Origin of the sequence: Halobaculum sp. CBA1158, from assembly GCF_021431925.1 — an archaeon.
GTDB lineage: Archaea > Halobacteriota > Halobacteria > Halobacteriales > Haloferacaceae > Halobaculum.
Genome location: NZ_CP090371.1, coordinates 553,009 through 606,789 on the forward strand (window position 1 = coordinate 553,009; position 53,781 = coordinate 606,789).

Here is a 53,781-nt window from a genome sequence, read left to right on the forward strand (position 1 = left end):
AACACAGGCTGCACGAGTATGATACCGGACCGTGATTGGCCTCTCACCCGCCAGCCCATCTCGGTGACGTCCCCAAAGTACGGAATGTTCACCCAGATGGACGAGGTGATTTTCTCACCTATGCGAGGTCATCGCCCTCTCACGGCTTTATCGGTACCTGCACGTACACGTCAGTCAGTAAAGGGTCTTTTGGTACATTATCAGAATGGCGATTGAGATACCGCTTGAAACTCGTACGAACAGACCTGTTACTTCAACCCTCCTTCCACACCCTCTCGTCAAGCCGTTCTCTCACCGCACGCTCTCCCCCCTGCGCCGACAACCCGACGCCACGGTAGTGGTCCCATGCCGCCCATGGGTTGAGTGCCGACGCCTCCTCGTGGGCGGCCACTAACGTCTGGCCCTCGCCGGCGGCAAAGAGCATCACGTGGATTTGCCGCTTCGCCAGCGGCGACTCTCGCCACGCCCAACTCCCGATTTCGACGCGCCCGTCGGGCAGCCGCTTCAATGCCGCCAGGGGCATCCTCCGGAAGCCGGCGTCCCAGAGCAGGCGCTCGGTCTCCTCGGGAGAGGCGTCGATCACGCCGACGATCTCCCGCGGGCGCAGCTCGTAAGCCGCGAAGTGGTCGCCCGGGAGACGCTCGCGAGCGACGCGGTCGAGCAGCGGGAGCACGAGCCGGCGGAGCGTCTCCCACCAGTCCGCTGCGGGTCCGAGCCACCGACGCGTCCGCGGACTCTGGAGCGCGCGGACGAACAGCAGCAGTCCAACGAGGCTGACGAGCGATGCAACTATCGGGACCACGCTGGCCGTCGTCTCGGGTAGCATCTGTAAAGTGGTGCTCGCCAGCGCCGGTCGGCGCGGGTCATCGCGACCGTCACTCGACGCCGCCGTCGTCAGCTCACACCACGTCCGCGAGGTTGTCGATATCCTCGCGGACGTCGGCGACGATCTCCTCAACGGTACGCCGGTTGGCAAGCCGATACCGGCGCTCGTCGCCCGCGCCGTCGTCGACGCCACGCACCTCCTGGGGTCCGGGCGGCAGGCGCGGATGCGACAACGCCTCGACGAGCGGGACGTCCGGCCGCGACTCCAGCAGCGTGATCTCGGCTTCCACCTGCGCCTCCTGCACGTCCTTCAGAACGCTGAGCGCCAGCTGGTCGCACTCGCGGCCGGAGGTCGCGCCGGGGATCGCCTGCTCGGTGGTGCGCGCCTCGCTGGCGTCGACGCCGGCGGTCGTCGCTTCGCCTCTAAACCTCCAGTCGTAGTCGGCGGCGTAGGTCGTCCCCGTCGCCAACTGGGAGTTGGGGAGGATCTCGATGCCGCCGATGTCCCACTCGATGCGGTAGTCCTCGCCGCGCTCGTACGTCTCGCCCGTATCGGGATCGTAGATGCGTTCGCTCCCGGGCACTACCCACGAGTCACCCAAGCCGGTGAGTGTCCCGACTTCGTCGACGGACCACTCGACATCGGTAGCGCGTGTCGACCGACCGAACACGACGACGCGGTCGTAGGCCGTCTCCAGCGTGGTCCGGCGCTCCAACCGAGTGACGGGCTGGGTGGACTCACGCGTCCGCTGGCCGATCTGCGTCCACTCGATGATGTAGCCCTCGGGGTCGTCGGCAGGCGCGTTGGGATCCCGGCGCACCTCCCACACCATGCGGCCGTCCTGGGCCAGGTCCGCGAGGACCGCGGAGAGACGGTCGCGATAGCTCGCGTCGAAGGTGACGGGCGTGTCCTCGAGGCTGGCGCGCACCTCCAGATCGTCGACGGACTGGCCCGAATCTCCTTGCGCCGGCGACGTCGTCGGGTCGCTCGCGTACCGCGAGAGCGTCACCCGCGCTCGGATCTGGTTCGAGGCAGATGCGAACTCGCCGGAGACGGTCTCGGCGTTCGAGGCCTCGATCCACGTCTGCCCCTCGTCGTTACTCACGGCGACCGCTTGGCTGCCCGCGGTCGAGGACATCACGACCTCGAGCTCGCCGGCGACGACCTGCTCGATCGAGGCGATATCGTCGAGCACGACCTCGGTCTCGGCGGGATACTGCTCGGGCCCCTGGACGACGCCGTCGACGGGCGTGTCGTCGAAGGTGTAGCTCTCGCGATCGTCGCGGACGTGGGCGACGTCGGCGTAGATCGTCCCCGAGCCCGCGGCCGTGCACTCCAGCGTCACCGAATAGATGCCGGGCGTGATCGTCGACGACGAATTGAGCTCAAACCCGACCCCCCAGCCGAGATCGAAGCGGTCGGCGTCAGTTCCGAGCGTGTCTGCGCCGACCGTGTCGACGACGTCGCCGTCCAGGCGAACCTCGTAGGCCGGGTTGCCGTCGACGACGGCGTCCAGGAAGCGGACCTCAAACTCGCCCGGTGGGATCTCGTGGTCGACGCTGATGTCGACGCTGAATCCGTCGCCCGCCTCCGAGAGCGCGACACACCGGTTGGACGACCACTCCCCGTCGTTGCCGTCGGCGTCGGCGAAGCGCTGTACACCGGTGTAGTCGACGTCCTCGATCTCGCGGAACCACCCTGTCTGGAGTTGCGCCGCGCCGTCGATCTGCCCTATCGAGAGCGGGTCGGTCGCCGTCGGCGGGGCGAGGAGTTCGTCGGCGATTGAGGCTCCCGAGACCGACAGCATGAGCACGTCGGCGCGGGTGTCCGTCGCCGGGTCGTCGACGTTGCGTCCGTACGGCGTATATTGGTCGATGATGTCGCGGGCGGCGAGATGCGTCTCCTGCTGGTCGATCTGGATGTCGTCGGTGTACTCGTCGAGCGCCTGCGCGCCGGTCGCCTCCAGCGTCGTCGTCGACGTCTCGCCGCCCACGGTATCGGTGACGCCCTCGAGCGTGTCGATCGGGAGTTGGTGGCCGTCGAGCCACACGCGCATCGGCTCGCCCTCCAGGGCCTCCCAGCCGTCCCGCTGCGGGACCGTGATCGAGACGGTGGGGCGCTGCTTGACCTGCGGCGTCCAGTCGTCATCGAGGACCGTCGGCGTCAGGGTGCGCCCGTCGGGGTGGTCGACCTCGACGTACGGGCCCGTCGCCGGCACCGGTGATGTTTGGACGCGCGCCGTGTCTGTCGTGGCCTGGTCGACGTTCGAGAGCGCTTCGGTGTCGTCCGTGTACGGCCTGATTCGGTAGTCGTAGGTCGTACCCGGGCGGACGCCGTCGTCGGTGTAGGACTCGGCGTTGGGGCCGGCGTCGTCGATCGGCCGCCAGTCCGTGACCGAGCCGTCCGCGAGCACCTCGCGACGCTGCACGTCCTGGCCGATCTCGTTGTCGGCGTTGTCGGTCCACTCGAGGAGGACGCTCGTCCGCCCTTGCGCGGTCGCCTGGAGTTGGGTCGCGCCAGGAAACTTGGTGATGATCGCGACGGGGTCGGTCCACGCGCCGTCGACGTGCTCGGTTTCGGTCCTGGCGCGCACCTCGTACTCTTCGCCGTCCTCGCGACCGACGAACGTCGTCGTGAGCTCGTCGTACGGGAGAACCTGCTCGTCCCACCCCTCGGCGGTGTCATCCCACGCTTCCTCGCCCGTCTCTCGCGTCTGGATCCGCACGTCGCCGTAGTCGGAGACGATCGACTCGCGGTCAACGGCGATCTCGTCTTCCACGCCGTTGCCCAGCTGTGGCTGGTCCTCGTTCGGGAGGTCGGTCGTCCGCGCGATCCGGTTGCTCGTCGCAGTCGCGTCGGGGAACTCCGTCTTGAGCCGGACGCGATAGCGCTCGCCATCCAGCAGCGCCGCCGTCGACCCTGTAAGGTCGTTGCCGTCGCCGGCCTGGGCGGGGATCTCCTCGCCCGTCTCCGTCCAGGAGTCACCGGCGAGGTCGACCCGCAGCACCTCGATGGCGTGCCGGAGCTCCGAGTTACCCGTGTCGGTACCCGTGATGTCGATCACGTCGCCGGCGGCCTCGTCGACGACGGCGGTGTCGAGTACCGGCTCGGGCGCGATCGTCGTCGCCGTCGCCGTCCCGCTGGTGGCCTCGGCGTGGTCGGTGCGGCGCGTGATGCGGTAGGTGTACTCCGTGCCGTCGTCCAAGCCGTCGTCGGTGTACGCCGTCGCGCTCAGGTCGGAGACAGTCGCGATCTCGGACCACGTCGCCCCGCCGTCGGTGGAGCGCTCGACGAGGACGTCCCCGTCGCTCGAGTTGTCGTTGAGCGAGTAGGAGACCGTGATCTCACGCTGCGTCGAGTCATCGAGCGACTCAAGCGTCGGCGCGGGCAGCGGCGTCGTGCCTTCAGCTTCGTTGCTAAGTTCGGAATCGACCCCCCCGCTGTACCGCGCCTGCACCCGGTAAAAGTAACTCTCCCCGTCGGTCGCGTCGATGTCCGCGTCCGTATACGTCGTCCCCGCTGTCGTGGCTATCTCGGTGTAGTCGCCAACCGTTGAGCCACTCGTATCTGCGCGGTAGACGGCGTACTCGTCTGCATCGCGAGCGCCGTCCCATGCGAGATCGATCTCCGATGACGACTCGTCGGTGACGACAAGTGACGACGGATCGGTCGCGACCGTCTCAGTTACCGTCCACTCAGACTCGGTCTGGTTCGCGCGTGCCCGGACTTTGAACTCGTGTGTGTTCGTCGACGCTGCCGCCGTGTATGTGACCGAGGTTGCCGTCGGTGTCGCGACCGTGGTGAACCCACCGCCGTCCTCGCTGACCTGGAGTTGGTAGTCGTCGGCCTCGGTCACGCCATCCCACGACACCTCGATCTCCTCGTCATCGACGACCGTCTGAGACGCCGTCGCCGGCGCGGGCGGAGACGGCAGCCGGAGATGATCGAGGTCGTACGTGTTCGTCGTCGATCCGTCCGTTGACTGCGCTTCTGCACCAACCCCGCCAGACGTGAACGTCGTGTCTGTCCCCGAGAACTGAGCCACTTCGGTGCCGCTGCCGTCGGTGATCGTGACGACGTGTTCGCCACTTGCAGTCGCCGGGGTATCCCACGCGATCTCGGCCGTGTAGTACGTATCTGCGGACAGCGAGACATCCGACGTTGACGCAAACTCGCCGCCGCCGCCGATTGCCGTGAGCGACGCGTTAGACGACGAGATCAGCAGTCGGTACGAGTCCGGGCGGGTGTTCGTCCCAGCCGTCTCAGATTGACAGGCGTACAGGATCCACAACGATTCGGACCCGTCTGCAGCTCCGAGACGGAAGTCGGCACGGAACCGATCGCCAGAATCCGGGTACGCCGCAAGCCCTGACGTAGACGCGATCGTCTCTCCGTCAGAGTCGTCAGTAACTCCGCGTGCAGCAGTATTCCCGTCCGTCGCCGACGATGTTTGTGTCTCCCATCCCGGAGACCCCTTCGAGCCGCTGAAGCTGTCCAGCCCCGACTCGAAGCTCGTTATCAACTGGACCATCTACCGCCGCACCTCCCCAGACCGCTTGACCAACCCAGCCTCCGAGCCGGGCGTCTCGACGCTCCCGCTTGCCGTCGGCTCCAGCAGGTCGACCAGCCCGCTCGGCGTCGGCTCGCCGGTCGCCCGCGACCACTGGATCAGATCCCAGCCGCGATGCCACCGGCCGTCGACGGTCGCCAACTCGCCCGTCGAAGCGTTCTCGAACACGACCTGCGCTTGGATGCGAGCGGGCCCGAGATAGACGAGGTCGATATCCACCGGCTCCCAGTCGCTCGCGGGGAGTGCGATGTCGGTCCACGCGCCGTCGCCGCCGGCGGCGCTGGCGTCCCACTCTTCAGCGGTGAGGGTGCCCGCGTCCTCGTCGACGCGCACGCGGATGGCGCGCGTCGAGAGCACGAGCGCCGCGTCACTCCCGATCTCGTGAGACGTGGCGAACACTCGCTGCCAGTTGATCACGCCGTCACTCTCCTTGTCGGCGTAGCCGCGGGTGTCGTGGGCGACGCAGTCGCGCTCGTACTCCTGGGCGTACGGGAGTTTGTACGTGAGCGCTGGCGCGTCGGTCGGGGCGCTCGTCGGATCGTACAGGTCCACGTCACCGTGGACCGTCTCGGTCGTGTCGACCGGCGTCGCCGACGTGAGGTCGCCCGAAGTGGTGTCGTACCAGCGCGTGAGCGTTGCCCGGGCGTCGACGCCGACGTACTGCTGCTCGGTCGTCGGCGTCGCGATGTCCTGCTCGATCGAGGCGTTCGGCGACGTGTGAACGGCGCGCAACTGCTGGGCGCGCGTCCCCGCCGCCTCCAGTTCGACCGAGTACCGATGAAGCCGGCCGGCCGCCTGCGGGCGCTCGGGCTCGGTCGTCGCCGACTGGAGGATGTAGTACCCATCCGTGAGGTCGTCGACGGCGTCGCTGCCGTACACGGGGACCACGGAGAACCCTGCGCTGGCAGCGCCGGCCAACTCCTCCAGCGACTCGGCGAGTTCGTCGGCCGCGATGCCGCCGAACACGCCCGATATCGTCCGCGTGTTGGGCGTCTGTGCCGTCGCCTCGGCCGTCGCCGGCGCGTTCAACGCCGCGTTCTCGGCAGTCTGCTTGGCCGCTGCCGACGACGCTGTCTGTTGGACTGCCTGGTCGAGTGGGATCGCGTACGCGTAGAGTGTCATGGGTCTGGTGGGTATGTATCAAAAGCTGCGTTCGAGGGCAGTCTCGACGGTCGCGAGCGCCGGCCGGCGTTAGGGGAGGCGCTGGAGTTGCGACAGCGCCTGGTCGACATCGAGGACGGAGACGGCGGTGAAGCTCACGTCCGCCGCCGTCGGGTCGTCGTTGACGATCGCCGTCTCGGGGTCCTCCAGGCCGACCGTCAGCGGCTCGTAGATCCCCGACTCGGAGTGCTCGAACAGCTCCAGCGTCGCCGGCGTGAACGAGTCGCCCGCGACGCCGTTCCGGATGTACGACATGAGCACCGCCTGCTGGGCTTCCTTGTGTGCTCCCGTCGCCGTGTGTTTGTTCGGACCGACCGTCGGGTCTGGAGAACTACCCCATTGGTAGGGCTCAGTTGAATTCGGCTTGGTCGTCGTCGTCGGTGCCTCGGCGTCGATCGCGAAGGCGTGTTGCCCGCCGCCGCTCACGCGGACCGTCCCGTCGTCCAGGTCGATATCGTCCCGAAGGCGCGAGAGGAGCGCGAGGACGCCCGTTCCTGTGTCCTCGACCAGGAAGCCAGTACGATAGATTTCTCCGATCGAGCTCGCGCCCTGCGGACCGCCAGGGAGCTCGAATACTCCTGTCCGCTCGACGCCCGCGATCTCGGCGTCCAACGTGAGTCTGGCATACGGGAGCGTCATGAGCCACCCCTCCAGCGCCGACGGCGTCGCCGGGTGGCGCGAAACCTTTTGTGCAGGTGCGTGTATCGCGATACCATGAGACTACTTGGCGTCGACTGGAGCGAGTGGGCGTTGCTTCTCGGGTCGGGCGTCATCGCCATCATGTCGTTGTCGATCGCGGTGGATGACGGAGACTGGTACGTCGGAATTATCGGTGCAGTCCTGCTTCTATCAACAGGACTCGCAGTCCAGCGACAACGTCGGATTAACGAGCTCACCGACTGAGCCCTCCGCCGCCGGAGAACGACGACTGGAACTCTCTGCGGAGTTCGCGCTTGACATCCTCAAACGCCTGATCCAAGTCGCGTTGAGTCACGCCTGCCGCTTCGACGGTGACGTTCGCGGTCGTGTCACCGCCTGTGCGCTCACGACGACGATCGCCGGCGCGGTTGCTCCGCCCCGGCTGCGACGCCGCTTGGACGGCTGGGCCGATCGCGGCAGTCGCCATCCCACCGCCGGCCGACCAATCCACGTTGAACAGTTCTTCCAACAGCCCCTGATCTTCGCGTTGTGCGTCCTGCGCTCCGAGGATCGATGGGAGGGCGAACGGAACGCCCGCCGATGATCCGCCCGCTGCACCAGACCCATCGATGATCTTTTTCAGAAGGCCGGCACCGACGCCCGCACCGACTCCACCCCCAATGATCTCCTCGATACCAACATCACCAAGCGGGCCGGAATCGGGCGACCCGCTGCCACCCGGCACACGCGGCGGGAGGTCGTCGGGCACATCGCCAGTTCCGTCCGGCACCGCTGTCGGCCCGGGCGCGTCGAGCGGCCCGGGCTGGCGATCCGGCGTCGACGGCGTGTCGGGCACCTCGTCGCGGCCGTCGGGCACGGCTGTCGGCCCGGGTGAGTCACGCGGCCCAGGCTGGCGATCGGGGTTCCGCGACGGGTCGCGCGATGGGTTCTCGTCGCGGTTGCCGGGCGTGTCCTCGCCCTCACCGTCGGGCGGGAGGATCGGTAACCACTCGGGCTCGTCAATCGTGATGGGCAACCAATCCGGGTCGTCGACATCGAGCGCCGGAAGCGACGACGGCGGCTCCAGCGGCGGGAGATCGGGCGCGTCGAGGTCGGGGATCGGCGGCACGCCCAGGTCAGGTGCCTCGTAGTCGCCGAGGAAGTCCATCAACTCGTCGCCGACGGTGAGCGCGCCGGCAGCGAGGCCGCCGGCGGCGACGAACGGCGCGAACGCCCCAGCAACCCCGAGCGCAGCCATGCCGCCGCCGCCGCCCCGCGTCGCACGGTCGAAGGAGTCCTGCTCCATTTGATCCAGGAGCTCAAGAAGAATATCATTTCGGCGTTCGCTCAGGTCGTGCTCGACCTCCCACTCGTCGATGAGACCGGGCGCGGCCGCAGGCTCGTCGAGCGCGCCCTCGATCCCGGTGAGCGCGTCCACCTGCTGCGTCTGGAGTTGGCGCTGCATCGCCCGCTCGCGCGAGGCGATCTGCCTGTCACCGCCTGCTCCGGCGCTGGTCTGGGCGGCGACCTGGACCTCGATGTCGTTCAGCGAATCCTCGATCGTCTGGCGGGCTGAACGAAGCGACTGGGGCGCGACGGTCGCGTTGAACGTGGCGTCGACGTCGAACTCAGTCACTCTGGATCACCGCCGAGGGCCAGGAGGCGCAGTCGCTCGATGCCCGGGAGACACACGAGCAACTGCTCGATCTCCCGCCACGTGAGTTCCTCGCGGACCTGAGCCGGAGCCATGCCGAGCGTCGCAGCAGCAGCCATCACGGCGAACGTCACCTCTGCGTCTGGGCTTGCTGGTTCCCCGAGCGCCGCTCGGCGTAGCTGCTCCTGTTTCCCGCATCCAGCGAGTTGACTCGCGTCACCTCCTCTTTCAGGTGCTGGATGAGTTGCCACGCCCACGGATCGAGGTCGCGGAGCGCCACGACGCGCTGCTGGATGGACTCGCCGCCCTCAAGGAACGGCGCGTCGACGAGCCCGGCGGCGACCCAGTACAGATCCCGGAGGTTGCGGCCCTCCGTCTCGATCGTCTGCTGGTTGCGAGCCGCAGCGAGGAGGTCGCCGAACTGGGCACGGTCGCCGGGCGACAGCGCCGCGATCGTGAGTTCGGCGTCGGGGCCCCATTCGGCAGCGGCGCGCTCGAACGAACGCATTCGCTGGTCGACCTGGACGCCCTCTTGGTCGAGACGCTGCTGGTCGTCCGATCCTGCGTCGGCGCGGTCGGCCTCGTCCGCGATCTCGTCCAGGCGCTCGTCGAGCTCGTCGACGACGTCGGAGACGACGAGCGTGGTCGTGTCCGTCATCATCGAGCCTCCGCGGTCGGTGTCGTGAGCGTCGGCTCGACGCTGTTCACGTACAGCTCCGTGTTCTCCAAGCGATCGGTTGTCGCGTCGCCGAAGTTCTCCCACGAGTAGGTGTTCGGCTTCGCGCCGCTGCAGGCGAACGCCGCTTCGGTGTCGCCACCGCTTCCGAACACGAGCGATGCGTCGGCGTCCGACAGCGCCGAGTCCTTGACCGGAGCCGTCGAGTTACCGTACGCCAGCTGCAGGAGGTCGGTGTCGTCGATCACCTTGGTCGGCGTGAGCGAGTGCTCGGCCGCACCAATCACGGCGTCGGTGGGTGCTCGCTGGAAGCCGCGCTGGAACCGCGCGCCCGTGCTTGTCGACAGCGACGCCGACTCCATCTTCTTCTGGTCGCTCCCGCCGATCGACAGCGAGCCGCCGTGGAACATGAGCTCCGGACCGGTCGGCGACGGCTGCGATCCTGGCGTGATCGACGTGTTGCGTGTCTCGTCGCCGTACAGGACGGTCGCGTTGAACGTGACCGACTCGCCCACGTTGCACTCCCAGTCGATCTGCGGGATGATCGCACCCTTCGCGACGCGCTCGACCGTGCCGTTGAGGTAGTCCACGCCACCGAAGATCCGGAACGACTGGCACCGGCCGGCCTCGACCGACCACGTGTAGTCGTACGGCCCGGATCCTGACTGCGTCGGCGGCGAGCCCATGTGGTGGTTCAGCAGCCACATGGTGTCCTCGGTGACCGTCCCCGAGATCGTCGCTGCGCCCTCGATCGTCGTCTCGCGGCTCGTGTACGATTCGGCTGAGAAGTTGTTCATCCGCTGGAGCGCGTTCTGCAGCTCCAGCGGCGTGAGTGTCGCGTCCGCGCCGACGTTGTAGAACGACGACTCCGTCGGCGACCCCATGTACTCATCGACGGGCTCGCGCTGGATGGCGACCGTCTCGGTCCCCCCGCCGGTCATACTGTGCCTCCGCTATCGGTACTGTGTGTCATGTGTCTGGTAGCTCCTCGTATCCGCGGAACCGGACGTCGAAGTCGGTCCGGTAGTAGTCAGCGTACTGGTCGGACTGCGGTGCCTCGTTCTCGACGAACAGCGTCGTGAACGACGTGTCCGGCTTCGAGACGTCGGGGTAGTGACGCTCGGCCTGGACGGCTCGCCGGAGCCGACGGACCAACACCTCGAAGGGGACGCCGTCGGTGCCGTCGGGATCGACGTGGCCCCACTCGTCGTGGTGGAGGCCTTCGACGCGGACGCCGACGACGGGCTCGACTCTGGAGTCGTACTCAAAGCCGATCGGCTCGCGGCCGGCGGCCGCGTCCGTCGCGCCGACGTAGCACCCGCGCTGGAGTTCGGCCGTCCGGTCGCGCATATCGCCCTCGAGGATCTCGCTGTCGTCGCGGTCGATCCGCTTCAGCGTGACCGGGTCGGTTGAGCCGTCCTGATTGGTGATCGAGTAATCCGCGGCGACGCTGTCGACGACGCTCGCGAACTGGGCGAGCACCCAGTCGACCTCGGCGCTCATGCCTGGGTCACCCGGCGGACGGTCTGGAGGGCGTCACGGATCGCCCGCGACTCGGGGATCCCGCCCGTCTCGCTGCCCCACTCGACCGAGGAGACGGTGATCTCCTGGTCGATCTTTTCGTAGTAAAAGTGCAGGACAGGGTCGCCTTCGATGGTGTGGGGCGACACGCCGAATTCGAATAGGGCGGTCAGTTCGGGCCACTCGACGCGCATCTCGACGCTGTCGCCGTCGCGAGCGACGGTTGGCCCATCGACATCGTCCCAGATGTGGTCGATGTCGTAGCCATGAGCGCCCGCGTACTGCTGGAAGTTCTCCCGTGCCGTCGCGATGAGCAGCGGACCGATCTCCTCGGCGAGTGTCTGTTCGATCTCCTCGAGCAGCGCCTCGCGGAGGTCGTCCTCGAACCCGGACTCAAGCGTCGCCATCATCGCCTCCGTCCTCGCCAGACCCCGAGTCCGAGCCCTCGGTCAGCTGCTGGGCCTCGTCGACGGCCGCTGACATCGTCGCGCGACCGAACACCGCGTAGCCGCTCGCGAGCACGAGCGCGACGACGACGATGTCCCAGGTCGTCCCCAGGGGATCGCCCGTGAGATGGCCGTGCGCCCACAGCGCGATGATCGTCGCGACGACGAGCGCACCGACACCCGAACGCAGGGCGCGATAGGGGCGCTTCGGCGTGGGCGTCACCGGTACACCTCCAGGAGTTCGTCGGCCTTCTCGCGCATCTTCTCGGCCTTCGTCTCGACGTTGTACACGGTCGCGTTCTGCGGGATCTCGATGACCGCATCCTCGACGAGCTCCGCGCCGGCGCGCAGAGCGACCGCCCGCCGGACGTTGCGCGGGATGCCCTCGTGGCCGTAGCTCCACTCCAGGTACACCGCGTTCGCCCACGAGTCAAGGACGTACTCGTCGCTCTTCCCTGTCTTCAGCAGGTTCGTCACGTCGAGATACAGCCGCGACCAGCCGCCGTTGTTGACGCGGAGGTAGTAGTCCTCACCCGACGGCGGCCACGAGCCTTCGGTGTAGTCGTCGCTGGCGACCCAGTCCTCGTAGGTGCCGTCGGTGGTCCGGACGTGCAGCGCCTCGATCGCATCGGCGTCTCGGCGGTCGAGTTCGATCGCCGCGTAGTCGCCCTGGACTGTCTTCGGAGACAGTCCGTCCATGTCGGCGTAGTCTGGTTCAGGATCGTCGTCTGGGTCGTAGTCGACCCACGTGGGCGGGTAGTAACTCGACCGATCGTCAGAGCCGGTCGTGAGGAACGACCGTGTCGGGATGTCGTACTCGTCGTCGCGGCTTCTCGTCTCGGTCGGGATGTCGATCTGGTCGGCTTCGTTGAGGATCCCAGCACCAGCGGGCGCGTACCAATGCCGCTTCAGCGACTTTTCGACCGGCTCGGTCTCGGCGACGATCGCGTCGATGGCGATCCGGTTGTCCTGGTCGATGTCGCCAGGGAGATTCGCCTTGCGGAGTGCTCGACGAACGTCCTCCAGCGTGCAGTAGCCGACGGCAGACATAGGTTACTCCTCCAGCCGCGTGTCGAGAGCCCCTCGGACGCCCGTGCGGTTCTTCCCAGCAGATTCCGCCGCGCGGATGGCGGCGAGTTCGTCGTCGCTGTACTCGCCGTCCTCGAGTGCGGTCTCGAGTTCCGAGACGGTGTAGTTAGCAGGGTCGAGAGGTGGGTCGACTGAGTCGGACTCATCAGCTTCGGTCTCATCTGCGGAGTCCGCACTCTCGACGACCTCGAAGTTGCCATTCGCGAGGAGGTACTCCGCGGTCTCGTCGTCGATGTCGACCGTCTCGCCGTTCGCGACGTCGACGTCTTCGGCGGGCAGCCGGAAGCGGCCAGCAGGCCCGGTAAACCGGAGCGTCTGCATCAGCTTCGCCCCCGAACGGACAGTCGGATGCTCTCGCCTGAGAGGTCGGTCGCGCCGGCGACCTCTGTGAGGCCGCCACCGGTGTCGGACTCCTCTCGAACGACGAGCGTGCCGGCATCGTTGTCCCACTCGACGACGTAGCCCGAGTCAGTCGTGATCGACTCGATGTCGACGTTCTCGATCGCACCGAGATCGGCGTCGGCAGGGTCGAGCGACTCGCCGCCAGCGGTGTAGTCGGCGTCGAACGCCGCGTCGAGGACGACTTCACGCTGGACGCCACCCGTCCAGCCGTCGTCCTGCTTCGTGTAGGTGATTCCCATCAGTCACCACCTCACGCCGTCGCGACGTTCTGTGCGAGCGCGACCGCGTCGGCCGCCTCGACCTTGTAGTCGGTCCGTGCGAGCAGGTTGTAGATGCCGTACAGGTCGCGCGTGACGACGGCCTCGCCCTCCTGCGTGACGCGCATGTTGACGTCGCGGTGGACGCCCCACACGAGGTTCATCGGCGTCGTCAGCATGATGCGATCGTCGGGGAAGCCGACCGGCGTGACGATCGGGCGACCGTACGGCGTGGGCTCCTCACCCGACATCAGCATCGCGTCACCGGCCGCCGTCGAGCGGTCGGTGAGGTACTCCTTGTAGTTCTGCTTCTGGTTGAGACTCGTGATGTACACGAGGTTCTCGGGGTTACGGCGGTACTTCGCGTCGAGTGACGTCATCAGGTTACTGAAGATCGACTTGTCGATCGTCGCGGTCTGATGATCGACGTTGGCCGCCGGGCCCTGGTCTTCGGCGTCCTTGATCCAGCCGTCGTTGATCCCGAGGAACGGGTCACCCGACGTGGTGTCGCCGTTGAACGCGAGATCCTCAGAGTCCACACCGAACTGCCGGGCGAACTTCTCGACGAGGATGTCGGCCGTGCCTTCGCCCTCGATCGTGTCCTCGACGGTCTCCATCGAGACCTCCCACGGCAGCTCCATCTTCACAGCGTCCATGTCGATGGACTCCGTGTTCGGGTCGTTCAGCGAGCCACTCTGAGCCTCCGTCGCCTCGCGGAGCAGGCGCTCGCCGACGCCGATCCGGTCGATCTGCTGCTTCGGACCCTGGAGGCGCTCGAAGCGCACCTGGTCCATGATCTGCGCCGAGTCCTGGGCGATCTGGAAGAACTCATCGAACTGCTGGCGGTTGAGTAGGCCGCCGCCGGAGAAGTCCGACGTGGTGACCTTGTTCAGCGACCGCTCGCCCGCGATCCGTTCGCCGGACATCAGGCGTCACCTCCGTTGGGCAGCCCCAGCGTGTCGTCCCACGCGGACGAGTACTTGCGGTCACCTCGGCGACCACCGGCTGCGGCATCGATCTGTTGGCTGTGGCCCGCAGCCGTCGCGACATCGTTGATGCGCTCGGCGTTGCGCTCAGTCTCTGCCTTCAGCGCCTTCGCCCACTCGGGCGCGTCCGCGAAGGCGTCCGTCTCGCCGTCGCCATCCGCCTTCTCACCGTCGCCGCCGCCGTCAGCTTCGGACTTCTGCTCTTCGATGGCGGCCTCGATCCGCTCGCTGTTCTCCTGCGTCTGTTCCATCAGCTCCTTGGCCCACTCCGGGGGCTCAGTATCGGTGGTAGTGTCGTCTCCCATGTCGTCTGCGGCGTCCGTAGTGGAGCCGCTCGTGTCCGAGGTGTCGCCCTCGGTGGCGTTCTTCGCTGTCTGTGCATCCGCACGTCGCTCATCGCTGGATCCGCCAGGAAGAGCACTCACGAGCGCCGACATAGCGCTCGCCAGCTTCGCCTTCGCGCCGGGATCAGCTGCACCCTCGACAGAGACCGCGCGGTCGAGGACGCCCCACAGGCGCTCGGCGTCCTCTTCGCTGTGGCCGCGCTCTTTCGCCTCCTCGATGAAGCCGTCGCGGCTTCCGAGATGATCGGCCAGTCGCTTCTCGGCCGTGGTGGCACCCGACTTGGACGCCGAGAGGATCTGCGCTTCGGGGACTGCCGGGATGTCGACCGCGCTGACCTCCTGGATGATCCCATCGGTCAGCTCGTAGTACTCGTCGACGTCGACCTCGTCGGGGACGGTGACGTCGTCAGGGAGCTCGCTAGGATCCTCGCCGATGTAGTCCCACTCGGCGTTGACCGCACCGATCGAGTGGCCGCCGAGGATGCCGTCCTCAACGAGCTTCCAGAGATCGTCGTCGTTGTACTGCCACGTCTGGACCCACGCGCCGGCGTCGACGGTCGTCTCACCGATCGTCTCGGACTCGTTGAGAACCTCGTTGCGTTCGAGGGACATCCACTCCGACGGCCAGACGGCGTGCATGACGCCGCCGTCCGCTTCGTCGACGTCCATGAACGCGCCGAACTGGTCGGCGAACGCCGCGATCGTCTCCCGGCGCTCGAAGTCGCCCTGGCGGTCGACGGTGTTCGGCACCATCACGACGCCGGTCGCCGTCTGGGCGTCGGCGTCCTTGGTGACGTAGTCGACCCGCTTGGTGAGCTGTGCGTCTCGGTCGGTCATGTGTCAGTCCTCCGCGTCGTCGTCAGCGTCGGCGTCAGCGTCGTCTGTGTCGACCGATTCGGTCGCCACGATCCCACGCTTTTCGCCGCGCTCTCGGTTGGTCTCCTTGTCGGACATCGTCAGAAGTGCCGGGCTGCACGTCTCCCGGCTGAGGTCCTCGGCGCGGAGTCGAACCGCGCGCCGCCCATTCGAGGATGACTGCCTACGCCGTGAGGAAGCGCCGCACCGGGGCGTTCTCCGTCGGCGCAGCACGCCCCTGCTGCGGCCACTCCCCCGACGAGATCCGCTCGTAGGGGTAGGCCATCCGGATGTTGTGGTAGTGGTAGCTGCCGTGCGACGTCGCCTCCGTCAGCTCCTCCCAGGTCTGCGGTGGCACGAAGCGGTAGATGTAGATCGAGTCCGGCCCTTCGTCGCGCCGGAACCGGATGTACAGGTCGTTCGTCGAGCGGTCGTACAGCCCCGACCGGAGGTTCGACGAATCGAACTCCATCGTCTCCACCTGCTGCTCTTTGAGCGACACCTCCGAGCGGGTCCCCAGGCAGTTGTGCTTCGGTGGCGTCTCGGTCGCACCGGTCGGCGCGTCCATCCGACCAGGTGCCTGCTGCGGATCCGTGCTACTGTCCTCGATATCGGCCAACAGGCGCTCGCCGATCTCGTCATCGTCGAGTGGTTCGAGGCCGAGCTCGGCGCGCGCTTCGTTCACCTTCATCGCCCCGCGCGACGCGGAGATCCGGGTCTGGGCGACGTTCGCGTCAGTTAACCGACTGTCGACGCCGCGCGTTTTGAACTCGATCGTGTAGTCAGTGACGCCGAGCGCGTCGTGGACGGTCTCGTAGAGCAGCTGCGCGAACGCCTCCTGCTTCGGCTGGATGACGGTCTCGATGTACCCCTTGCGCTGCGCCTCCGCGTCCGTCGAGAACGCACCGGACTTGATCTGTCCGGCCTCGATCGGCGGCACGTCGTGCGTCTTGAGGATCTCGTGCTCGTTGCGGTCGCGGAAGTCCTGAAAACTGGCGTCCTCGTTGATCCCGATGGTGAGCGGCTCGACGCGGATCGCGACGTCGTCCGCGTCGTCGTCCATCGAGATCCCGTTCGTGTCCTCCAGGAGCTTCTCGACTTCGAGGACGACCGTCCGGTGATCCTCCTCGTTCATCCCGTGGAGCAGATCGTGGATGTCCTTGCGAGCGCCCTCGGTCAGCTCACCACCTTCGACGATGATCGCCATCCGCGGCACGGCGTTGTTCTCGAAAAAGTCGATGTTGAACTCGCGGGCCGCGTCGTCGCCCTGGACGGTCGGGATCGCCGGGACGATGTCGGGTGCGCCGTAGTGCGTGTACAGCGGCGAGGGGTTCCGCTTGAAGATGAGTTCGTTCGCAGGGTTCGCAACAGACCGCCCCGAGATCCCCTCGTCGCCGTCGACGAACTGGGGCGGGCTCTCGTAGCGGTCGCCGGCGTTGCCGAAGTACTGCAGACGCGCTTTCTTGAGTTGGACGTAGCCCGGCTTATCACGCCGGCGTCGGATCGTCATCGCCGGCACCCACGCGAGCCCCGTCGGCGTCCCGTCAGTCTGGGTCAGCATCTCGATCGAGAGCCATCCGATCGCCTCGAAGTCTGTCCACGCCATCTCCAGGACGTCAGCGGGCGTCGACCGCTCCGAATCGGACGGGCCGACCTGCCACGTCGAGTCTTCGCTGAACCAGAAGTCCTCGGCGGTCGCGCGTTGGCTCTCGTCTGGATCCTCAACGTCCGGATGCGGGACGATCTCCAGTCCGTAGCCCGCGACGTTTCGGCTCTTCGAGAAGCAGCACTTCGCGTGCGTCGGGTTGATCTCCAGGAGGCGCGCCATCTGTGGCGGGTAGAACGGCGGTTGGATGGCCTCACCACGGATCTCCTCTTTGTACTTGTCGTCGAGTTGCTGCGTCTCCTCGGCTTTGTTTGCGACGCTCTTCTGGATCGAGCGGTACGATGCCTCGCTGTACGCACCAGTATCGGGGTGATCACTCATGGTTAGATACCTGAAACGCCGGTGTCGTCTGGGTCCGTCTCGGCGGCCTGCTGTGGTGTGTGCGTGAACAGCGCGTACCGGAGCGCGTCCAGCGCGTGATCGGTCGCAGCGGCCTTGCCCACGTGTTCCTCCTTGTACGAGAGGAACTCCTGGATGAGGTCACCACACCGCTCGGCGACGAGGAGCCCTGGGCGACCCTCGCCGTCTATCGCCAGTCGCGACCGGACGTGGTCGATCCCGCCGTCGATACTCTTGTCGGCCTTGACCGCGGGCCACCCCGCTTTCCGGAACTGCTGGATGTGCGCAGGCTCGTGTTCGCTGTACACTCGCCCCAGCGGTCGGTCGTACATCCACGCGTCGACGCCGTCGTCCAGGACGTCGTCCGGGTCGACGACCTCTGCCAGGTGTGATTCGCTGGCGTAGAAATGGTCCCAGACGACGTACTGGTCACCGTGTGTCTGTCGGATGTCGAGCACCACTCGCGGGTCGTTCCATCCGGCGTCGTAGCCGTAGATCGCCTGGTCGTCGACGAGGCGATCCGCCAAGTCGTCGGCCGGTCGGACGTGGGTCTTCCGCGAGAAGGCGTCGTACACGAGCCCCTCTGCGGCGGCGAACCCACCGTGGAGCCCCTGCTCCTCGCGCGCTGTCCCCTCGAACTGGTTCCGGATCTTCTCGAGGCCATCGTCGGGGAGCAGCTCGTTGTGCTCTGTCGACGCGACGATCACCCTCATCGCGTCAGCCCACGGGAGCGGGTCGTCGTCTGGCCCGACCTGGCGCTCTGTAATGTCGTAGAATTGGTTGTATCCGTTGCCCGTCGACGTCCACAGCGTCGTGTTCGGCCCTGCCGCCGTCCGCTGTCGGGTGACGAGCATCTCGTGCAGCCGGTGGAGGTCCGTGTTGTCGTAGTGAGCGACCTCGTCACACCAGATTCGGTGGAACTCACCGCCGGCGTACCGATTCCACTTGTCGGCGCTGCCGAGGCGGACCTTGTGCCCGGTGATGTACGTGATCCGGTTTTGGTTCTGGTTGTACCCTGCGACGATCGGTGAGTTCTCCGGGTCACCGCCCGCGTCGTCAGGTACCGTCTGCTCGCCCGGGAGCGTCTCGAAGAAGACCTTGAACGTGGTCCCGCGCGCCTTCTGGAAGTCCTGGCCCATCACCAGCGACTCGCCGTGGTCGAGCTGCAGGGAGCCACGGTGAATCCACTGCGCACCCGTGATGGACTTCCCACCGCCGTAACCCGTCCGGAAGACGACGAGGTCGTGCTCGGCGGCCTCAAGCGTGTCTCGGACCTCTGCCTGGTAGTCGGTCCACTTCCAGTCGACCGAGATCGTGTCCGCGCTCATGTGTCGTCCTCGTAGGTTGTCTCGACGACCGTCTCGTTGATCGCGACCTCGATCGGACCGCCTCCCTGGCCCGAGAGCTCGACCTCTTGCTTCTCCGTCTTGATGAACTTGAACGAGCGCTCCAGGAGGAACCGGGCGAACGTCGTGTCGATCTCGTCGGTCGGATCAAGCGCGCGGGAGACGAGTCGATCGGCGGCCGTCCCACGCGCGCGCTTGAAGCTGTCCGAAAACTCCTCGTGTTCGTCGAGGTAGTCGTACAGCGTCGACCGCGCGATCCCGCCTCGGTTCGCCACCTGCTTGAGGTTCAGCGGCCCGTCGGCGGCCTCGAGGAGATCGTCTTTCACCGCCTCGAACTTCGAGGGGCGACCGCCGGGATCGGTGTCGGTCTCGTCGGTGTGGATCCCGCACCGCCCATCGGGATACTTCGGCGTGTACTCGCAGCGCTCACCGTCGTTCTTGAGCGCGCCGCACTCTTCGTCCTCGGTCATGCTCACTCGCTGGAGTCGCCCCCGCTCGCGATCTCGGAGTAGGCCTGTGCGAGCGCCCGGAGGTCGGCGTACTCGAGACCGTTGTAGCCGGCGAACACGATGAGCCCGAGCGCGCCGATGAGCGTCGGTTCAGCGCCGAGGAACAGTGCGTACAGCGCGACTGCAGCGAGACCGACGTTGACGATGATGGCGCGAACGATCTTGAGCGTCTTGAGCATCTGGAGTTCACCGCCCGTGGTCAGGCCGCGTTTGTAGTCGTCGATGAGGCCGGTGGGGATGAACCACGGCCGGGGTGTCTGTTGCGTACTCATGGGGCATCTGTGTCGTCGAGGACCGCGTCGGGGAGTCGCACCCCGGCGCTCCGAGAGGAGCGTGACTGTCACGCGGTCAGGGCGGCCGGCCGATGTGATCGTGACGAGACTGGCCGGAGAGGAGGTGACGCGCTGGGTAGCGCGGGCCGGCCGGTTGACGAGCGATGCAGTCCCCTCCTGCCACATCACGGGGCAGTTCAAACGGGGGCGACCGCTCACGCCGGTGCCGCGTCCGAGAGCAGCGTCCGGTAGGTCCCGCCGTCGACGTCGACGGACAGGAGCACGTCCGCGAGTCGGATGTCGCCGACCGGATCCGCGTCGACGACGTCGCCCTCGAGGTGGACGTCGCCGAACGGGAACGCGACCCGGTCGGGGAGGTTTCGGCTCATAGAACGGTGAGGTCCTCCGGGCCGAACCCGTCCTCGTCGAACGCGACGACGTAGAGCTCGGCGACGTGCTCGCGAACGGCCTCGCTCCTGTCGGACGCGCCGCCGACGCGATCGATGTACTGGGGCCCGGAGACGCTACCGCGGATCTCGAGCTCGCGGCCGGTCGCCGGGTCCCGGACCGGGGCCTCGGTGCGCATCCAGACGGCCTCGGCACCACCGAGCCACTCGGCGAGCGCGAACCACGCCGCCCAGTCCTTCGGATCGTGCTGCTTGATCTTCTGGAGACCGAGCGCGGCCCGGCGGACGAGATCACCGTCGACGTCGTCGCGATGGGCCTGGGCCCGATCGCGGAAGCGCCGGAGCAGCGCCTTTCGCGAGCTCACCTCCTCGCCGTTGGTGAGCTCACCGTTGCCGGCGCGGTCCGTGCGCTTCGGCGCGATCGTCCCGGGGTACTCCTTCTCTCGGCTGAGGCGGTGCCCGGTCCTGGGGCTATGTCGGTGGAGTCCTCGCATGGTCAAGAAGCGCAGCGCGGGGGCTGTCCGAAGCCCTGTCATCCCCGCGATGGGTCGAGCGCCCCCGGCTGGTTACGTATGTGATCGGGAGTTGGTACTAAAACGACAGCGGCAGCTATGGATACCGTAGCTACCGGCGTTTTGTGAGGGTATAGCGGCTGTATCGGGCATCTCCGCAAGTGATCCGTCGCTGGATGACGTTGGCCTCCCGGAGATCGGCAAGGGCATCGTGGAGCGTTTGCTCAGGGAGCGACGTTCGCGACCGCAGGGCGGGGAGGGTCAGCTCGCCGGCGTCACGGAGGACGAGGTAGACGACCTTCGCGCTCGGGGGGAGGTCCTGGACGCGAGCGTCGTCGACGCGACAGCTGTCGCTGGTCGGACCGGGCGGATCCCCGGTCATCGAGGGCTACCCCCCGCCGTCATCGGCGGCCTCCCGCCACTCCCACGCCCCCGTGGACGCGGTCGTCGACGTGGACGCCGCCTGATCACCCCCGCTCGAGTCCGCATCCGAGATCGTTGGGTCGCGGATCGCGAACGACCACGTATAGGAGTCCCATACGGGATCGTTCGCGGTTACACCGCCGAGGTCGGCAACACCGCTGTTCGGGAGACCGGACGTGGAGTACGTCGTCGCACCGTTCGCGCCGGCCTTCTCGAGCGCCTGGACGGGACCGTCGCGATCGCCGTCCTCGTCAGGCGTGAGCTTCCCCAACGTCTCCTGGACGTGGCGCTTACTGCAGCCGACCCGCGTCGAGATCTCCCGCGCCGTCATCGAGCGCGAGGAGTCGCGCAGCGTCTCGACGATCTGGCGCTGCGTCGAGGTGTACGTCCAGAGGACGCCGGGGACCTGCACGTCGGCGAAGCCGGGCGGCATCGCGTCGGTCCGGACGTACACGGTCGCGTGGCTCTCAGGATCGTCGGGGTTGCGAGCGTAGCGCCCGGCGGCCTGGGCCGTGTGGTTCTCGCGGACGCTCGCAAGGATCTCCGCGGCCGTGTCGGCATCCTCACCGACGAAGCCGCGGCCGTGGACCCGCTGCTGTTCGCCATCCTCACCCTCGGTCGTCTCGGGCTCGGCCTCGAGGTCGAGCTCGGCCAAGAGGTCGACGACGAAGTCGTCACCCGGGTCGATGCAGCCGTTAACGAGCCCGACGCGCTCGGTCGCGAAGTCGTTCCGGCTCTTCTCTTCGCCGTAGTGCATCGTGCTCGGGTCGACGCAGCCTGCGGCCTCCATCGTATCGCGGAGGCGATCCTCGACGGAGCTGGCCGTGATCGCCGTCCGGAACTTGTGACCGTGCGTCTCCTGGAGGTGATCGACGAGCGTCCGGACCTGTTGGGGCTGGTAGTATTCGCCACTCGCGAGCGGGCGGGTCGCCTCGCCGACCTGGACGACGCGGAGGCCGCGTTCGTACCGCCGCCACAACCGCCGCTCCTCGGGATCGAGTACGGGCTTGGTCTGGATCGACGGGTGGACGGCGACCATCCACCGCGGGCGGGCGGGGTGGGCGTCGAGACCGACAACCGAGCGGGCGAGCCCGAAGTCGGGAGAGTTGCGGACGGTCCGCACGTCGTTGTCCTCGTCGAGGACGACCGTCACCCAGCTCTTGTTCCAGCCCTCCTCGTCGACGGCGTGGCCGTCGAGGCGCGGCGGTTCGTACGGGGTCTTGCCGACGCGGCGGCCGTTGGCGCGCTCTTCGGCGTTGAAGATAGCCCTCGCGAGCGCCGGCGCGAGTGTGTGAGCGCGGTCGTCCTCGAAGTACCACTCGGGGTCGGGATCGGCGTTGATCGCGTCCTGGAGGGCCTCGCGCTCGGTGGCGGCGTCGTCGCCCCAGCCGTCGTGGCGAGCGGTCGCGACGAACGACTCCCATGTCGAGACGGGCGCGTCGATCGCCTGGAGGTAGGCCGTGATCGCTGTCCGGACGCGGTCGGTCGTGAGGTCCTGCGCGAAGTCGGGCTCTTCGTCGACGACGATGTTGGTCTGCATCCGGAGCCCGGGGACGTGCGCGAAGTTGTGCGTCGCGAACACGAGGTCGAGGTCGCCGCGCTCCTTGGCCGAGCGGAGCTCGTCCCACTGCCGGATCGCCGGGCACTCGGCGGCCTCTCCCTCCTCGAACTCGCCGGTGTCCTCGTCGTAGGTCGTATTCGATCCTCGGCAGCACGGGAGTGTGACACCCTGGTCGTTGTGCTGCTCGAGGCGCTGGTGGACGTAGCTGAACGGGAGGCCGCGGCCCTCACACATCGAGGCGATCCACTCGGAGGCGGCCTCGCCGTCCATGGTGATCACCTCGCGGTCGGCCTCGCTGTCGACATCGTCGACGTCTTCGTCCGCAGCGACAGGGTCGTGGTCGCCGGCGGCGACGGGGCACGCCTCATGGCGCGCGCGGAGTACGAAGTGATCGACGCCGGCCTCGCGCGCGGCCTCGATCGCCTCGTCGCGCGCATCGCGAGTGGCCTGCAGGTGGACGACCGGCTTCCCACCGGTCGCCTCCTGGAGGTGCTCGTCGGTCCCCCAGCTGGTCGTCGCGACGGTGTAGCTCTTCCCCAGCGACGTGGGCGCGTCGACGACGGCGGTGTCGCCGTTACGCATGACCTCGGTGATCGTCGAGAACAGCCGGTCGCGGGCCTCACGAGTTGTCGGCCACTCCAGGCCGCGTTGCTTCGCCGCCCGCCGCCGCTCGTCGTGATCGAGCGCGTCGAGTTGGGCGACCGGCAGCGCCGAGTGCGGCATCGCGACGCCGCTCCCCGTGCTGCTGGGCGAGCGATCGTCGTCGACGTCCTTCGTGCCGACCGTCTCAGTCGCCTCCTTGTCGCCCATCGCCGCCATCAGGAGGTCGTCCGGACTCGCCGCCTCGGGCTCGTCATCGTCGTCGGGACCGGGATCGTGGGGACTCCCGACGACCACCGCCGCGTCCTTCTCGACAAGTGGTTGCGCGTTGATCGCCGGGAGGTCGACGACGTCGCCCTCCTCGAGAGCGTAGTCCTCGCCGTCGACGCCGAGGATCGTTCCGATGTCCTGGAGGATGCGGACCTCGCGGGTCTCGCCGGGGTCGTCGACGAGTAGGTCCGTCATCGCTCACCCTCCAGGCGCTTGAGCGCACACCCCGGACACAATTCGACATCGGGCGCGACGGCCTCGCGGACGTGAACACCGACGTGGTACTCACCGCAGTCCTCACATTGGTCGGTGTCACGGCTGTCGGAGCGATCGCGCGGCTGGTCGTCAGGCTCGTCGGGCTCGTCGACGGGAGCGCCGCCTCCCCAGTCGGAGAGGTCCGAGCTCACGCCGAGACCACCCCCGTTGACCCCCCGGCTTCGGATGGAGCGTAACCATCCGGAGTTGCGACTCGGGGGTTAACCCGTGGGATGGTAAAGGAATTAGTTGAAGCCGGTGGAGGGATTTGAACCCTCGGCCTATTCCTTACGAAGGAATCGCTCTGCCAGCTGAGCTACACCGGCGCGTGCACTCCATCGTACTGCCATGACGGAAATAAGGATTCCGAATGCGCGACGCCGTGGGCCGACATCACACGGGGAATTCCGTCGCGGACCGTTGAGCACCCGGGAGCGAACCGAGAGACCGTCCTTTGTGTGATACAGTCGCATCACGGTCCGTGAGCACCGACACGAACGCCGGTGACGACCGGCTGGAGGAGATCAGCGTCCGCGTCCCCGAGAGCCCGCCGCGGCGTATCGAGGAGGAATGGGACCGTCGCGGGTACTCCAGCGAGTCCGAGGCCGTCCGTGACGCGCTGCGCGACCGGGTGCATCCGCCGGCGACGCCGTCCGAGGGGACGCTGGCCGACCCGGAGGAGAGTCGCGAACGGGCCGACCGAGGCGAGACGGTGTCGGCCCGAGCGCCCCGTGAGCGGCCGGGACTCGATGACTGATGTCGGGTACACCGAACGGGCCCTCGATCACTCGGACGGCCTCGACCCGCAGTCGCCGACCGTGTGACGAACGAAGCGGACGGGACCACCGAGTGGACCGAACACCGCCCGGAGCCACGTTCCGGGTTTCCTCACTCCAAGGTCCGGGTGGGCGATCACCGCGCCATCGGTACCTGGGACCGCGGAGCCGACCTCCTCCGCGTCGACGCCGTCGGTCACCGGCGGAGCATCTCAGAGCGAGACTTAGCCGTGAGTGCCTGCTCTTCCAATTCAGTGGCTCCGTTGGAACCCTGGAATCTGACGCAAAACCCGTGCGAGATACGGAGGCCGAGTTCAGCAGTATCCCGCGCTACGTTGCAGTACGGACGTGTGTGATTCCAGTCTGAGTTCAACAGGGATCGGGGGTATCGCCAACGGCGTCCCGACACGGGTCGCTATCGCGTGGAGGTTGTCACTCGTCGGCGATGCGGACCGTCAGTACCGGGACCGGTGACTGCCGGACTATCCGCTCCGCGATGGAGCCGATCAGGTAGCGGTCGATCCCCGTTCTGCCGTGAGTTCCCATCACGATGAGGTCGATGTCGGCCGCGTCGGCGTAGTCGAGAATTTCGGCGTGAGGGACGCCCGACTCGACGTGACGTTTGACGGCGATGTCATCCGGGAGCGCACCGACGGCGTCGTCGACGGCCTGCTCAGCGCGTTCGTGCTCGGCCTCCTCCCAGGCCTCGGTTCCCAGGCCCACACTCGGACCCTCGAATCGGTTGCGTGTGTCGACGACCGACAGCACGTGGACCGTCGCGTCGTGCTGTCGGGCGGGCGAGCCAGCGTGCTCGGCGATCGTCGACGCGCCGTCGCTACCGTCGGTCGGCAAGAGGATGTGATCGTACATGTGTGGACGATGTGTGTCTGATCGTGTCAGATCCCGGCCCCGCCGGCCATCAGGAACAGCGCGATCGAGATGAGCGTGAAGAGTCCGGCGACGCCTTTCTGGATGGTTCCGGTGTCTAGTGCGTTCGATACGTAGGGTGCGATCTGGCCGCCGGTGACCGTCGCAGGGACCGTGAACACGACCATGTTCCACGGGGTCGAGGCGAGACTCAGCGAGTGAACCCCGCCGACCCCGAACGCGCCGAGTATCGTCCCGCCGAAGACGTGGACGAGCGACGCGAGGATCGCCGTCGTCGCGACGACGATGTGGTTGGTCCCGATGGCGACCCGGGTGGGGACGTCCGTCCGGAGTTGGGAGATGATCCCGAGTTCGCCGCTGCCGAAGCCAGCCAGCCCCTGGAACGTCCCGCCGACGCTGTAGTTGGCGAACCGTTCGAGATACCCCGACCAGGAGTACTCGTAGCTGTCGCCGTCGCGATCGACCCGGGTGACTTCGCCCTCGTCGGTCGCGTCGACGCCCGCGGGGCCGAGCTTTCCGTCGTCGTCGGGGAGGTCCGTCGGCGAACCGCCGTCGGTCGAGACGGCGTCATCGGTCTCGTCCGGCTCACCGTGGCCGATGTCGGCGTTGAGCATCAGATAGCCGGCGACGAGCAGCGCCGCGCCGAGGGCCGCGTGGAACAGCGGCTCCGGAATGAAGAACGACAGCAGCGCCCCGGCGACGACGAACGGGACGCTCCCGGCGACGATCGTCAGCGCGAGTCGTCGATCGACAAGCCCGTACTGGATGAACGCGATCGACGAGGCCGAGAGGCCGAACGACTCGCTGATCAGCCCGACCTTCACGAGCGTCTCCGGTGTGAGTACCTCTCCCGCCAACAGCGGGAACACGAAGATCAGAAACGGCACGAACAGCGCCGAGCCGCTGATCCCGACCGTGTTGACGGTCGTCGCCCCGAGCAGAAAGAAGGGGAACAGCCACCAGTACTCCAGCCAGTAGCCCGGCCCGCCGCTCCCGCCGGTCGGTGCGGCGAACAGGACCAACGCCACGAACACCGCGGGCGCTGCGAAGACGAACACGTGCTGATACTTCAGAAACGACTTCTGGAGTCGTTGGGATCGAGTTGCACTCATCGGCAGTAATGTGTCAAATTGAGTTTATGTGGACGAAGTGGTCAAGAGTGAGCGGTAAGACATCGCCAGTAGACGACAGGGGAGTTGACGTTCGGGTGAGTTCCCCGTTCGGAGCGGAGGGTTGGGAATCCATCGCCGTACAGCTTCAACCGTTGGATCATGTACTGACCGGCCGGTAACGAATTCATGCGTAAAACATCTACGTCTCGACAGTCGTTTGTGGCCAATAAATAGTGAACAATACGGCGATTGATCGGTGTTCTCACGATAGTTCGGTTACGGGCTCGTGCCGACTCGCTTCCGAATCGGCCGTGTGGCCCGGGAGGGGGAGTTCGCTTACGACTCCGCCGTCTGTTCGTACCGCTAGCAACACGATACTCCCGCGACGTCTCTACTCCGGGTCTCTCCGTTCGGACCCCCCTACCGGTTCACGTTCGTGCCCGATACGCGCGCTGTATTCAGCAGGACTGCCGAAACCTCTCACCGAGTGAGAGTCTCAACGGGACCAATTCGGGGTGGTTCCCGATCGATCGGGGAGCGCCGGTGCCAGGCAACCCACCACGCTTCGCCCCCCGTACTCCCTCATCTCCGCCGAATCCGCGCGTCCAGACGGACGTTCCGTTCGTGGGGCGCGTACGGCCTCGACATCTTCGCTCAGACCGACGACGGTTACAGACGACTCCGTGAGGGGTCGAAGCACGACGAGCAAGTACCACGCGGCGTCGGCGACCGCTACGTCGCCGAGGCGGTCGAACTCGCCGCCGCCGACACCGCGGTCGACTCGATCGGCGCGGTGACGAACCCGATGTACCCCGAACTCGACCGGAAAGCGGCCGTCGAGTTCCATCGTGCCGCGCTGTCACGCACGCTTTGACACCGTCTTCGGACAACCGCTCCGCCATTAGCGAGATGGTATTACTGGATGGAATGAATGACAAGCTCTCCGGGATGGCCGACTTCGACGGGATCCCGGTGACGGTCGAGCACTAAGTGAAACCCACCGCCACGGCGGCAATCGAAACTCCAGTCAGTACCTAGTCTTCGAGGGGATGGCACGTTGTTTTTGTCACGGGGTTGTATTGACACGACAGAGTATGACTGATGGACCCTCTGACTCTCGAGAACTGACGCCGTACGGCGCATGGCCCTCGCCAATCGACGCCGAAACGGTCGCAAGCGACGGTATCGAGTTCGGACACGTGTCCGTCGACGAGGAGACGGTCTACTGGCGAGAGCAGCGTCCGCAGGAGGATGGGCGTGGTGCAGTTGTTCGGTACAACGGAGAGGACGCCGTTGACGTGACGCCCACGGACGTGAACGTCAGGACACTAGTCCACGAGTACGGCGGTGGCGACTTCACCGTCTCCGACGGGGTAGTCTACTTCGTCAACTACGACGACCAACGCGTCTACCGGCAGGCGGTCGATGCGGACGACAGCGGCCCTGAACCGATCACCCCCGAACCGGAGACAGAGCGCGGCCTCCGCTATGCCGATTTCGCGGTCGCCGCTGGCGGTGAGTATCTCTATTGCGTCCGCGAGGACCACGACGCCGCCGCCGGCGAGGACGGTGTTGACGAGCCTGTCACCGAGCTGGTCCGCCTGCGGACGAACGGTACGGAGGACCCGAAAGTAGTCGCCGACGGTCACGATTTCTATGCGTCGCCGACCATCTCGCCGGCGGGGGACCGGCTCGCCTGGCTCACATGGGATCACCCACGGATGCCGTGGGACGGCACCGAACTTCACGTCGCCGCAGTAGGGACGGACGGGACCGTCGCCGACGATCGTGTGGTGATGGGCGGACCAACGGAGTCCGTTTTCCAACCCGAATTCGCGCCCGACGGGACGCTCCACGCCGTCTCCGACCGAACCGGATGGTGGAACATCTACCGGCGTGAGGATGGCGGCGGGCCGGACGGGGCGGGGAACGCCGACGGTGATGCCTGGACGTGCGTCCGCGAGGAAGAAGCAGAGTATGGATCCCCGCAGTGGACATTCGGTCTTGCGACGTACGCACCTCTGGACGACGGCGATTTGATCGCGGTCGCGACCCGCGACGGCGAGCAGACCATAGAACGTATCGCACCCGACGGCACCGCCACGGACGTCGAAGTAGCTGCTGAGGGAATCGGCCAACGCGGGCACCCGATGCTCCGAACCGACGGGACGGCAGTCCACTTCGTCGCCAGCGGTCCCGCGACCCCAGCGCGCCTCGTTCGATTGAGCGACAACGAGGAGGTGGCCGTCCTCCGGAAGTCGAGCGACACGACGGTCGATCCATCGTACGTCTCGACACCGGATCACATCACCGTCCCAACACGCGATGGGGCGGAGACGCACGCGTTCGTCTACCCGCCGACGAACCCCGACGCGCAGGCACCCGACAGCGAGCGCCCGCCACTAATCGTGACCGCCCACGGCGGCCCGACGAGTGCCACCGCGCCGACGTACGACCTCACGACGCAGTTCTTCACCTCTCGGGGGTTCGCCGTTGCGGACGTGAACTACCGTGGCTCGACCGGCTACGGCCGCGCGTACAGGGAGTCACTATACGGCGAGTGGGGCGTCCGCGACGTGGAAGACTGCCTCGACGTGGCCCGACACCTCGCAGAGTCGGGACGCGTCGACGGCGATCGGATCGCCGTCCGCGGCGGGAGCGCCGGTGGATTCGTCGTCCTCTCGGCGTTGGCGTTCCACGACGAGGTCGCTGCGGGCACGAGTTACTTCGGCGTCGCCGATCTGGGTCGCCTCGCACAACTCACCCACAAGTTCGAATCGCGGTACCTCGACCAGTTGGTCGGTCCCTACGAGGAAGCACGCGAGACGTACGAGACACGGTCGCCGGTGAACCACGCCGACGCTATCGAGTCGCCCGTGTTGCTCCTCCAAGGCGCGGAGGATCCGGTGGTACCGCTCTCGCAGGCCGAAGAGATGGCCGACGCCCTCGCTGCGACCGGTGTGCCACACGACCTCGTCGTCTTCGAGGGCGAGCAACACGGCTTCCGCCGGGCCGACACTCGCCGTCGAGCCCACGAATCGGAGTTGGCCTTCTACGGGTCGGTATTCGGATTCGATCCGGCCAACGACCTCACGGATGCAGATGTGGACATCACAGTCGCTGGCGACGACTGATCGCCATCGGACCTGCGGTCGAACCGGAAGGAACGGCCGACGATACGGACAGACCCTAACGCCCGTTTGCGTTAGTGTGCGGTCCCCTGTCAACGTCCCGCGGAGGCTCGCCCCTCACGGCGTCGTCTGTAACCGCGGACCTCATCGTCGGCGACGTTTTTTCGTCGCGGCTTCAACCCCTCACGGGTTGAAGCGGAGACGGAGGTGATCACCGCCGGTGACGGGCTCCGTTACAGACGAACCCGTGAGAGGTTGAAGCAGTTTCGCCCAGGTCGTCACCCGCGCGGTCACGGGTTACAGATGAAGGTGGTTGAGGGTTCGACGGCACCGCCGCAACTACGCAACCGGAGGCGTCTCAGAGAACTACGACAGGACTCGACCGTCGCCCCGACTCGGCAGTAGTGAAACGCCGCCTGTCGGTCAGGTCATGGCACCCGGCACCAATTTCTATTCTCTCCAAATTTAATTTTTAATATAAAGTATTAAATACTATATCGAATCACAACCCGTAATGACCGATCCGACGGGCGATCGACCGACCGTCCCGCCGCCGGAACCGCCCGACTCCGTCGATGCGTGGTACGCGCCGGACGTGCGAGCGCAGTACGAGCCCTACCCGGGCGTCGTCGCGACCGTGCGCGAACGCGTCGGCGTCGGGGGCAGCGAGTTCGGCTACGAGACGCGAGAGCCGAGTCTCGGGCCGGCCGGCGAGCGCGCGGCCGCCGCCGTCGCCGACCGCTTCGACGCCGGGCAGCACCGTCGGCCGCTGACGCGTGCCGGCGCGGTCGAGCGCGCAGACGCGGGGTTCGAGCCGAAGTACGACCGCGCCGTCGACCGCCTCGTCGACGCCGCGCCGGCGCTTCGGCGGCGCGTCGACTACCACGTCCTCCGCGAGTTCCGACTGCTCGGGGCGGCGACGCCGCTGGCGCTGGACGACCGGATCGAGGTGGCCGACGTGAGCGGCGAGGACGGCCGCGTCGTCGTCCACACCACCGAGTTCGCGCCCGCGGCGACTGCCGTGTCCGTCGACGCCGAGTACGTCGGCCGCGTCGCCAGCGAGCGCCTCCGCAGCTACGAGGTGTCCTTCGAGGGGTTCGCGGTCGACGTGGTGGTGTACCGCGACCGACTGCTCGGCGAGGACCGCTTCGCCACGAAGTACGCCGTGCGCGAGCCGCCGCTGCTCCCCGGGGACGAGGCGCTGATCGCCGAGTGCAAGGAGCGCGTCTGGGAGACGACCGCCACCGAGGTCGTCGAGGACCGCACGGCGTTCGTCCGCGAGCGCGCCCGTCGGTTCCTCTCGCGGCGACTCACTGCCCGCGACACCCGAGCGTGGGTCGACGCGACCGCCTACCGCGTGCGGGCCGCGCTCGCGGCGTACGACCTGGCGGTGCCGCCGGTGGACTCCCGGTACGCCGACGACCGCCTCGCCGACCTGGTGTACTACGTCCTGCGCGACTACGTCGGCGAGGGCGTGCTCACCGTCCCGCTTCGTGACCCCCATCTGGAGGACGTGGAGGCGAACCGCGTCGGCGAGCGCGTGAAGGTGGTGCCGCGGGCCGGATTGGGTGCGGACGGACGCGTCCCCACGAACCTCTCGTTCGACTCCGAGTCGGCGTTCGTCAACGTCGTCACCCAACTGGCCGCACTCGACGGGACGGAGCTGAACGCCTCGAACCCCAGCGCGAAGGTGAACGTCGACCTCGACGGCGTCGCCGACACGATCCGCTGTGCGGTCGCGCTACCGGTCATCTCGACGGACGGTCCCCACCTCTCTGTGCGCAAGCAGTCCGGCGACCCGCACACGCCGGTCGACCTCGTCGAGTCGGAGACGCTCCCGACGGAGTTGGTGACGCTGCTGTGGCTGCTGTACGAACACCGCGGCGTCGTGCTGTTCTCGGGACCGACCGGCGCGGGCAAGACGACGCTGCTGAACGCGCACACGCCGTTCATTCCGTTCGACGCTCGCCCCGTCTCGATCGACGAGGGGAGCCGTGAGGTGCTGCTTCCCCACGAGACGGGCATCTCGCTGACCACCCGCGACCACGAGAACGAGTTCAAGCGCGTCACGATGGCCGACCTCATGACCGAGGCGAACTACCTGAATCCGGACGTGGAGGTGATCGCGGAGGTGAACACGCCCGCGTCGTTCGAGACGTTCGGCGAGTCGCTCAACACCGGCCACGGCGTGCTGGGCACCACCCACGCCGAGGACGTGAACGCGCTGGTCAACCGGGTGATCGAGCAGGGCCTCCCGCCGTATCTCCTCGGCGAGATCGACCTCGTGGTCTTCCCGCACAACGTCGACGGCGACCGCTACGTCGCCGAGGCGGTCGAACTCGCCGGCGACGACGCGCTCGCGAACTGCGCCGGCGCGGGCGGCGTCGTCGAGAAGGACGGCGCGGCCGTCGCGTGGAACCGCGTGCTCTCCCGGAGCCCGGACGGGACGTTCTCGTTCGCGTACGACCACCCGGACCTGGGCGACGACACGCGCCGTCTCGACCTCCGCGTGTTCCACCGGATCGCCGACCGGACCGATCGGACGGTCGAGGCCGTCGAACGGGAGTTCCACCGGAAACACCGGTACGTGCGATACCTCGTCCGCGAGGGCGTCACCGACTTCGAGGAGACGTTCGACTTCCTCGCGGACCTGCGTACCGACGAGGCCGCGACCGTCGAACGCGTCCGCCGCGAGACGACGCACGAGGCGGACGCCGACGGCGGCGGCGGTGACGGCGATAGCGACGGTGACGGCGACGGCGACGGTGGCGGCGACCGCGACAGCGATGGCGACGATACCATCTCACCGTCGACCGCGACCGCGTCCGCGAACGGCCGGACAGCGATCGACGGTGGTGCGGCCGGAGACGCCCGTACGCTCGACGGCGGTACGGCGGAGGGGAGACGTGAGTGAGTTCGCCGCCGAGCGCGACGGGAGCGATCCCGGCGGGATCGCCGCCGGCGGTGTCGCGCGCGCCGACGGCACCGGGGGCGCTGAGACGGGGGCCGGGAGCGGCCGAACCGACGGCCTCTCGGTCCTCGACCGCGCGCTGTACGCGCTGTTCTCCCGACACGCCGACACGCGCCGGCACGCGCTCGACCGGAAACGCTACCGAGGGGCCGCGATGGCGACGAGCTTCGACGTGTACGTCGCCCGCGCGTACGGGCTCTCGTGGCTGGCCTGTCTCGCCGTCCTCGGGTGGACGCTCGTCGTCGCCTCCGCGGTTCCGCCGGCGACCGTCGCCGGCGCGGTCGGCGGGGTTCTCGGGACGAGCGCACCGGTCGCGTCGCCCTCGCGACTCCACGTCGCCGCCGTCGCCGCGGGCGTCGCCGGCACCGCCGCGAAGTACGCGACCGTCAGGCTGGCCGGCGAGCGGATCCGGCTGCGAACGCGTGCCCGCCGCGGCGGGATCGAGCGGACGCTCCCCGGTGCGGCGCGGTTCCTGCACGCGCTCTCCTCGGGGAGCGACGGCCCGCGGGCCATGCTCCGGCGCGTCGCCGACAACGACGCCTACGGGGAGACGGCCGTTTCGGTCCGGACTGCGCTGACGACCGCCTCCCTGACCGGGAGCCTCAACCGCGGGATCGGTCGCGTCGCCCGCGACACGCCCTCCCGGGACGCGCTCGCGCCGTTCCTGTTGAAGTTCCGCGAGCACGCCGCCCAGGGAGACGACGCCCTGTCGGGGTACCTCAGGCTGGAGTCCCGGATGCTCGGCCACAGGGGCGAGCAGGCCCGCGAGCGCAACGCCGACCTGATGGAGTTGGTCGCGGAGCTGTTCGTCGTCCTGCTCGTGCTTCCGGCGCTGTTCGTCATCGTCCTCACGGTGATGAGCGTGCTCGCGCCCGGGCTGTCGGCCGAGATCGCGACGCCGCTCGGTGTGACGACTAAGCGCGCGATCGCCGTGTACGGCGCGGCCGCGTTCGTCGTCGTCGTCGGGATCGCAGCGGGGGCGATGGTCTCGGACCTCCGACCGACCGACCAGCGGATCGAGTACCGACTTCCGCGGTCCCCGACGGCGCTGCTGCGGTCGGTGCCGATCAACCCCGCGAGCGCGGCCGTTGCCCTGCTGCCGGTCGGAGGGCTCGCGCTCGTTGGCCTGTCTGCGGCCGGTGTCGACCCCGTGAACGCGATCGTGCTGGGGTACGCCGCGTACGCGCTCCCGGTCGGCGGCGTGGCGCTCCGGCGCGGTCGACTCGACGACGCCAAGGACCGCGAGATATCCGAGTTCGTCCACGCGGTCGCCGGCCACGTCGCGCTCGGCCGACCGCTCTCGATCGCCGTCGATCGCGTCGCCCGCGACGTGGATCTGGGGCCGTTGACCGCCGACGTGGCCGACCTCTCGTTCGCGCTCGGACTGGCGACGGGCCCCGACGCGGAGCTTCGAGCCGGGGCGCTCGATCGGTTCACCCGGCGCGTCGGGACGCCGCTTGCGGCCCAGACGATCGGCCTCGTCTCGGGCGCGCTCGACGCCGGCAGCGACGCCGACGCCGTGTTCGAGACGCTGCAGGCCGAGGTGGGTCGCCTCCACCACGAGAAGCGCGCGCTGCGCGCCAACATGTTCGTGTACGTCGCCGTCGGCTGGACGACCGCGCTGCTTGTCGTCGGGATCGTCGTCGCGGTGAACCTCACCGTGCTCGACGGCTTCGCCGACCTCGCGTCGCTGTCGACCGGCGGAGGCACGCTCGACCCGACCGCGGTCGACCCCGAGCGCGACGCCCGCCGCTTCTACGTCGTCGCGCAGGCGACGGTGTTCGCCTCCGGGCTGTTCGCCGGCGCGGCCGACCGGGGCGGCTACTCGATGCTGCTGCACTCGGGTGCGCTCGTGACCGTCTGTCTCCTTGCCTTCGCGGTCGCGGGGGTGATCTGAGCGTGGTCGCGCACCCGTTCGGCGGAGGCGACGCGGCCGATAGCGACCGGAGACGCTCCGGCGGCCGCCGAGCGTCCCGAGCCAGGAACCGATCCGACGAGCGGGGCCAATCGCACGTCGTCGGCGTGGCGATCCTCATGGGGATCACCGTCGTCTCGATGGCCGGGCTGACGGCGACCGTCGGGACCGTCGTCGAGTCGAACACCGCCGGCGTGGACGCCGGTCGCGTCGCCGCCGACCTCGACGCCGCGCTCGCGCCCGTCGAGGTGACCGGCGGCCACCGAGGGACCGTCTCGTTCACCGACGGTCGCCTGCGCACCGTCGAGCGGACCGTCCGCGTTCGCGACGCCGACGGGACGGTCAGAGCCGTCGACGCCGGCGGGATCGTCTGGAGCGCCGGCGATCACCGCGTCGCGTTCGTCGCCGGCGCGGTCGTCCGCGGCCCGCCCGGCAACGCGGTCCTCGCGGAGCCCCCGCCGGTATCGACGGCGGCGGGGACGGTCGTGGTCGGCGTCGCGACCGTCGGCGAGGAGCGCTTCGAGTACGCCGGCGGCGGGCGCGTCCCCCTGTCGACCCGGGTCGCCCACGACCGGCGCGCGCTCGGAACCGGCGAATGGCGCGTCGCCGTCGAGACGGAGACGCCCCGCCCGTGGGTCGAGTTCTTCGAGCGCCGAGGCGCGACCACAGACAGGGAGGACTTCGACGGCGACGGCGTCGACAGCGTCGTCGCCGCCTTCCCGGGCGAGCGGGAGTTCCACCTCGTCGTCCACGACCTGCACGTGGAGGACGGACGATGACCGCGGAGTGCGGGGCGGCGGCCGACGGGGGCGCGGACCGCGGCGTCGCGACCGACCGGACCGTGGTCGTCGAGCGCGGACGCGACAGGGCGGCGACCCCGATCGTCGCCAAGACGCTGGAGATCGGGCTCGTCCTGCTGTTCGTCGCCGGGCTCTCGGCGGCGCTGTTCGGCGGGGTCGTCCCCGACTACCGCGACGCCGCCGGCGATCGCCTCGCCGACCGGACGCTCGCGGGCGCGGCCACGGACGTCGAGCGCGCGGTCCCGCCGCCGGCGGCGACGGTTCGCGTGGAGCGGCGCGTCCGGCTCCCGGACACGATCCGCGGGGCCGCCTACCGCGTCGTCGCCGACGGCGACGGACTCCGACTGGTCCACCCGAACCCGGCGATCGGCGGGAACGTGCGCCTCGCACTCCCCGACCGGGTCGCGACGGTGACCGGAGCCTGGGAGAGCGGGATGACGACCGCCGTCGTCGTGGAGGGCGGCAGCGGGGTCGGCGCTGGCGGACCCGAGGCCGGGGACGGAGACGGATCCCTCGCGATCGAGTTGGTGAGCCGATGAACCCGAACCCGGAGCCACGACGGGGAAAGCGAGCGACTTCCCGCCGACGGTCGCGGTCGCGGTCGACCGGGCCGCGCGTGCGGTCGGAGCGCGGACAGACGAACCTCGCGGCGCTGGTGGCGGCGCTGGTCGTGCTCACGGCGACGGTCGGGGTGACGCTCGCGCTGGCCGACGGCGCGCTGGCTAGTGCGGATCGCTCTCCGGAGGAACGCCGGACGGCCGTGACCGCGACCGACCGGCTGGTGGCCGGCGACTCGCCGCTGACGCGACGTGCGAGCGTCCTCGACGACGACGCGATTGCGACGGCGACCGTCGGGACGGTCGTCGAGGCGGTCCCGCCGCTCGCGGACGCGGCGTTCCGGGTTCGCCTCGCCGGCGACACAGTCGTCGAGCGCGGCGACCCGACCGACGGGACGGCCTTCCGTCGGATCGTCGTCGTCGCGTCTGCCGAGGAGCGCACGCGGACGGTCGACGCCGCCGACGGGGTCACGCTCCCGCGTCGGACCGCGACGATCCGCTTGGCGTTCGGAGACGCCACGGTCGAGACGGTGCGTACGAACGGCCGGGTCGTCCTCCACCGACCCGGCGGCCTCCGGGGCGTCGAGACCGTCGACGTGTCCCGGGCGGAGACGCTGACGCTCACGTTCGACGCGAACGCGACCGGATCGGTGCCGGTGACGTATTTCCCGGAGCGGACGCACAAGGCGACGCTTGCGGTGATCGTCGATGCGTGAGCCGACGGGCGACTCGGCGTTCGACCGGGGACAGCTCTCGCTGCCGGTCGTCGAGGCCGCGGTGGGGGTCGCGTTCCTGCTCACGGTGGCGGCGTCGTTCGGGTTGGCGCTGCCGGAGCCGGGGACGGCGGAGGCGCAGTTGGACGCGTACGCCGACGACGCCCTCGCGGTGTTGAACGAGGAGCCGCCGCGACACGCCGCCGACACCCGGCTCGCGGAGGTGAGTCGCTCGCCCGCCGCGTTCGAGCGCGAGCGCGACGCCCTCGAGGTACGCGTCGCGCGGATCCTCGGCGACAATCTCCTGTTCCGCGTCGAGACGCCCCACGGGGCGGTCGGCCACGCCCGTCCGACCGCGACGGCGACGGGGCGGGCGAGCGCGACGACCCCCGGCGGCGAGGTCGTCCTGTGGGTGTGGTACGTGTGACCGACCGAAAGGCCACCGACCGCGGGCAGTTGGTCCTCCTGGCGGCCGCCCTCGCGGCCGCCGCGCTGGTTCCGATGGCGCTCGCGTATCTCACTCTGGGCGCGCACCCGGACGTGGCCGCGACCGCCGACCGCGACCGACCCGGCGAGTCGACCCTGCGGGCGCTCGACCGCGCCGCGACGAACGCGTCGGCGGCCGTCGACCGACGACCGTGGCGGGAGCGCGAGGAGACGGTCACCGACTTCGACGCCGCGTTCGCCGGCGATGCTCGCGGGATCGAGACGGCCCGACTGTCGGAGACGGTCGCCGTCGACGTGGCGTACAACGCCACGGCCGCGACCGCGTGGGCGGAGACGGCCTGTCCCACCGGCCCGAACCGCGCGTTCGGCGACTGCGAGGTCATCGAGGGAGTCGTCGTTCAGGACCGAGCGGGGGAGGCGACGCCGGTGGCGGTCGGGGTCGACGTCCGCGTGGTCGAGCCCGACGGGACAACGGAGCTGACCGTCGTGATCCGGGTCCGGTAGCACGGACGACGGCGGACGCGGACGGGGGCGCTGAGTCGGACCTCCTCGGCGCGGTCGCCTGTCTGACCGCCTCCGTCGGAGGTGAACCGGCCGTCGCCGTGCCGCGCTCGAACTCCGGCGAGAATCCGGACGAAATTCGGAAAACCGTTTTTGGTTCGACACGTCCACACACGTCCGGGCGTCGGGCGACCATCGGCGAGACACCCGAGGCGGGACCCGCCGGACGCGGCCGACGAGCGCGGACGACTCACCCGGTCCGGTCCGCGTTCGTCCGTCGCCGGTCATCCGGACGGGCGCTTCGGTCCGTCCCGGTCGTCGGACGCTCCGCAGCCATGCCACCGACCGCGTGCCGCCGGGGGCGACGCCCCACCTTGGCCATCGGCTCCGGCCCGCGGTCGGCGCGAGTCGGATCGCCGGGCGGGACCACGGCCGGTTTCCCCCTGACATGGAACCTCCGGTGTGCGGTTCCCCTCCACGCGGCGGTCCGGCCCCCCACGCTGTCCTCACCTCGACTCTTGTCACGCCGGTCGACGTTCTCGCGTTCGGTCACGGATATGAGGTGGCTGAATCCGGTGACTGCAGCGAGACGCTCCGTTCCTCTAAACGAAACGACTACCATGGTGGCCCTTTGACCTCGGAGTGAATGGGCGGATCGCTGTGGTACCCGTCGGTTGCGGACGTTCTGGCAATCCACGAGGACATCGTGGCGGAGTACCCAACCACGCCATCCGGGGTCCGGGACCGGGGCGACATCGAGTTCGTGCTGACGTACATCGAGGAGGGGTATTTCGATGCTGCGCCCGACTCAATTCACGAGAAAGCGTACCACCTCATGCGGCTGCTCGTCGCCACCCACCCGTTCGTGGATGCGAACAAGCGAACCGCGCTGAACACGGTCGTCGTATTTTACGGAAAGTAAAGGAGAAAGCCCCGCCATTCAGGGCGGGGATGAATCGGACACTACCTTTCACTAACCACGTTCGAGGGCAGGGCCAGATATTCCACGCCAATCCATACTATTAATTAATCTTATCGACATAGGTTACGCATGGCGAAACAGGTCGTCACCCGCACCTATACTGCTTCCATACGGAACCAGCAACAGGTGTCCGACGACCTCGATTCGCTCGGGTTCGCAGCCTCGAAACTCTGGAACGTCGGACGATGGGTCTGCGACCGCGTGTGGGGCGAAATCGGCCACATTCCCGGTCACAACGAACTCACCTCGTACCTGAAGTCACACGAACGCTATGATGACCTGCATTCGCAGTCAAGTCAGCGAGTCCTTCAAGAACTCGCTGAGGCGTTCAACGGCTGGTACGGCAAACGACGCAACGGAGACACGAGAGCAAACCCACCGAAGTACCGCAAACACGGCGACGAACACCCGCGTTCAACGGTCACGTTCAAAGCCGCCGGATTTAAGCTCGATACCAAGTACGAACGAGTCCGACTCTCGAAAGGCTCGAACTTGAAAGACTACTGGTCGGACTTCATCCTGTGCGAGTACCAGACTCGGCCCGACGTTGACCTCTCCTCCATAGAGAACGTTCAACAAGTCAGAGCCGTCTGGACTGGTGACGTGTGGGAACTACACTTCGTCTGCAAGGCCGAAATCGAAGTGGCCGAGTCTCCCGGTGAGAAGACTGTAGGTGTTGACCTCGGCATCAACAACTTCGCCGTACTGGCCTATGAAGACGGTCACAGCGAGTTATACCCGCTGAACTGCTTGAAGCAGGATGACTACTACTTCAGCAAGCGACTCGCCCAGTGTGACGATTCGGACTCCGAGCAGGCTACGCGACTGAACGAGAAGAAGTCGGCTCGCCGTACCCACTACTTCCACACACTCTCCAAACACATCGTTCAGCGGTGTGTTGACGAGGGTGTTGGAACAATTGCCGTGGGCGATCTCTCCGGCATCCGTAAGGATGAGGAGAACGGTGAGTCGAAGAACTGGGGGAAGAATGGCAACCTCGACCTGCACTCGTGGGCGTTCGACCGCTTCACCGACCTCCTCGAATACAAGGCTGAGATGGAAGACATCTCGGTTGAAGAAGTATCTGAGCGGGATACGTCGAAGTCGTGTTCGTGCTGTGGTCGGAAGCGTGACGCAAACCGTGTTGAGCGTGGGCTGTACGTCTGTGATTCGTGTGATACGGTGTCGAACGCGGACGTGAACGGTGCTGAGAATATTCGACAGAAAGTATCTCCGAGTCTGGCCTGTGATGGGGGAGATAGGAGTAACGGCTGGTTGGCACAGCCATCGACGTTCTTGTTTGACACGGAAACTGGTGCGTTCGCACCTCAAGAACAAGCTACGTCGTAAACCACAATATCCCAACGCGGTCGGGAATCCTCGCCCTTCAGGGCGGGGAGGATGTCAAGTCCTGAACGGGTACCGGTTCACCTACGACGAGGAGATCAGGACGATTCTGAAACGGTTCGGCACCGACGAGCGAACGGTCGGTGAAGCGGACGTGGGCGAGTACCTGCACACGCACACCGAGGAACTGGACTTAGCGGGGGAGATCGAGCGGTGGCGTGAAGATCTCCTGCAGTACGGTCTCAAGCAGTTGACCGGCGACTCGGGCGACCAGAAGGATTAACGACACGCCGGCTGTCAGTACTGGTATGGCGACCGAAGAGGGGGTCGAGTCGGAGTCGCCGCTCGATGCGGTGATGGAGGACCTCCGCCACGAACTGGTGCGGCGCGTAGCCGCGGCCGACCGGGAGGCGAACCGCGAGATCTACGACGCGCTCGAAGACGAGTAGCCGGGCGATTCGCTCGCCGTCTCTCGTCGCCGAATGTCAAGAATGCGCTAATTGGAACATCCGTTCTCAGATGTCGGTCTCGATTCACCGATCCGGCGTTCGGTCGCGTTACTGATCCGAGTCGGCTGAACTCTACGTTTGACAAGATGATTCGTTCGCCCGGCGAACGAACGTCCTCCGAACGGGACCGATCAGTCGTCGGCCGGCGCGGCCGCCCCGGCGCTGCCGGCGTTGGCGACCGTGCGCTCGTTGGCGGCGACCCACCGCAGCAGCAGGAACGCGAAGACGTACTTCGCGACGATGTCGAGCGCCGAGTACGCCCACGAGGTGAGCCCGACCGACTGCACGAGCGCCAGCCCCTCGACGCCGAGGGCCCACACGATCGGATAGCCGAGCCACAACACCACCGTGAGGATCCGGAGAGTGTCGAATATCTCGTCGGTGCCCGCGGCGGTCGCGGCCGCCGCCCACTCGGTCAACAGGGCGTACAGCACGACGGCGAAGAACGCGCAGCTGATCCCGTAGAACACCCACCGCATGAGGTACGAGGACGTGGTCAGCGCGGCCGCCAGCCCGGTGATGCACATCCCGACGTCCGCGGCGATCACGGTGAACAGGCTCCCACGGTCGACGTCGGCGAGCAGCCCCAGCGCGAGGAGGATCATGGGCGTCGACAGCGCCCAGGTGAGGTATCGGCCCCACTGACTCAACACCTCCTCGCCGGCGAGCGCGTGCCCCGCTGGCATCTCGATCAGTCCGACCGTCAGCCCGGAGACGAGCCCCGTGTAACTGGAGATCGACACCAGCGGGATCATGAGCGTCGCACCCCAGATCAGTTTCGCCCGACCGGAGGAGACGTTTCGGCCCATGTACACGAACAACAGCGCCGAGAGTCCCGCCAGCGCGATGTTCGCCCAGAGCGACGAACTGAGCAGGACGTCGCTTTGGATCTGTGAGAACACCTCCGACTGCGTCACCTGCAGCGGCGATACACCCGTCGACGGTACGCTTGGGGTGGGCATGCGAACGTAGTATGGGCGGGTCCGATATGAATCTGATACGACAGTATATAAATTTCGGACGGAACCGTTCGTGAGAACCGGATACAGCGGACGACACGTCGTCGCGCGACACTCGACCGTCGATACGGACTCGGCGGTGTCGACCCGGCGTCCGGATCGGAGCGCCCGGTCAGGCCGGCCGCGCGGTGAACCGTTCGTTCACCACCGCGTCGACGGTCGGATCGGACTCCAGCACCGCCAGACACGCCGAACAGACCGGGCGGTTTCGGAACGACCGCGGCGGCGACGCGTCGCTCACGCGGGCGACCGCCTCCTCGCCGGTGCAGGCTCGCCAGATCGCGCACTCGACGGACATACCATGTGGTAGTTGGTAACACACATATATAAGTATCCGCCCGCTATCCGACCGCCGGTCGCGACGCCGAGCGATCGCCCCCGAGGGCTCGCCGGCGGCGGTCAGAACCCGGAGAACTTGTCTCGGCGGTAGAGATCGAGTTCGCTCACGGTGTCTGTGCCCTCCTGTGAGAGGCAAAACCGGATGCCGTCGGCGATGGCCGCGGGGTCGGTCGCCTCCCCGTCGTCGAAGCGCTCCTCGAAGGACTCGCCCTGCTCGCTTGCGAACTCGGTGCGGACCTCCGTGGGGTTGACGACGCTGACCGCGACACCCTCGTCGCCGACGCTGCCCTCCAGGCTGTGGGCGAACCCCCGGACCCACCACTTACTGGCGGCGTACACCGGGTTGCCGGGACGAGGGTACTCGCCGGCGAAACTGGCGACGAACACGATCGTTCCCCCCGACTCGCGGAGGTGCGGAAGCGCCGCCCGCGCGGTGAAGAACGCGCCGTCGACGTTCACGTCGGTCATCGCGTGGTAGTCGTCGTCCGACATCGACTCCACGTCGCCCGCGAGTCCGATCCCCGCGTTGGCGACGACGCCGTCGAGCCCGCCCAACCGCTCGGCCGCCGAGGCGACGAACGACTCCACGCGCTCGGCGTCGGTCACGTCCACCGGGATCGCCGTCGCCTCGACGCCGTGGTCCGCGCGGAGTTCCTCGGCCAGGTCGGTCAGTCGGTCCTCGCGTCGCGCTCCCAGCGCGAGGTCGACGCCGGACTCCGCGAGCGCCCGCGCCGTCGCCGCGCCGATTCCCGAACTCGCGCCCGTGATCGCGACCGCGTCGCCCTCGATCGTTCGCATGGATCGGGCGTCGGGCGGCCCGGCGAAAGCCGTTTCGCCGACCGACGGTGGATCGGTGGGGGGAAGGCGTGAAACGCGTTTTCCAGCCCCGATAAAACATCTCCTCGATTTTAAAACGGTCGTGAAGTATCGCCCCGTGTCGGGCGAGCGGCGAAAACGGTCGTGAACGACGCCTGAATCGAGCGAATCCGGGGCAACGATCGGCCCCTTATACGGGGTCGCCGCGTCTGGTACCCGGTACGCCCGAACCATGTCCACCACCGACCGAACCCCATCGGTTCCCTCCGTTCCCTCGACGCCAGCCCTCCCCGACCACGTCGCGCCCGACGGTCTCCGCGACCGGGCGGTCGCGACGCTCTCTCGCGGGGTCGGCGTCGCGGCCCGCGGCGGCCGCGCCCTGGGCTTCTGGCTCGCCGCGTTGCTCCCGCTGACGTACCTTCCCCTCCTCGCGGCCGGCGGCGCGAGCGACCGGCCGGCGCTCCTCGCGGGGCTGTTGGCGGCCCACGCGGGCGCGCTCGTGCTCGGTCGGGGACACAACGCCGACGCCGACGACGGCTCCGGCTCCGCCGACAGCGACGCGCCGTCTCCGACCGGCGGCGACGCTCGCTGACCGCCGACTGCTGCCCGGTCGAACGTCGCCGGGATCGAACCGCTCGGGCGTCCTCCTCTCACGTCCCGCGTCACCCCTCTCCCGTCCTGTGTCAGTCGTCCGCGAGTCGCCGTCGTTCCTCCCGCAGGATCCGTTCCCACGCGCCGAACAGCGCCGAGTTCAGTCGGTAGCTGGTGTCCACGTCGCGCACCCACGCGTCGTCGGCGAACAGGTGGCGCTGGAAGCGGCGGATCCGCGGGCTCAGTCGCTCGCGGCGGCCGACGTAGTACGCGGCCGACTCCCGGATCGCCCGCTCGACGAGGTCGACGGGGACGACGACGCCGCCCGCGCGGGCGACGTCGGCGAACCACTCGACGTGTAACACAGCGTCCGCCAGCAGGAACGAGCGCTCGAACGCCGCCAGCCCGCCGGCGTCGCGGACGGCTCGAACCGCCCCCTCGCCGACCGGCAGGTCCGCGGGGCGCGAGAACGACGGCTCGCCGAGGCGGTCGCCGGTGCCGGCAGGTCCGTCGTCGCCGTCGGCGGGTCCGTCGTCGCCGTCGGCCGCCCGCTGGGCGAACGGCGCGGCGACCCGGCGGAGCCGACGGCGAGCCAGCGCGACCGGGGGCGACAGCGCGAGGCGGTACCACCGGGGCGTGTACGCGAGAAACGGCGGGCCGAACGCGGCGTCGCCGAGGAGCGTTCGCGCGACGACGCGCGCGACCGCAGGCGGCGTCGACGCCGCGGCCTCGGCTCCGCTCGCGCGCATCGTCGCGGCGGTCTCGCGGGGCGTCGCGAGCGGGTCGCGGTCGGCGGGGCCGACGCCGACGCGCTCGAATCCCATGCCGTCGGCGACGCGGTCGGCGTACGCCACGCCCGCACGGACCCACTCGGCGAAGTCGGCCGGCCGGGTGGCCGACAGCAGTCGGAGGACGGTCACGGCCCGGGAGACACATCGAAGCGACGTAGCTGCCCCGATCGCCGGCCCCGATGACCTGCTCTCGGAGCGTTCGCCGACTACTCGTCGGCGAGGTGGTCGGTCAGCCCCCACTCGGTGGCCCGTCGCTTCGCCTCGGCTCTGGCCTCGGTGCGGATCGCCTCCACGCGCTCGTCGTCGGCGAGGAACGCCGCGAGCGCGTCGTGGTCGCCGACGGCGGTCGGCCGGTCGTCGGGCGCGGCCGCCATCGTTCGCTCGGCGAGGGCGTCGTCGTCGGCCAACTCGCGCGCCGGGGCGTCCGGGGCGACGCGGAACGGCTCGACCGCGGGCGCGTCGTCGTCGTCGTGATCGTGGAGCCCGGCGAGAGCCGACGCCGGAAGCCGCCGGCTCTCGACGCGAACCGGCTCCGCGCCGGCGAGCGCCGCCAGCGCCCCCGGGCCGCCGGCGTCGTCGCCGGCGTCGTACGCCAGGACCGGGACGCCCGCATCGAGGGTGATCGCGGCCGCGGCGTCGTCGCCGCCGAGCAGGGTCTCGCCGGGCTCGATCCGGAGGTAGCCCGTGAGGTCGTCGGCGAGGGCGGCCGACAGCGGGTCGGCGAAATCGGTGGCGACCCGGGCGCGGACGAGTCGACCGCGAGGGACGGCCGCCGTCAGCACCGGCGGCGCGACCGATCCCGCCGGCCCGTCGCTCATGGGCGGTCGGGGACGACGGCGCTGCGGAAGCGGTCGGCCACGTCGCCGGCGGCCCGCGGTCGGAGGTCGATCCCGTCGGCCGCGGCGCGGAACGCCCGGGCGGCGTCGCTGCGGGGTGCGTGCGCGAGCAGGGGCTCGCCCGCGTCGCGGGCGGCGCGGGCGGCGTCGCTGTCCGGAACGGCTCCCAGCGTCGGCCCCTCGAAGTAGCGTTCCGCCTGGTCGCCGACGGCTCCGAGGTCGCCGCGGACCCGGTTGAACAGCACCCCCGCGACGCCGGTGCCGTAGGAGGCGGCGTACTCCTGCACCTTCAGCGCGTCCGACAGCGCGGGGATCGTCGGCTGGGTTACCACGACCGTCCGGTCGGCGAGCACGACGGGGAGGACCGCCGACTTCGAGGCCAGCGTCGCCGGCGAGTCCAGCAGGAGCACGTCCGCCTCGGCCGCGAGTTCGGCGACCACCTCCCGCAGCCGCTCGGGCTCGGAGCGCTCGAACGCCGCGAGGCTGGTGCCGCAGGGGACGACCGACATGCCGTGGCGCTCGTAGGTGGCGTCGGCCACGTCGACGGCGACCCCACCGGGGCCGGTCCGGTCGGGGACGAGGAGGTCCTGAAGCGTGACGGGCGCGTCGGCGAGACCGGCGTGAAACAGCAGGTTCGCCATGCCCGTATCGGCGTCCACGACGGTCACGTCGTGTCGCTCGGCGAGCGCCATTCCGAGCGCCAGCGTCGTGGTGGTCTTGCCGGTCCCACCCTTCCCGCTGGCGACCGCGAACGCCTCGACCATACGGGGGGTGTGCCGCCCCGGTACAAATATCTTCGCAGCGCTCGGCGTGAATACAGGTCGCGCCGTCGGCGACTCAGCTCCCGCCTCGGTCGGTACGGCGACGGGGGACGAACGGAAGCGCGAGCGACCGTCCGGCCCTCAGCGATAGCCGAGCGCTTCGAGTCGCCTGCCGATCGCGTCGGGCACGTCGTCGCCGTCGCCGTCGCCGTCGCCGTCCGCACCGCCGGCACGACCGCCGTCGCCGGCGTCCTCGCCGGCGTCGTAGAGTAGCGCGAGTCGGTCGTCGGCCGCGCGTTCGAGCGCCGCGAACGCCTCCTCGGGGACCGCCTCGCGTCCGGCGTCGTCGGATTCGCCGGGATCGGCCGTACGGTCGAACAGCTCGACCGCGCCGTCCGGCCCGCGAACGTAGCTCCATCGCCGGGTGCGGGCGGCGACCAACGGGGTGCCGTCGCCGAGGCGGCGCGGGATCGGCTGACTCGTCACGGACTCGCCGCGGATCGCCAGCGACGTGACCGGGTCGCGGTCGGGGCGCTCCTCGGCCCGGATCGTCGGGAGGAGGCTCTCGCCGGCGAAGGCGGCCGGCGACTCGACCCCGAGGGCGTCACAGACCGTCGGGGGCACGTCCCGGAGCGGGACCGCCGACTCCTCGGTACGGGCGGGCGCGCCGGGGTGGTCGACGACGAAGGGCACGCGGACGAGTTCGTCGTACAGCTTCGGATAGTGCGCGAGGTGGCCGTGATCGAGGAACTCCTCGCCGTGGTCGCCCGCGAGGATCACGGTGGTGTCCTCGCGCATCCCCGTCGCCTTCAGTTCGTCGAGCACGCGCGAGACCGACTCGTCGATCTGCCGGACGGACGCGTCGTACAGCGCGCGAAGCGTCCGGAGGGTCTCCTCGTCGACCTCCTTGCCCAGCCCCGCGCGGAGGTGACCGAGCAGGGTCTGCAGCGAGCCGACCTCGCCGTCGGTGACCGCCTTGACGTGCCGCGGCGCGGGGACGTACGGCGTGTGCGCGTCCATGTAGTGGATCCACAGGAAGAACGGGCGGTCGCCGTCGTCGCCGGCGAACGACTCGATACTGCCCAGCGCCCGGCGTTCGAGCGCGTGGAGGTGAGACGTGTCGACGGCGTGGCGGCGCTCGCGCCCGCGGAGCTTCGCGGCGGCGTTGCCGAGGGGCCAGCCGAGGTACTGCACCCAGCCGTTGACCGTCGGGTGGGTGGTGAGGAAGCGGCCGATCGGCGTACGCGCCCCGTCGAGGAACGACTCGAACTCGTCGAAGCCGCGGTCGTAGCCGTAATGCGGCGTGAGAAAGCCGTTGCCGGCGTTGACGCCGGCGGTGCGGACGCCCGCGGTCGACAGCGCCTCCGCCAGCGTCGGGTCGGCGGACGGGCCGGGCGTCGACGCGTCCGAGAAGACGGGTCGTGCACCCAACAGGTCCGGGAACGAGAACGGCGTCCAGTTGCCGCCGGCGATGGCCGTCTCGAAGGCCGTTCCGCGACGGGCGAGCCCGCGGAGCGTCGGCGTGTGGGGACCGAGCGCGTCCGCGCGCAGCGAGTCGACGGTGATCAGCAGGACGCCGCGCGACGGAGAGCCACCAACCGATTGCACGCCGGAGAACGGTTGGCCCGGAGCCTAAGCCTTACTATCACGGCACATCGGCCGTCGGGCCGGAGGGATCGCCACCCGCTCGCCCGGTCACTCAGTCACACAGTTGGTCGGTCACACAGTTGCTCGGTCACTCAGTTGCTCGGTCACTCGGTGCCGTCGAGTCGAAACACCCGTCGATCGGTCGCCCCGCATCGGGGGCAGACGTGGCGATACACGAGACGGCGACTGCGGAACGTCGTCGCCCACTCGCCCCCCTCGTCGGTGTGCCCGCACTCCAGACACGTCGGCGTCTCGCGCAGTCGCTCGCGGTAGCGGTCCAGCGCGGTCATTCCGCCCGGGCGGCGAACCGACATGTGTTACCATGTGACGTGATACCAAATGAGTGTTGCGCACGCTCTCGTCGGTCGGCAACCGGTGTCGCGACGAGACGCGAGAACGGGGGTTACGCCTCGTCGAACAGGCCGTCGACGGCGTCGCGGGCCGCGCGCGCGGCCTCGTCGGCCACGGCGTCGGCGTCCGCCTCGGCGTCCGCCGGCGGATTGACGTACACGTCCACGTCGAGGACGCCGTCCTCGAAGGCGACGGTCACGTCGAAGTCGCGGAGGTTCGACTGCTTGTACCGGTCGAGAACGACCCCCTCGGCGGCCTCGCTGGCTGCGCGGACGACCTCCTCGTCGGTCGGATCGGGGGCGTCGTCGGTCACGGCTTACGCGCCGCCGGCACCGGGGCCACCGGGGCCCATGCCCGCCGGACCGCCGCCCGCGCCGCCCTGCAGCATCTGCTGAAGCTCCTCCTGGAGCTCCTCGAACTGCTGTTGGACCTTCTCCTCCTGGGAGTCGAAGCGCTCGGCGCGCATCTCCAGGGTGTCGACCTTCTCGTCGAGGTCGTCGTAGGCGGTGTCGTAGTCGGTCTCGACGAGGATCTCGCCGACCTCGCGGTACATCGTCGCGTCCTCGTCGATGTCTTCCATCGCGTCCAGCGCGGCCTGCGCCTCCGTCAGCGACGACTGCGTGGACTGTTTCTGTTCGGCGAGCTGCTGGGCCTGCTCCTGCAGGTCCTGTAGCTCCTCGATCTTCTCTTGGGCTTCCGGCGGCAGACTACCCTGCATATTCGGGTAGTCGGGCTTCGGGGTGAAAAGCCCGGTCATTGGGAGCGCGGTCGAGTGAAGCGAGCGAAGCGAGCGAACGAGACCGCGGAGGGACGGCGGCGAGGTCTTCGGGCCGAGCCGCCCACAGACAGACGCGAGGGCGAGCGAAGTGAGCGAACGAGACCGCGGAGGGACGGCGGCGAGGTCTTCGGGCCGAGCCGCCCACGAACGGGAGCGGGACGCGAGCGTCGATGACGCTGCGAGAACGATGCGAAGGTGAGCGCGCGACCGTCGGCGACGCTACGAGTCGGCCGCCGCCGCGACCGTCTCGGCCGTCTCGACGAGTCGCGTCCAGGTGTTCACGCCCGCGCGGAGTGCGACGAGGTCGCGGGCGCGGACGGTCACCTCGACGGCGTCGCCCTCGCGGGTCGCGTGCGCGGTCGATCGGTCGTCGTCGATGTCGCCGACCTCGACGCGGATCGCCTCGTGGACGGTTCGTGCGCGTCGCTGGTCGGGGTAGGGAAACGAGAGGACGGCGCGGTGGTCGTACGCGTCGGACACGCTGCCCGCGTCAGTTGACTTCGACCGTCTTCACGTCGGGTGCGCGCTCCTTGAGGAGCACGCGGTGCCCGCAGTAGGGACACCGCACGCCGCCGTACTCGTCGAGTTCGACATCGCGCTTACACCGGGAACACTTGTAGCTCATTGTGAGGGGGGCGGGAGTTACTCCTCGTCGCTGTCGTCGCCGTCGACCGATTCGTCCTCGAGCGCCTCGCCGATACTGCGTCGAACGGAGCGACCGCCGGGCGTCTCCGGGCGGTACGCGCCGCCGGTGAACGTCTCACCGGTCTCCTCGTTGACCCACACGCCGGTACCGATTCGCTTGACCGAGTCGCCGTCGACCGTCGCCGACTCCATCTCCTCTTCGATGTCGGAGACGCGCTTGCGGGAGACACGCCCGTATCGCGCGCCGAAGCGGCCGGCGCTGCCGACCTTTCGCGCCTTGCTCTGTTCAGCCATATACGAGCCGATTCGCCGCTCGGCGTCAAAAACCCCGCGAATTACGCCCGCGTTCGGAGTCGACTCGGCGTGGTCTCGGCGCGACTCCGAGGTGATCCCGGTTCGGTCCCGGGACGATGCGGCGCTGCCGTCGCGTGTCGTCCCCGTGGGAGCGACCGATCGAACGACCGCCGGGCCGCGGTCACACGCCGGGCACAGGTTTATTTTCGTGGGTTTCAGCTAGGTGGTACGGTACCCCCGAATGCTCATCGCAGAATTTCACCTCTCGACGCCGGTCCTCCGCGACGCGCTCGCGAGCGCGCCGGAGGTGACGGCCGACCTGGAGCGGACGGTCGACGGCGACCGAACTCGCCTGGAGTTCTTCGCCCGCGGCGACGACCTCACGCGCTTCGAGGACGCCCTCTCGAACGACGCCTCCGTCGACGACGTTCGCGTGCTCGGCGAGGGCCCGGACTTTCGGTTCTACCGGGCGACGCTGGCCCGCGAGGCCCACGAGCGGACCACCCATCACGTGTTCGGCGACACAGGGGCTCGCCCGGTGAGCGCGCAGGGCGACCACACCGGCTGGAGCTTCCGCGTCCAGTTCCCCGACAGGGAGTCGCTGGCGACCTACCGCGACACCTGCCGCGAGCGCGACGTGTCGTTCACGCTCACCTCGCTGTACGAGCGCACCGACCCGCACGGCGAGCGTGACGACCACGGTCTCGCCGGCGACCAGGGCGCGGTCTGACGCCCGGCGCTAGTCGTTCCTCTCCCCGAACCCCGCGTCGACGAGCACCTCGTTGAGGTCGGCGCGAACCCGTTCGCCCGTCTCGCGGTCCCCGGCCGTCGTGACGACGCGGTTCTCCTGCACGCTGGAGCCGTCGCGCAGGAGGAGTCGGACGTTGCCGTGTTCGTCGGCGCGAGTCACCTTCGCCCGCAGGCCCGTTCGCGACCCCGACCCGCCGGCGTCGATGGGCCCCGGAATGACCTTCTTGACGTTCGGGTGCCCGGCGGCCGCGAGGATCGCCTTCATGCCCGTGCGCTCGCCGATGAGCGTCGAGTGCGACCCGCCGATCTTCGCCTCCGCGGGCGCGTCGACCACCTCCAGGGCCGACTCGCCCCGGCGCGCCAGCACGGCCCCCACGGGGTCGTCGTCGGGGACGCGGTAGAACTCGTAGTGGAGTTGCGCGCGCGCCTCCCGTAAGGGAGGGCGCTCGCCGGCGGCGTACACCGTCTCGGGGCGCTTGCGCCGCACCTCGTCGGCGACGCGCCCGGCGAAGTTGCGCAGTTGGACCTGCGCGGTGCGCTCGCCGTCGTCGGGGACCGTCGTGATCGTCGTCTCGCCGAGCACCAGCGACTCGGGGTCGAAATCGTCGGAGGGGTGCTCGGGCTCGAAGCCGATCATCGTCAGCGTCGCGCGATCGGTCCCGAAGTCGACCACGACGCTCTCGCAGTTGGCGGTCTCACAGGAGAGACAGTAATCGCCGGGCCTCCTGAGGGGCGAGCCACACCGCCGACAGTTCATTACCGCTACGAGGCGCGGCGCGTGGATAAGCCCGTTCGTTCGGCGGTCGGAGTCGACCGCGGCGGATCAGTACCCTTTCTCTCCCTGAGTACGAACGCGATCCAATGAGCGACCGGGACGCCGTGGTTCGGATCGACCCGCACGTCCACTCGGAGGGCTCCTACGACGGCCACGAACCCGTCGAACTCGTGCTCGAACACGCGGCCGACATCGGACTCGACGGCGTCGTCGTGACCGACCACGACGCGATCGAGGAGTCACTTCGGGCGGCGGCGATCGCCGACGAGTACGGCCTCGTCGGGGTGCCGGGGGTCGAGGTGTCGACCGCGGTCGGCCACCTGCTGGCGATCGGCGTCACGGAGTGCCCGCCGCGCGGACGGCCGTTCGACGAGACGGTCGAGCGGATCCGCGAGGACGGCGGAGTCGCGGTGGTCCCCCACCCGTTCCAGCGCAGTCGACACGGCGTCCGCAAGCGTCGCATCGGCGACTGCGACGGGATCGAGGTGTACAACTCGATGGTGTTCACGGGGTATCGAAACCGCAGAGCGCGGACGTTCGCCGCCCGACTCGACCACCCGATGCTCGGTGCAAGCGACGCCCACTCCATCCGCCACGTCGGACGGGCGTACACGGAGATCACGCTCCCGTCCGTCGATCCGGAGACGCCCGCGTCGGCGATCGACGCCTCGACGGTCGTGGAGGCGGTCCGCGCCGGCGACACGGACCTCCGGGGGAGACGGACCCCGATCCACCGAAGCGCTCGGCAGTACGCGAGGGGATCGCTCCGGAAGGCGACGTACCACCTGACGGCCGCGCTCCCGTACGTGAGTCCCCGGCCGGCGTCGATGCAGAACAGCTGAGTCGGTCGCCCTCCCCGACCGTGACGGACCCGTTCGGTTCGCTCCGTCAGTCGGCCCCGCGAACGACGTGCCCGTACTTCAGCAGCGCGACGAAGATCCCCCCACCGAGAACGTTCCCGACCGTCGCCAGGACGAGGAACACGAGGTAGTCGACTGGAGAGATCATCGGCGACGTGAACAGCCCGAACAGCACCTCCACGTTGCCCGCGATCGAGTGGGGGAGATGGAGGATCCCGATCGTCCCGGTGACGATCAGGATGATGAGCAGCCGACTCACCGTCTCCTGTGCCGCCGTGATCAGCCACGCCAGCAGCCCCATCAACCACCCCGCGAAGACCCCGGCGATGAGGAGCCACTGGAGGTCGTGAGAGACCAGTTTGAGCGCGATCGCCTCGAACGCCTCCGGCGAGACGACGCCGAGGCCCGGCATCAACTGGACAGCCAGCAGCGTGAACAGCAATCCACCGACGATGTTTCCGAGGTACACCAGTCCCCACAGCCGGAGCAACTGCCGAACCGACGCCTGCCCGTCGAGGACGGGGATCACCGCCAACGTGGTGTGTTCGGTGAACAGTTCCGACCGGCCCAGAATGACGAGCATGAAGCCGACTGAGTAGACGCTCGCCACCAGCAGTTCCGTCGTGAGGTCGCCGAATCCACCCGGGGAGAGCGTGAGTACCACCCCCATCAGCAGCGGGCCGAACCCGATGTCGAGCCCCGCGGAGAGTCCCGAGAGCAACAGCCCGAACCGCTCGCGGTTCATCTCGTGGACGCCGCTCTCGATCAGCGACTCGAGGACGTTTCGCGTCGGCTTCTGTGCCGTCGTGTCGGTCGATTCGGTGTCTGGGGTGCTCACTAAGGGGACGCCTCGCTGTGTCATTGCGGTGGCCGGTATCTAAACCCTTCAACAGACACACGCGGATCGGAACGGGGTCGCGGAGCGCGGAGCGATTCCGGCTCGCGAACGGCGAACGGGAGAGACGTCCGGTCGAGGCCCGCCGATCCGGCGGTCCGCGTCGCCGGAGCGTTACAGCCGCTCCGGATCACACTTCAGATACTCCCGCAGCAACGCCGTCGCGTACGAGCCCGACGGCAGCGCGAACTCGAACACGGGGTCACCCTCCTCCTCGGAGACCGTCAGATCGGTCGGGAGCACCACGGCCCGGCGGGTGCCGCTGGAGGCGAACTCGCCGGGCAGTTCGAAGTCGCCCGGTTCGACATCCAGCTCCCGCAGGACCTCGCGTTCGATCTCGCCCGGCTCGCCCTCCCCGAGTTCCGTCTCGGTTCCCACGAGCGGCGCGGTGACGAACGCCCGTCCGCGCTCGCAATGGCGCGCGAGCGTGTCGACGCGGCCCTCGGTCGCACGCTGGAGGCGGTCCATGTCGGGCTTCGGGAACGCCGTGTCGCGCTCGAGGAACGCGACCACGTCGCCCTCGACCGGACGGGTGAACGGGAGGCCGCGACGGAGGCGCTCGGAGAGGATCCGGTTGAACACGTACGACTGCGCGGCGTTGACGAACAGCCGCTGGAGGTTCGACGGCACGGCCTCCAGCGCATCGCGCCAGTCGGCTCCCTCCTCGAGTCGGTGAAGCATCGAGCGCTCGTAGCGCAGGCGGCCCGGCATCGCGTCGAGGGCGACCGACCAGTTCGGGTCGTCGCCGTCGGCCTGGTCTTCCACCACCTCGCGGGCACGTTGGGAGTCCTCGGGCTCGGTGTCGTAGGGGTTCCCGCAGTACGCCAGCACAGCGCCGCGCCAGTCGCCGCGGACGGCCGCGAGCCCGACCTCGTGGGTGATCGGTCGATGGCTCCCGAAGCGCTGGTGGCCGAACCAGTTCGGAACCGCGCAGGCGACGGGGTCGGCGTCGCCGGCGGCGTCGCCCGCGCGGTCGTCGTCCGTGTCGTCGCCGTCGTCGCTGTCGTCGTCCGCAGAGCCGGCCGGCTCGGTCGCGTCGGCGTCGGCGAACGACCGGAGGTCGCGGGTGATCGGTGCCGGGTCCCCCTCTGTTTCGCGCACCCGGATCGCGAACTCGTTGCCGGCCAGGTCGCCGAACTCGAGCGCGCGGCCCGTCCTGCCGAGCACCTCGACGTCCGCGCCGTCGAGGTCCGGGATCGCCTCGGGGTCGGCGTCGCGGACCGTGAACAGTTGGGTCGTGACGGCGTGTTTGTCCTTGGTGCCGGCCCACGAGACGCGCTCGCGACTCGCACCCATCGCGTCCGACAGCGCGCTCGCGAAGTCGTTGGTGTCCCAGCGGCGCAGGGTGGCCCGCAGGAGGAGATGGGGGTACGAGCCCCGGTCCGAATCGAGCGGCTC

Annotated in this window: 62 protein-coding genes, 1 tRNA gene and 1 pseudogene (2 of these 64 cut by a window edge); 19 read left to right on the forward strand and 45 right to left on the reverse strand. The window is 68.5% G+C overall.

Going from position 1 to position 53,781, the window contains the following annotated elements; genetic code table 11:
- Positions 1-35, forward strand: partial view of a hypothetical protein gene (locus Hbl1158_RS02855; protein ID WP_234298567.1) — the end only. The gene continues 427 nt to the left of window position 1, outside the view; 35 of the gene's 462 nt are visible here — the last part of the coding sequence; its start codon lies beyond the left edge, outside the window; the stop codon is at positions 33-35.
- Between the two features lie 218 nt (positions 36-253).
- Here Hbl1158_RS02855 and Hbl1158_RS02860 read toward each other — a convergent pair whose 3' ends face one another.
- From Hbl1158_RS02860 to Hbl1158_RS02875, 4 genes are all read right to left on the reverse strand, one after another.
- Entirely contained in the window at positions 254-802 is a 549-nt protein-coding gene (locus tag Hbl1158_RS02860) for a hypothetical protein (protein WP_234298568.1), read from the reverse strand.
- Between the two features lie 97 nt (positions 803-899).
- Positions 900-5,357, reverse strand: coding sequence for a hypothetical protein (locus Hbl1158_RS02865; protein WP_234298569.1), 4,458 nt, complete (start codon positions 5,355-5,357; stop codon positions 900-902).
- Entirely contained in the window at positions 5,358-6,518 is a 1,161-nt protein-coding gene (locus tag Hbl1158_RS02870; RefSeq protein WP_234298570.1) for a hypothetical protein, read from the reverse strand. It abuts the gene before it with no gap.
- A 69-nt stretch (positions 6,519-6,587) separates the two neighbouring features.
- Positions 6,588-7,196: a hypothetical protein gene (locus tag Hbl1158_RS02875; protein WP_234298571.1), complete on the reverse strand. Its 609-nt coding sequence runs from the start codon at positions 7,194-7,196 to the stop codon at positions 6,588-6,590.
- Between the two features lie 75 nt (positions 7,197-7,271).
- Here Hbl1158_RS02875 and Hbl1158_RS02880 point away from each other — a divergent pair, with 75 nt between their 5' ends.
- Complete coding sequence (locus Hbl1158_RS02880) at positions 7,272-7,460, forward strand: hypothetical protein (RefSeq protein WP_234298572.1); 189 nt, start codon at positions 7,272-7,274, stop codon at positions 7,458-7,460.
- Here the strand turns inward: Hbl1158_RS02880 and Hbl1158_RS02885 are convergent.
- The 22 genes and pseudogenes from Hbl1158_RS02885 to Hbl1158_RS02990 all read right to left on the reverse strand — a co-directional run bounded on the left by Hbl1158_RS02885 (position 7,450) and on the right by Hbl1158_RS02990 (position 23,912).
- A complete protein-coding gene (locus Hbl1158_RS02885) occupies positions 7,450-8,832 on the reverse strand; it encodes a hypothetical protein (RefSeq protein WP_234298573.1) in 1,383 nt (460 codons plus the stop codon). The two genes, Hbl1158_RS02880 and Hbl1158_RS02885, sit on opposite strands and share 11 nt — an antisense overlap.
- On the reverse strand, positions 8,829-8,969 hold the full coding sequence (locus tag Hbl1158_RS02890; RefSeq protein WP_234298574.1) for a hypothetical protein: 141 nt from the start codon (positions 8,967-8,969) through the stop codon (positions 8,829-8,831). The genes Hbl1158_RS02885 and Hbl1158_RS02890 overlap by 4 nt, the downstream gene beginning before the upstream one ends.
- A gap of 11 nt (positions 8,970-8,980) precedes the next feature.
- Complete coding sequence (locus Hbl1158_RS02895; RefSeq protein WP_234298575.1) at positions 8,981-9,508, reverse strand: hypothetical protein; 528 nt, start codon at positions 9,506-9,508, stop codon at positions 8,981-8,983.
- Positions 9,508-10,467 carry a phage tail tube protein gene (locus Hbl1158_RS02900; protein ID WP_234298576.1) on the reverse strand — a complete coding sequence of 320 codons (960 nt, stop codon included), beginning with the start codon at positions 10,465-10,467 and terminating at the stop codon, positions 9,508-9,510. Before Hbl1158_RS02900 ends, Hbl1158_RS02895 begins: the two co-directional genes overlap by 1 nt.
- A 28-nt stretch (positions 10,468-10,495) precedes the next feature.
- Positions 10,496-11,029 (reverse strand): hypothetical protein, encoded by a 534-nt coding sequence (locus Hbl1158_RS02905; protein ID WP_234298577.1) that lies wholly within the window; start codon positions 11,027-11,029, stop codon positions 10,496-10,498.
- Positions 11,026-11,457, reverse strand: a complete 432-nt coding sequence (locus Hbl1158_RS02910) for a hypothetical protein (protein WP_234298578.1) — start codon at positions 11,455-11,457, stop codon at positions 11,026-11,028. Before Hbl1158_RS02910 ends, Hbl1158_RS02905 begins: the two co-directional genes overlap by 4 nt.
- Complete coding sequence (locus tag Hbl1158_RS02915; RefSeq protein ID WP_234298579.1) at positions 11,441-11,716, reverse strand: hypothetical protein; 276 nt, start codon at positions 11,714-11,716, stop codon at positions 11,441-11,443. The genes Hbl1158_RS02910 and Hbl1158_RS02915 overlap by 17 nt, the downstream gene beginning before the upstream one ends.
- Positions 11,713-12,543, reverse strand: coding sequence for a hypothetical protein (locus Hbl1158_RS02920; RefSeq protein WP_234298580.1), 831 nt, complete (start codon positions 12,541-12,543; stop codon positions 11,713-11,715). Before Hbl1158_RS02920 ends, Hbl1158_RS02915 begins: the two co-directional genes overlap by 4 nt.
- Positions 12,544-12,546: 3 nt before the next feature.
- Positions 12,547-12,903, reverse strand: coding sequence for a hypothetical protein (locus Hbl1158_RS02925; protein WP_234298581.1), 357 nt, complete (start codon positions 12,901-12,903; stop codon positions 12,547-12,549).
- A complete protein-coding gene (locus Hbl1158_RS02930; RefSeq protein WP_234298582.1) occupies positions 12,903-13,223 on the reverse strand; it encodes a hypothetical protein in 321 nt (106 codons plus the stop codon). The genes Hbl1158_RS02925 and Hbl1158_RS02930 overlap by 1 nt, the downstream gene beginning before the upstream one ends.
- A gap of 11 nt (positions 13,224-13,234) precedes the next feature.
- Positions 13,235-14,167 carry a phage major capsid protein gene (locus Hbl1158_RS02935; RefSeq protein ID WP_234298583.1) on the reverse strand — a complete coding sequence of 311 codons (933 nt, stop codon included), beginning with the start codon at positions 14,165-14,167 and terminating at the stop codon, positions 13,235-13,237.
- Positions 14,167-15,408: an XkdF-like putative serine protease domain-containing protein gene (locus Hbl1158_RS02940; RefSeq protein WP_234298584.1), complete on the reverse strand. Its 1,242-nt coding sequence runs from the start codon at positions 15,406-15,408 to the stop codon at positions 14,167-14,169. Before Hbl1158_RS02940 ends, Hbl1158_RS02935 begins: the two co-directional genes overlap by 1 nt.
- A 202-nt stretch (positions 15,409-15,610) precedes the next feature.
- Positions 15,611-17,413: a phage portal protein gene (locus Hbl1158_RS02945; RefSeq protein ID WP_234298585.1), complete on the reverse strand. Its 1,803-nt coding sequence runs from the start codon at positions 17,411-17,413 to the stop codon at positions 15,611-15,613.
- A gap of 2 nt (positions 17,414-17,415) precedes the next feature.
- Positions 17,416-18,759: a hypothetical protein gene (locus tag Hbl1158_RS02950; RefSeq protein ID WP_234298586.1), complete on the reverse strand. Its 1,344-nt coding sequence runs from the start codon at positions 18,757-18,759 to the stop codon at positions 17,416-17,418.
- Positions 18,756-19,247, reverse strand: a complete 492-nt coding sequence (locus tag Hbl1158_RS02955) for a DNA-packaging protein (protein WP_234298587.1) — start codon at positions 19,245-19,247, stop codon at positions 18,756-18,758. Before Hbl1158_RS02955 ends, Hbl1158_RS02950 begins: the two co-directional genes overlap by 4 nt.
- 2 nt (positions 19,248-19,249) lie before the next feature.
- Entirely contained in the window at positions 19,250-19,558 is a 309-nt protein-coding gene (locus tag Hbl1158_RS02960; RefSeq protein ID WP_234298588.1) for a hypothetical protein, read from the reverse strand.
- 215 nt (positions 19,559-19,773) lie between these two features.
- Positions 19,774-19,947, reverse strand: a complete 174-nt coding sequence (locus Hbl1158_RS02965) for a hypothetical protein (RefSeq protein ID WP_234298589.1) — start codon at positions 19,945-19,947, stop codon at positions 19,774-19,776.
- The gene (locus Hbl1158_RS02970; protein WP_234298590.1) at positions 19,944-20,459 is read right to left on the reverse strand and encodes a hypothetical protein; all 516 of its coding nucleotides are present in this window, start codon (positions 20,457-20,459) and stop codon (positions 19,944-19,946) included. Before Hbl1158_RS02970 ends, Hbl1158_RS02965 begins: the two co-directional genes overlap by 4 nt.
- A 130-nt stretch (positions 20,460-20,589) precedes the next feature.
- Positions 20,590-20,859: an ArsR family transcriptional regulator gene (locus Hbl1158_RS02975; RefSeq protein ID WP_234298591.1), complete on the reverse strand. Its 270-nt coding sequence runs from the start codon at positions 20,857-20,859 to the stop codon at positions 20,590-20,592.
- Between the two features lie 2,499 nt (positions 20,860-23,358).
- A pseudogene (locus Hbl1158_RS02980) lies at positions 23,359-23,484 on the reverse strand (DNA replication protein); the annotation flags it as partial.
- A gap of 38 nt (positions 23,485-23,522) precedes the next feature.
- Complete coding sequence (locus Hbl1158_RS02985) at positions 23,523-23,738, reverse strand: hypothetical protein (protein ID WP_234298592.1); 216 nt, start codon at positions 23,736-23,738, stop codon at positions 23,523-23,525.
- Positions 23,739-23,839: 101 nt separating this feature from the next.
- Positions 23,840-23,912, reverse strand: a tRNA-Thr gene (locus tag Hbl1158_RS02990).
- Between the two features lie 155 nt (positions 23,913-24,067).
- Here Hbl1158_RS02990 and Hbl1158_RS02995 point away from each other — a divergent pair.
- Positions 24,068-24,343 (forward strand): ribbon-helix-helix domain-containing protein, encoded by a 276-nt coding sequence (locus tag Hbl1158_RS02995; protein WP_234298593.1) that lies wholly within the window; start codon positions 24,068-24,070, stop codon positions 24,341-24,343.
- 27 nt (positions 24,344-24,370) lie between these two features.
- Here the strand turns inward: Hbl1158_RS02995 and Hbl1158_RS03000 are convergent, their stop codons facing one another.
- The 3 genes from Hbl1158_RS03000 to Hbl1158_RS03010 form a co-directional block, all read right to left on the reverse strand.
- Positions 24,371-24,562 (reverse strand): hypothetical protein, encoded by a 192-nt coding sequence (locus Hbl1158_RS03000; protein ID WP_234298594.1) that lies wholly within the window; start codon positions 24,560-24,562, stop codon positions 24,371-24,373.
- A 232-nt stretch (positions 24,563-24,794) separates the two neighbouring features.
- Positions 24,795-25,232: a universal stress protein gene (locus Hbl1158_RS03005; RefSeq protein WP_234298595.1), complete on the reverse strand. Its 438-nt coding sequence runs from the start codon at positions 25,230-25,232 to the stop codon at positions 24,795-24,797.
- A gap of 26 nt (positions 25,233-25,258) precedes the next feature.
- Positions 25,259-26,362: a sulfite exporter TauE/SafE family protein gene (locus Hbl1158_RS03010; protein WP_234298596.1), complete on the reverse strand. Its 1,104-nt coding sequence runs from the start codon at positions 26,360-26,362 to the stop codon at positions 25,259-25,261.
- Between the two features lie 436 nt (positions 26,363-26,798).
- On the opposite strand from Hbl1158_RS03010, the gene Hbl1158_RS03015 reads away from it, so the two are divergent.
- The 13 genes from Hbl1158_RS03015 (at position 26,799) to Hbl1158_RS03075 (ending at position 40,175) form a co-directional block, all read left to right on the forward strand.
- Positions 26,799-27,236 carry a hypothetical protein gene (locus tag Hbl1158_RS03015; protein WP_234298597.1) on the forward strand — a complete coding sequence of 146 codons (438 nt, stop codon included), beginning with the start codon at positions 26,799-26,801 and terminating at the stop codon, positions 27,234-27,236.
- 220 nt (positions 27,237-27,456) lie between these two features.
- On the forward strand, positions 27,457-29,496 hold the full coding sequence (locus Hbl1158_RS03020) for a prolyl oligopeptidase family serine peptidase (protein ID WP_234298598.1): 2,040 nt from the start codon (positions 27,457-27,459) through the stop codon (positions 29,494-29,496).
- A gap of 511 nt (positions 29,497-30,007) precedes the next feature.
- Positions 30,008-32,407, forward strand: a complete 2,400-nt coding sequence (locus Hbl1158_RS03025) for a type II/IV secretion system ATPase subunit (protein WP_234298599.1) — start codon at positions 30,008-30,010, stop codon at positions 32,405-32,407.
- Positions 32,400-34,361, forward strand: a complete 1,962-nt coding sequence (locus Hbl1158_RS03030; RefSeq protein WP_234298600.1) for a type II secretion system F family protein — start codon at positions 32,400-32,402, stop codon at positions 34,359-34,361. Before Hbl1158_RS03025 ends, Hbl1158_RS03030 begins: the two co-directional genes overlap by 8 nt.
- A 125-nt stretch (positions 34,362-34,486) precedes the next feature.
- Entirely contained in the window at positions 34,487-35,158 is a 672-nt protein-coding gene (locus tag Hbl1158_RS03035; protein ID WP_234298601.1) for a hypothetical protein, read from the forward strand.
- The gene (locus tag Hbl1158_RS03040; protein WP_234298602.1) at positions 35,155-35,718 is read left to right on the forward strand and encodes a hypothetical protein; all 564 of its coding nucleotides are present in this window, start codon (positions 35,155-35,157) and stop codon (positions 35,716-35,718) included. Before Hbl1158_RS03035 ends, Hbl1158_RS03040 begins: the two co-directional genes overlap by 4 nt.
- Before the next feature lie 77 nt (positions 35,719-35,795).
- Positions 35,796-36,452: a hypothetical protein gene (locus Hbl1158_RS03045; protein WP_234298603.1), complete on the forward strand. Its 657-nt coding sequence runs from the start codon at positions 35,796-35,798 to the stop codon at positions 36,450-36,452.
- The gene (locus tag Hbl1158_RS03050) at positions 36,445-36,876 is read left to right on the forward strand and encodes a hypothetical protein (RefSeq protein WP_234298604.1); all 432 of its coding nucleotides are present in this window, start codon (positions 36,445-36,447) and stop codon (positions 36,874-36,876) included. Before Hbl1158_RS03045 ends, Hbl1158_RS03050 begins: the two co-directional genes overlap by 8 nt.
- Positions 36,873-37,400 (forward strand): hypothetical protein, encoded by a 528-nt coding sequence (locus tag Hbl1158_RS03055; RefSeq protein WP_234298605.1) that lies wholly within the window; start codon positions 36,873-36,875, stop codon positions 37,398-37,400. The genes Hbl1158_RS03050 and Hbl1158_RS03055 overlap by 4 nt, the downstream gene beginning before the upstream one ends.
- A 643-nt stretch (positions 37,401-38,043) precedes the next feature.
- Positions 38,044-38,319 (forward strand): Fic family protein, encoded by a 276-nt coding sequence (locus Hbl1158_RS03060; protein ID WP_234298606.1) that lies wholly within the window; start codon positions 38,044-38,046, stop codon positions 38,317-38,319.
- 129 nt (positions 38,320-38,448) lie between these two features.
- A complete protein-coding gene (locus tag Hbl1158_RS03065) occupies positions 38,449-39,729 on the forward strand; it encodes a transposase (RefSeq protein WP_234298607.1) in 1,281 nt (426 codons plus the stop codon).
- Positions 39,695-40,009: a hypothetical protein gene (locus Hbl1158_RS03070; RefSeq protein WP_234298608.1), complete on the forward strand. Its 315-nt coding sequence runs from the start codon at positions 39,695-39,697 to the stop codon at positions 40,007-40,009. Before Hbl1158_RS03065 ends, Hbl1158_RS03070 begins: the two co-directional genes overlap by 35 nt.
- A gap of 25 nt (positions 40,010-40,034) precedes the next feature.
- Entirely contained in the window at positions 40,035-40,175 is a 141-nt protein-coding gene (locus Hbl1158_RS03075; protein WP_234298609.1) for a hypothetical protein, read from the forward strand.
- 191 nt (positions 40,176-40,366) lie between these two features.
- Here the strand turns inward: Hbl1158_RS03075 and Hbl1158_RS03080 are convergent, their stop codons facing one another.
- The 3 genes from Hbl1158_RS03080 to Hbl1158_RS03090 all read right to left on the reverse strand — a co-directional run bounded on the left by Hbl1158_RS03080 (position 40,367) and on the right by Hbl1158_RS03090 (position 42,391).
- Positions 40,367-41,197 carry a bacteriorhodopsin gene (locus tag Hbl1158_RS03080; RefSeq protein ID WP_234298610.1) on the reverse strand — a complete coding sequence of 277 codons (831 nt, stop codon included), beginning with the start codon at positions 41,195-41,197 and terminating at the stop codon, positions 40,367-40,369.
- Between the two features lie 169 nt (positions 41,198-41,366).
- The gene (locus Hbl1158_RS03085) at positions 41,367-41,552 is read right to left on the reverse strand and encodes a hypothetical protein (protein ID WP_234298611.1); all 186 of its coding nucleotides are present in this window, start codon (positions 41,550-41,552) and stop codon (positions 41,367-41,369) included.
- Positions 41,553-41,653: 101 nt separating this feature from the next.
- Entirely contained in the window at positions 41,654-42,391 is a 738-nt protein-coding gene (locus Hbl1158_RS03090) for an SDR family oxidoreductase (RefSeq protein ID WP_234298612.1), read from the reverse strand.
- A 250-nt stretch (positions 42,392-42,641) separates the two neighbouring features.
- On the opposite strand from Hbl1158_RS03090, the gene Hbl1158_RS03095 reads away from it, so the two are divergent.
- Complete coding sequence (locus Hbl1158_RS03095) at positions 42,642-43,001, forward strand: hypothetical protein (RefSeq protein WP_234298613.1); 360 nt, start codon at positions 42,642-42,644, stop codon at positions 42,999-43,001.
- 91 nt (positions 43,002-43,092) lie between these two features.
- Here Hbl1158_RS03095 and Hbl1158_RS03100 read toward each other — a convergent pair whose 3' ends face one another.
- From Hbl1158_RS03100 to Hbl1158_RS03145, 10 genes are all read right to left on the reverse strand, one after another.
- Entirely contained in the window at positions 43,093-43,920 is an 828-nt protein-coding gene (locus Hbl1158_RS03100) for a hypothetical protein (protein WP_234298614.1), read from the reverse strand.
- Between the two features lie 77 nt (positions 43,921-43,997).
- Positions 43,998-44,609 (reverse strand): hypothetical protein, encoded by a 612-nt coding sequence (locus tag Hbl1158_RS03105; protein WP_234298615.1) that lies wholly within the window; start codon positions 44,607-44,609, stop codon positions 43,998-44,000.
- Entirely contained in the window at positions 44,606-45,391 is a 786-nt protein-coding gene (locus Hbl1158_RS03110) for a P-loop NTPase (protein ID WP_234298616.1), read from the reverse strand. The genes Hbl1158_RS03105 and Hbl1158_RS03110 overlap by 4 nt, the downstream gene beginning before the upstream one ends.
- A gap of 138 nt (positions 45,392-45,529) precedes the next feature.
- Entirely contained in the window at positions 45,530-46,996 is a 1,467-nt protein-coding gene (locus Hbl1158_RS03115; protein ID WP_234298617.1) for a sulfatase-like hydrolase/transferase, read from the reverse strand.
- A 143-nt stretch (positions 46,997-47,139) separates the two neighbouring features.
- Positions 47,140-47,349: an HVO_0649 family zinc finger protein gene (locus Hbl1158_RS03120; protein ID WP_234298618.1), complete on the reverse strand. Its 210-nt coding sequence runs from the start codon at positions 47,347-47,349 to the stop codon at positions 47,140-47,142.
- Between the two features lie 89 nt (positions 47,350-47,438).
- On the reverse strand, positions 47,439-47,699 hold the full coding sequence (locus tag Hbl1158_RS03125) for a DUF3194 domain-containing protein (RefSeq protein ID WP_234298619.1): 261 nt from the start codon (positions 47,697-47,699) through the stop codon (positions 47,439-47,441).
- 3 nt (positions 47,700-47,702) lie between these two features.
- Complete coding sequence (locus Hbl1158_RS03130; RefSeq protein ID WP_234299456.1) at positions 47,703-48,092, reverse strand: prefoldin subunit beta; 390 nt, start codon at positions 48,090-48,092, stop codon at positions 47,703-47,705.
- A gap of 291 nt (positions 48,093-48,383) precedes the next feature.
- Positions 48,384-48,644 (reverse strand): KEOPS complex subunit Pcc1, encoded by a 261-nt coding sequence (locus Hbl1158_RS03135; RefSeq protein ID WP_234298620.1) that lies wholly within the window; start codon positions 48,642-48,644, stop codon positions 48,384-48,386.
- Positions 48,645-48,654: 10 nt separating this feature from the next.
- Positions 48,655-48,789 (reverse strand): DNA-directed RNA polymerase subunit P, encoded by a 135-nt coding sequence (locus Hbl1158_RS03140; RefSeq protein WP_234298621.1) that lies wholly within the window; start codon positions 48,787-48,789, stop codon positions 48,655-48,657.
- Positions 48,790-48,806: 17 nt separating this feature from the next.
- Positions 48,807-49,103, reverse strand: a complete 297-nt coding sequence (locus Hbl1158_RS03145) for a 50S ribosomal protein L37ae (RefSeq protein WP_234298622.1) — start codon at positions 49,101-49,103, stop codon at positions 48,807-48,809.
- Between the two features lie 241 nt (positions 49,104-49,344).
- Between Hbl1158_RS03145 and Hbl1158_RS03150 the strand changes: the two genes are divergently transcribed.
- Positions 49,345-49,833, forward strand: coding sequence for a bacterio-opsin activator domain-containing protein (locus Hbl1158_RS03150; protein ID WP_234298623.1), 489 nt, complete (start codon positions 49,345-49,347; stop codon positions 49,831-49,833).
- A 9-nt stretch (positions 49,834-49,842) separates the two neighbouring features.
- Here the strand turns inward: Hbl1158_RS03150 and Hbl1158_RS03155 are convergent, their stop codons facing one another.
- A complete protein-coding gene (locus Hbl1158_RS03155; protein ID WP_234298624.1) occupies positions 49,843-50,610 on the reverse strand; it encodes a DUF2103 domain-containing protein in 768 nt (255 codons plus the stop codon).
- Between the two features lie 104 nt (positions 50,611-50,714).
- Between Hbl1158_RS03155 and Hbl1158_RS03160 the strand changes: the two genes are divergently transcribed.
- Entirely contained in the window at positions 50,715-51,470 is a 756-nt protein-coding gene (locus Hbl1158_RS03160) for a PHP domain-containing protein (RefSeq protein ID WP_234298625.1), read from the forward strand.
- Positions 51,471-51,516: 46 nt separating this feature from the next.
- Here Hbl1158_RS03160 and Hbl1158_RS03165 read toward each other — a convergent pair whose 3' ends face one another.
- Complete coding sequence (locus Hbl1158_RS03165) at positions 51,517-52,350, reverse strand: formate/nitrite transporter family protein (protein WP_234298626.1); 834 nt, start codon at positions 52,348-52,350, stop codon at positions 51,517-51,519.
- A 147-nt stretch (positions 52,351-52,497) separates the two neighbouring features.
- Positions 52,498-53,781: the 3' portion of a tRNA pseudouridine(13) synthase TruD gene (truD, locus tag Hbl1158_RS03170; RefSeq protein ID WP_234298627.1), read on the reverse strand. It continues 132 nt past the right edge of the window; only the last 1,284 of its 1,416 coding nucleotides appear in the window; its start codon lies beyond the right edge, outside the window; it ends in the stop codon at positions 52,498-52,500.

What these genes read in the sequence shown, in the direction of transcription:
- Hbl1158_RS02865 (WP_234298569.1), bottom strand. Translation starts at nt 5,357, where the DNA reads ATGGTCCAGTTGATAACGAGCTTCGAGTCGGGGCTGGACAGCTTCAGC.
- Hbl1158_RS02870 (WP_234298570.1), bottom strand. Translation starts at nt 6,518, where the DNA reads ATGACACTCTACGCGTACGCGATCCCACTCGACCAGGCAGTCCAACAG.
- Hbl1158_RS02875 (WP_234298571.1), bottom strand. Translation starts at nt 7,196, where the DNA reads ATGACGCTCCCGTATGCCAGACTCACGTTGGACGCCGAGATCGCGGGC.
- Hbl1158_RS02880 (WP_234298572.1), top strand. Translation starts at nt 7,272, where the DNA reads ATGAGACTACTTGGCGTCGACTGGAGCGAGTGGGCGTTGCTTCTCGGG.
- Hbl1158_RS02890 (WP_234298574.1), bottom strand. Translation starts at nt 8,969, where the DNA reads ATGGCTGCTGCTGCGACGCTCGGCATGGCTCCGGCTCAGGTCCGCGAG.
- Hbl1158_RS02895 (WP_234298575.1), bottom strand. Translation starts at nt 9,508, where the DNA reads ATGACGGACACGACCACGCTCGTCGTCTCCGACGTCGTCGACGAGCTC.
- Hbl1158_RS02900 (WP_234298576.1), bottom strand. Translation starts at nt 10,467, where the DNA reads ATGACCGGCGGGGGGACCGAGACGGTCGCCATCCAGCGCGAGCCCGTC.
- Hbl1158_RS02905 (WP_234298577.1), bottom strand. Translation starts at nt 11,029, where the DNA reads ATGAGCGCCGAGGTCGACTGGGTGCTCGCCCAGTTCGCGAGCGTCGTC.
- Hbl1158_RS02910 (WP_234298578.1), bottom strand. Translation starts at nt 11,457, where the DNA reads ATGATGGCGACGCTTGAGTCCGGGTTCGAGGACGACCTCCGCGAGGCG.
- Hbl1158_RS02920 (WP_234298580.1), bottom strand. Translation starts at nt 12,543, where the DNA reads ATGTCTGCCGTCGGCTACTGCACGCTGGAGGACGTTCGTCGAGCACTC.
- Hbl1158_RS02925 (WP_234298581.1), bottom strand. Translation starts at nt 12,903, where the DNA reads ATGCAGACGCTCCGGTTTACCGGGCCTGCTGGCCGCTTCCGGCTGCCC.
- Hbl1158_RS02930 (WP_234298582.1), bottom strand. Translation starts at nt 13,223, where the DNA reads ATGGGAATCACCTACACGAAGCAGGACGACGGCTGGACGGGTGGCGTC.
- Hbl1158_RS02935 (WP_234298583.1), bottom strand. Translation starts at nt 14,167, where the DNA reads ATGTCCGGCGAACGGATCGCGGGCGAGCGGTCGCTGAACAAGGTCACC.
- Hbl1158_RS02940 (WP_234298584.1), bottom strand. Translation starts at nt 15,408, where the DNA reads ATGACCGACCGAGACGCACAGCTCACCAAGCGGGTCGACTACGTCACC.
- Hbl1158_RS02945 (WP_234298585.1), bottom strand. Translation starts at nt 17,413, where the DNA reads ATGAGTGATCACCCCGATACTGGTGCGTACAGCGAGGCATCGTACCGC.
- Hbl1158_RS02950 (WP_234298586.1), bottom strand. Translation starts at nt 18,759, where the DNA reads ATGAGCGCGGACACGATCTCGGTCGACTGGAAGTGGACCGACTACCAG.
- Hbl1158_RS02955 (WP_234298587.1), bottom strand. Translation starts at nt 19,247, where the DNA reads ATGACCGAGGACGAAGAGTGCGGCGCGCTCAAGAACGACGGTGAGCGC.
- Hbl1158_RS02960 (WP_234298588.1), bottom strand. Translation starts at nt 19,558, where the DNA reads ATGAGTACGCAACAGACACCCCGGCCGTGGTTCATCCCCACCGGCCTC.
- Hbl1158_RS02965 (WP_234298589.1), bottom strand. Translation starts at nt 19,947, where the DNA reads ATGAGCCGAAACCTCCCCGACCGGGTCGCGTTCCCGTTCGGCGACGTC.
- Hbl1158_RS02970 (WP_234298590.1), bottom strand. Translation starts at nt 20,459, where the DNA reads ATGCGAGGACTCCACCGACATAGCCCCAGGACCGGGCACCGCCTCAGC.
- Hbl1158_RS02975 (WP_234298591.1), bottom strand. Translation starts at nt 20,859, where the DNA reads ATGACCGGGGATCCGCCCGGTCCGACCAGCGACAGCTGTCGCGTCGAC.
- Hbl1158_RS03005 (WP_234298595.1), bottom strand. Translation starts at nt 25,232, where the DNA reads ATGTACGATCACATCCTCTTGCCGACCGACGGTAGCGACGGCGCGTCG.
- Hbl1158_RS03010 (WP_234298596.1), bottom strand. Translation starts at nt 26,362, where the DNA reads ATGAGTGCAACTCGATCCCAACGACTCCAGAAGTCGTTTCTGAAGTAT.
- Hbl1158_RS03020 (WP_234298598.1), top strand. Translation starts at nt 27,457, where the DNA reads ATGACTGATGGACCCTCTGACTCTCGAGAACTGACGCCGTACGGCGCA.
- Hbl1158_RS03025 (WP_234298599.1), top strand. Translation starts at nt 30,008, where the DNA reads ATGACCGATCCGACGGGCGATCGACCGACCGTCCCGCCGCCGGAACCG.
- Hbl1158_RS03040 (WP_234298602.1), top strand. Translation starts at nt 35,155, where the DNA reads ATGACCGCGGAGTGCGGGGCGGCGGCCGACGGGGGCGCGGACCGCGGC.
- Hbl1158_RS03050 (WP_234298604.1), top strand. Translation starts at nt 36,445, where the DNA reads ATGCGTGAGCCGACGGGCGACTCGGCGTTCGACCGGGGACAGCTCTCG.
- Hbl1158_RS03060 (WP_234298606.1), top strand. Translation starts at nt 38,044, where the DNA reads ATGGGCGGATCGCTGTGGTACCCGTCGGTTGCGGACGTTCTGGCAATC.
- Hbl1158_RS03065 (WP_234298607.1), top strand. Translation starts at nt 38,449, where the DNA reads ATGGCGAAACAGGTCGTCACCCGCACCTATACTGCTTCCATACGGAAC.
- Hbl1158_RS03075 (WP_234298609.1), top strand. Translation starts at nt 40,035, where the DNA reads ATGGCGACCGAAGAGGGGGTCGAGTCGGAGTCGCCGCTCGATGCGGTG.
- Hbl1158_RS03080 (WP_234298610.1), bottom strand. Translation starts at nt 41,197, where the DNA reads ATGCCCACCCCAAGCGTACCGTCGACGGGTGTATCGCCGCTGCAGGTG.
- Hbl1158_RS03085 (WP_234298611.1), bottom strand. Translation starts at nt 41,552, where the DNA reads ATGTCCGTCGAGTGCGCGATCTGGCGAGCCTGCACCGGCGAGGAGGCG.
- Hbl1158_RS03090 (WP_234298612.1), bottom strand. Translation starts at nt 42,391, where the DNA reads ATGCGAACGATCGAGGGCGACGCGGTCGCGATCACGGGCGCGAGTTCG.
- Hbl1158_RS03095 (WP_234298613.1), top strand. Translation starts at nt 42,642, where the DNA reads ATGTCCACCACCGACCGAACCCCATCGGTTCCCTCCGTTCCCTCGACG.
- Hbl1158_RS03105 (WP_234298615.1), bottom strand. Translation starts at nt 44,609, where the DNA reads ATGAGCGACGGGCCGGCGGGATCGGTCGCGCCGCCGGTGCTGACGGCG.
- Hbl1158_RS03110 (WP_234298616.1), bottom strand. Translation starts at nt 45,391, where the DNA reads ATGGTCGAGGCGTTCGCGGTCGCCAGCGGGAAGGGTGGGACCGGCAAG.
- Hbl1158_RS03120 (WP_234298618.1), bottom strand. Translation starts at nt 47,349, where the DNA reads ATGTCGGTTCGCCGCCCGGGCGGAATGACCGCGCTGGACCGCTACCGC.
- Hbl1158_RS03140 (WP_234298621.1), bottom strand. Translation starts at nt 48,789, where the DNA reads ATGAGCTACAAGTGTTCCCGGTGTAAGCGCGATGTCGAACTCGACGAG.
- Hbl1158_RS03145 (WP_234298622.1), bottom strand. Translation starts at nt 49,103, where the DNA reads ATGGCTGAACAGAGCAAGGCGCGAAAGGTCGGCAGCGCCGGCCGCTTC.
- Hbl1158_RS03150 (WP_234298623.1), top strand. Translation starts at nt 49,345, where the DNA reads ATGCTCATCGCAGAATTTCACCTCTCGACGCCGGTCCTCCGCGACGCG.
- Hbl1158_RS03155 (WP_234298624.1), bottom strand. Translation starts at nt 50,610, where the DNA reads ATGAACTGTCGGCGGTGTGGCTCGCCCCTCAGGAGGCCCGGCGATTAC.
- Hbl1158_RS03160 (WP_234298625.1), top strand. Translation starts at nt 50,715, where the DNA reads ATGAGCGACCGGGACGCCGTGGTTCGGATCGACCCGCACGTCCACTCG.
- Hbl1158_RS03165 (WP_234298626.1), bottom strand. Translation starts at nt 52,350, where the DNA reads ATGACACAGCGAGGCGTCCCCTTAGTGAGCACCCCAGACACCGAATCG.